At 46.6% G+C, this 44,841-nt stretch carries 40 protein-coding genes and 1 tRNA gene; 17 read left to right on the forward strand and 24 right to left on the reverse strand.

What is annotated here, in order from left to right:
• Positions 1-82 precede the first annotated feature (82 nt).
• From GOU96_RS07685 to GOU96_RS07700, 4 genes are all read left to right on the forward strand, one after another.
• Positions 83-1,087, forward strand: a complete 1,005-nt coding sequence (locus tag GOU96_RS07685; protein WP_001021739.1) for a DUF2860 domain-containing protein — start codon at positions 83-85, stop codon at positions 1,085-1,087.
• Between the two features lie 154 nt (positions 1,088-1,241).
• Positions 1,242-2,060 carry a 23S rRNA (guanine(745)-N(1))-methyltransferase gene (gene rlmA / locus GOU96_RS07690; RefSeq protein ID WP_001965623.1) on the forward strand — a complete coding sequence of 273 codons (819 nt, stop codon included), beginning with the start codon at positions 1,242-1,244 and terminating at the stop codon, positions 2,058-2,060.
• Positions 2,061-2,137: 77 nt separating this feature from the next.
• Positions 2,138-3,058, forward strand: coding sequence for a ChaN family lipoprotein (locus GOU96_RS07695; RefSeq protein ID WP_001259032.1), 921 nt, complete (start codon positions 2,138-2,140; stop codon positions 3,056-3,058).
• A 139-nt stretch (positions 3,059-3,197) separates the two neighbouring features.
• Positions 3,198-3,554, forward strand: coding sequence for a hypothetical protein (locus GOU96_RS07700; RefSeq protein WP_001068121.1), 357 nt, complete (start codon positions 3,198-3,200; stop codon positions 3,552-3,554).
• Between the two features lie 73 nt (positions 3,555-3,627).
• On the opposite strand, the gene GOU96_RS07705 is transcribed toward GOU96_RS07700, so the two are convergent.
• Together GOU96_RS07705 and mlc are read right to left on the reverse strand one after the other, a co-directional pair.
• On the reverse strand, positions 3,628-4,572 hold the full coding sequence (locus GOU96_RS07705; RefSeq protein ID WP_000017256.1) for a chemotaxis protein CheV: 945 nt from the start codon (positions 4,570-4,572) through the stop codon (positions 3,628-3,630).
• 104 nt (positions 4,573-4,676) lie between these two features.
• Positions 4,677-5,894, reverse strand: a complete 1,218-nt coding sequence (gene mlc, locus GOU96_RS07710; protein ID WP_000281794.1) for a sugar metabolism global transcriptional regulator Mlc — start codon at positions 5,892-5,894, stop codon at positions 4,677-4,679.
• A 444-nt stretch (positions 5,895-6,338) separates the two neighbouring features.
• Between mlc and pyk the strand changes: the two genes are divergently transcribed.
• Positions 6,339-7,784 (forward strand): pyruvate kinase, encoded by a 1,446-nt coding sequence (pyk, locus tag GOU96_RS07715; RefSeq protein WP_000099573.1) that lies wholly within the window; start codon positions 6,339-6,341, stop codon positions 7,782-7,784.
• A 41-nt stretch (positions 7,785-7,825) separates the two neighbouring features.
• On the opposite strand, the gene GOU96_RS07720 is transcribed toward pyk, so the two are convergent.
• A complete protein-coding gene (locus GOU96_RS07720) occupies positions 7,826-8,983 on the reverse strand; it encodes a patatin-like phospholipase family protein (protein ID WP_032477827.1) in 1,158 nt (385 codons plus the stop codon).
• Positions 8,984-9,001: 18 nt separating this feature from the next.
• The gene (locus GOU96_RS07725) at positions 9,002-9,091 is read right to left on the reverse strand and encodes a YnhF family membrane protein (RefSeq protein ID WP_000434306.1); all 90 of its coding nucleotides are present in this window, start codon (positions 9,089-9,091) and stop codon (positions 9,002-9,004) included.
• 135 nt (positions 9,092-9,226) lie between these two features.
• On the opposite strand from GOU96_RS07725, the gene GOU96_RS07730 reads away from it, so the two are divergent.
• The 3 genes from GOU96_RS07730 (at position 9,227) to GOU96_RS07740 (ending at position 11,885) form a co-directional block, all read left to right on the forward strand.
• Positions 9,227-9,817 (forward strand): outer membrane beta-barrel protein, encoded by a 591-nt coding sequence (locus tag GOU96_RS07730; protein WP_175248017.1) that lies wholly within the window; start codon positions 9,227-9,229, stop codon positions 9,815-9,817.
• Between the two features lie 506 nt (positions 9,818-10,323).
• Entirely contained in the window at positions 10,324-11,784 is a 1,461-nt protein-coding gene (locus GOU96_RS07735; protein ID WP_000818003.1) for a sodium-dependent transporter, read from the forward strand.
• Positions 11,784-11,885: a MetS family NSS transporter small subunit gene (locus GOU96_RS07740; RefSeq protein WP_000144235.1), complete on the forward strand. Its 102-nt coding sequence runs from the start codon at positions 11,784-11,786 to the stop codon at positions 11,883-11,885. The genes GOU96_RS07735 and GOU96_RS07740 overlap by 1 nt, the downstream gene beginning before the upstream one ends.
• Positions 11,886-11,996: 111 nt before the next feature.
• Here GOU96_RS07740 and ptsG read toward each other — a convergent pair whose 3' ends face one another.
• From ptsG to yceD, 14 genes are all read right to left on the reverse strand, one after another.
• On the reverse strand, positions 11,997-13,427 hold the full coding sequence (ptsG, locus tag GOU96_RS07745; RefSeq protein ID WP_000475679.1) for a PTS glucose transporter subunit IIBC: 1,431 nt from the start codon (positions 13,425-13,427) through the stop codon (positions 11,997-11,999).
• Between the two features lie 443 nt (positions 13,428-13,870).
• On the reverse strand, positions 13,871-14,638 hold the full coding sequence (locus GOU96_RS07750; protein WP_000497163.1) for a TatD family hydrolase: 768 nt from the start codon (positions 14,636-14,638) through the stop codon (positions 13,871-13,873).
• Positions 14,629-15,603: a DNA polymerase III subunit delta' gene (locus GOU96_RS07755; RefSeq protein ID WP_000067599.1), complete on the reverse strand. Its 975-nt coding sequence runs from the start codon at positions 15,601-15,603 to the stop codon at positions 14,629-14,631. Before GOU96_RS07755 ends, GOU96_RS07750 begins: the two co-directional genes overlap by 10 nt.
• Positions 15,596-16,234, reverse strand: a complete 639-nt coding sequence (tmk, locus tag GOU96_RS07760; RefSeq protein WP_000991933.1) for a dTMP kinase — start codon at positions 16,232-16,234, stop codon at positions 15,596-15,598. Before tmk ends, GOU96_RS07755 begins: the two co-directional genes overlap by 8 nt.
• Positions 16,231-17,247, reverse strand: a complete 1,017-nt coding sequence (mltG, locus tag GOU96_RS07765; RefSeq protein ID WP_000592351.1) for an endolytic transglycosylase MltG — start codon at positions 17,245-17,247, stop codon at positions 16,231-16,233. Before mltG ends, tmk begins: the two co-directional genes overlap by 4 nt.
• On the reverse strand, positions 17,244-18,047 hold the full coding sequence (gene pabC / locus GOU96_RS07770; protein WP_042988226.1) for an aminodeoxychorismate lyase: 804 nt from the start codon (positions 18,045-18,047) through the stop codon (positions 17,244-17,246). The genes mltG and pabC overlap by 4 nt, the downstream gene beginning before the upstream one ends.
• A 77-nt stretch (positions 18,048-18,124) precedes the next feature.
• Complete coding sequence (gene fabF / locus GOU96_RS07775) at positions 18,125-19,369, reverse strand: beta-ketoacyl-ACP synthase II (protein WP_000044694.1); 1,245 nt, start codon at positions 19,367-19,369, stop codon at positions 18,125-18,127.
• An 88-nt stretch (positions 19,370-19,457) separates the two neighbouring features.
• Positions 19,458-19,694: an acyl carrier protein gene (gene acpP / locus GOU96_RS07780; protein ID WP_000065130.1), complete on the reverse strand. Its 237-nt coding sequence runs from the start codon at positions 19,692-19,694 to the stop codon at positions 19,458-19,460.
• Between the two features lie 235 nt (positions 19,695-19,929).
• The gene (fabG, locus tag GOU96_RS07785; RefSeq protein WP_001925763.1) at positions 19,930-20,664 is read right to left on the reverse strand and encodes a 3-oxoacyl-ACP reductase FabG; all 735 of its coding nucleotides are present in this window, start codon (positions 20,662-20,664) and stop codon (positions 19,930-19,932) included.
• A gap of 27 nt (positions 20,665-20,691) precedes the next feature.
• Positions 20,692-21,615, reverse strand: a complete 924-nt coding sequence (gene fabD / locus GOU96_RS07790; protein WP_000032625.1) for an ACP S-malonyltransferase — start codon at positions 21,613-21,615, stop codon at positions 20,692-20,694.
• Between the two features lie 69 nt (positions 21,616-21,684).
• On the reverse strand, positions 21,685-22,635 hold the full coding sequence (locus GOU96_RS07795) for a beta-ketoacyl-ACP synthase III (RefSeq protein ID WP_267781196.1): 951 nt from the start codon (positions 22,633-22,635) through the stop codon (positions 21,685-21,687).
• Positions 22,636-22,640: 5 nt separating this feature from the next.
• Positions 22,641-23,666 (reverse strand): phosphate acyltransferase PlsX, encoded by a 1,026-nt coding sequence (gene plsX, locus GOU96_RS07800; RefSeq protein WP_001180560.1) that lies wholly within the window; start codon positions 23,664-23,666, stop codon positions 22,641-22,643.
• Positions 23,667-23,675: 9 nt separating this feature from the next.
• Entirely contained in the window at positions 23,676-23,846 is a 171-nt protein-coding gene (gene rpmF, locus GOU96_RS07805) for a 50S ribosomal protein L32 (RefSeq protein WP_000290732.1), read from the reverse strand.
• A 34-nt stretch (positions 23,847-23,880) separates the two neighbouring features.
• Entirely contained in the window at positions 23,881-24,405 is a 525-nt protein-coding gene (gene yceD / locus GOU96_RS07810) for a 23S rRNA accumulation protein YceD (protein WP_001174444.1), read from the reverse strand.
• Between the two features lie 147 nt (positions 24,406-24,552).
• On the opposite strand from yceD, the gene GOU96_RS07815 reads away from it, so the two are divergent.
• A complete protein-coding gene (locus GOU96_RS07815) occupies positions 24,553-25,134 on the forward strand; it encodes a Maf family protein (RefSeq protein ID WP_001181927.1) in 582 nt (193 codons plus the stop codon).
• Positions 25,135-25,240: 106 nt separating this feature from the next.
• Here GOU96_RS07815 and rluC read toward each other — a convergent pair whose 3' ends face one another.
• A complete protein-coding gene (rluC, locus tag GOU96_RS07820) occupies positions 25,241-26,188 on the reverse strand; it encodes a 23S rRNA pseudouridine(955/2504/2580) synthase RluC (protein ID WP_134987240.1) in 948 nt (315 codons plus the stop codon).
• 611 nt (positions 26,189-26,799) lie between these two features.
• On the opposite strand from rluC, the gene rne reads away from it, so the two are divergent.
• Positions 26,800-29,958, forward strand: a complete 3,159-nt coding sequence (gene rne / locus GOU96_RS07825) for a ribonuclease E (RefSeq protein WP_267781199.1) — start codon at positions 26,800-26,802, stop codon at positions 29,956-29,958.
• Positions 29,959-30,313: 355 nt separating this feature from the next.
• Positions 30,314-31,873: a SulP family inorganic anion transporter gene (locus GOU96_RS07830; RefSeq protein ID WP_267781201.1), complete on the forward strand. Its 1,560-nt coding sequence runs from the start codon at positions 30,314-30,316 to the stop codon at positions 31,871-31,873.
• A 2-nt stretch (positions 31,874-31,875) separates the two neighbouring features.
• On the opposite strand, the gene GOU96_RS07835 is transcribed toward GOU96_RS07830, so the two are convergent.
• Positions 31,876-32,010 carry a hypothetical protein gene (locus GOU96_RS07835; protein WP_001881761.1) on the reverse strand — a complete coding sequence of 45 codons (135 nt, stop codon included), beginning with the start codon at positions 32,008-32,010 and terminating at the stop codon, positions 31,876-31,878.
• Here GOU96_RS07835 and GOU96_RS07840 point away from each other — a divergent pair.
• Positions 31,991-32,866 (forward strand): DMT family transporter, encoded by an 876-nt coding sequence (locus tag GOU96_RS07840; protein ID WP_248366489.1) that lies wholly within the window; start codon positions 31,991-31,993, stop codon positions 32,864-32,866. The genes GOU96_RS07835 and GOU96_RS07840 overlap by 20 nt on opposite strands.
• Positions 32,867-32,975: 109 nt before the next feature.
• Here the strand turns inward: GOU96_RS07840 and adhE are convergent, their stop codons facing one another.
• The gene (gene adhE, locus GOU96_RS07845; protein ID WP_001145580.1) at positions 32,976-35,660 is read right to left on the reverse strand and encodes a bifunctional acetaldehyde-CoA/alcohol dehydrogenase; all 2,685 of its coding nucleotides are present in this window, start codon (positions 35,658-35,660) and stop codon (positions 32,976-32,978) included.
• Between the two features lie 626 nt (positions 35,661-36,286).
• Here adhE and GOU96_RS07850 point away from each other — a divergent pair.
• Positions 36,287-36,925, forward strand: a complete 639-nt coding sequence (locus GOU96_RS07850) for a YchE family NAAT transporter (protein WP_001190428.1) — start codon at positions 36,287-36,289, stop codon at positions 36,923-36,925.
• A gap of 89 nt (positions 36,926-37,014) precedes the next feature.
• Here the strand turns inward: GOU96_RS07850 and asd are convergent, their stop codons facing one another.
• A complete protein-coding gene (gene asd / locus GOU96_RS07855; RefSeq protein WP_001263690.1) occupies positions 37,015-38,127 on the reverse strand; it encodes an aspartate-semialdehyde dehydrogenase in 1,113 nt (370 codons plus the stop codon).
• Between the two features lie 424 nt (positions 38,128-38,551).
• Here asd and nhaC point away from each other — a divergent pair, with 424 nt between their 5' ends.
• Positions 38,552-39,997: a Na+/H+ antiporter NhaC gene (gene nhaC / locus GOU96_RS07860; RefSeq protein ID WP_114794257.1), complete on the forward strand. Its 1,446-nt coding sequence runs from the start codon at positions 38,552-38,554 to the stop codon at positions 39,995-39,997.
• 34 nt (positions 39,998-40,031) lie between these two features.
• Here nhaC and GOU96_RS07865 read toward each other — a convergent pair whose 3' ends face one another.
• Positions 40,032-41,237, reverse strand: coding sequence for an Hpt domain-containing protein (locus GOU96_RS07865; RefSeq protein ID WP_267781204.1), 1,206 nt, complete (start codon positions 41,235-41,237; stop codon positions 40,032-40,034).
• A gap of 162 nt (positions 41,238-41,399) precedes the next feature.
• A complete protein-coding gene (yejK, locus tag GOU96_RS07870; protein WP_267781206.1) occupies positions 41,400-42,401 on the reverse strand; it encodes a nucleoid-associated protein YejK in 1,002 nt (333 codons plus the stop codon).
• Between the two features lie 84 nt (positions 42,402-42,485).
• On the opposite strand from yejK, the gene GOU96_RS07875 reads away from it, so the two are divergent.
• The 3 genes from GOU96_RS07875 to GOU96_RS07885 all read left to right on the forward strand — a co-directional run bounded on the left by GOU96_RS07875 (position 42,486) and on the right by GOU96_RS07885 (position 44,678).
• On the forward strand, positions 42,486-42,701 hold the full coding sequence (locus tag GOU96_RS07875; RefSeq protein ID WP_001123168.1) for a YejL family protein: 216 nt from the start codon (positions 42,486-42,488) through the stop codon (positions 42,699-42,701).
• 34 nt (positions 42,702-42,735) lie between these two features.
• A complete protein-coding gene (locus GOU96_RS07880) occupies positions 42,736-44,538 on the forward strand; it encodes a DUF3413 domain-containing protein (protein ID WP_000228455.1) in 1,803 nt (600 codons plus the stop codon).
• A gap of 63 nt (positions 44,539-44,601) precedes the next feature.
• Positions 44,602-44,678 (forward strand) — tRNA-Pro (locus tag GOU96_RS07885).
• Positions 44,679-44,841: the final 163 nt, after the last annotated feature.

Consider the following 44,841-nt stretch of genomic DNA (forward strand, 5'->3'; position numbering starts at 1 on the left):
GATTGGGGTGAACGAACGTAGCCCACACCGCTGCAGCTTCAAGTCGGAAGGGGATAACGCATACATTTGGTAAGGAAGCCTAATGAACATTATTTACCCCAGTCTACTCACTTTGCTTGTCGCCTCTTTGCCACCAGCGGCTTATGCTCAAGGCCCAACCGATAGAAATCAGCCTGGTTGGGATGTCACACTGAGTCTTAACAGCTTTTACGTGCGTGATAAATCACAAATGAACACCAATGATGACAACGCGATCACCACGGATTTACAGCAATCAGGTACCTCCACTTCCGAGCTACTGTTTGCACCACTCGGGAATGTGCAATACACCTTTGCCTCGGGAAATACTCAGCTTTTTGCCGGTCAAAGTACCGACCAAGTTATCGAGGGACAACTGCAGGCGGAACTGGGTATCACCCACCGATTTGAGAGACTGGGTGAAATTACACTCGCTTATTTTCCTTCGCTGCCTGGGATTAATGAAACTTGGCGCGATCCCTATTTAACGCAGACGGCAAGAGCGGCGACCGACATCAGCGCGCAAGGAGGACGCCTTGCTTATACTGCGCCTTTCGCGCTTCCAATTACTCTGCGTTATGCCTACTTAGATTACAAAGTCGATGAAGAGCAAAGCGGTGCGACATCCGGCCTCAATAATACGCAACGTGCGTTACTCAATCGCAACAGTGAGTATCAACAAGTATCGGCTGAAATCTCTTTAGCTCTGAGCCGCTCTTGGTCTTTAGTCCCGCAAATCACCTATACCCAGCGTGATGCTCAAGGGGATGCATTTGATTTTACGGCGCTGGATTATCAACTCGGTGTGAATACCTTTTTCGGCCCTCAAGCGCTGTTTTTAACCCTGAGTTATGGACAAGAAGAGTACGATACCGCACACCCGATTTTTGCGAAAACCCGTGATGCCGACCGCTGGAGCGCCTTTGCGCTGTATGTCTATCGCGCGCCCTTTGGTTGGCAAAATGTCTCGATTAACGCGATGGCAGGACTGAGTGAAACCGATGATGCGGTGAACTTTTTTGATCAACAATCGACCTTCCTTTCAACGGGTGTCGCCTTCAATTTTTAATGTTGATCTCTTTAACTGTAAGGCCGTTCAAGCCTTTGAGCGGCCTTTATCCCTCGAGCAGTCAACATCAACCGCGTTAAGAGACTGGGTTGCGCTTTGTATTTCGCGCGGCTGCCGTTAAACTTACGCCTCTATTTTGTTGATTGAGACCACCATGACCTTTTTGTGCCCGCTGTGTGAGCATCCCCTAACGCTAAACCAAAATACTTACGCCTGTATCAATCGTCATCAATTTGACGTAGCGAAAGAGGGGTACGTCAATCTGATGCCTGTTCAGCATAAGCGCTCCAAAGATCCCGGTGATAACAAAGAGATGACACAGGCTCGTCGCCGTTTTTTACACACAGGCCACTACGCGCCCATGCGTGAAAAAGTTGCCAAATTGTGCCAAACCTATTTGACTGGCCGCCAGCAAACGCTGCTCGATATTGGTTGCGGTGAAGGCTACTACACCGATTTTTTTGCCAAGGCTTTGCGCCAGCAAGACAGTGAAGCACAAATTTTGGGGATCGATATTTCCAAAATCGCCATACGCTACGCGGCCAAACGCTACCCAGAGTGCCAGTTTGCCGTAGCCTCTAGCCACCGCTTACCTTTTGCCAATCAGAGTCTGGATGGCGTGATCCGTATTTACGCACCATGCAAAGACACCGAATTGGAGCGTTGTATCAAAATAGGCGGCATCGTTATCACCGTCACGCCAGCGGCGCGTCACCTGTATCAATTTAAACAAGGCATCTACGATCAGGTGCGTTTACATGAAGAGCAACCAGAAACTCTGTCGGGTTTTGAATTGGTTGAAGAGTGTAAACTCCACTACCCTATGGCACTCAATGGCTCAGAAGCGGCAGACTTGCTGCAAATGACTCCGTTTGCATGGCGTGCCAGTGAGGATTTTAAACACCGCGTTAGTCAAAGTGATACTTTCGAATGTGAAGCCGATTTTATGCTCCGAGTGTATCGCAGAAAATAACTGATAACGATTCTCATTGATTGCATAAGTCAGTCGCCTCCATTACCATGAGCGCAATTTTTATGGAGGCCTTTCTTATGCGCACTATTGCGGCACTTTTCCTTTCTTTCAGCTTACTCGGCTGCTCAGCCACTCCAACGCAAGTTAGTACCTTTTATGACTATCAATTGGCGACGCCAACTGGTGAGCGGATCAGCCTACAAAGATTGCCTGCTGAAATCGAAAACGCTGACGTGATCCTGGTCGGTGAATGGCATACCCACGCAGGTATCCACCGTTTCCAGACTGATTTGCTTAAGCAGATGACGGAAAATGGCCATCCGATGGCACTGTCGATGGAACAGTTTACCCGTGATGCACAGCCCTTGATGGATGACTATCTCACTGGGAAAATTGGTGAGCAATATCTGATCCAAAAGGCGAATGCTTGGCCTAATTACGAAAGTGATTACCGACCTTTGGTCGAGTTTGCGAAAAGCCAACAGTTGCCCGTGATTGCTGCCAATGCCCCAAAACCTATCGTGCGTTGTATTGGCCGAGTAGGGATTGATTATCTTGACCGTTTAAGCCCCGAACAGCGCCAATGGGTCGCAACCGAAGTTAACATTCAAGATTCGCCATACAAGAGAACCTTTATGGCTTCAATGCACCATGGCAATCCAGCACAAAATGAGAACCAATATGCGGCGCAAGTCACTTGGGATGAGACCATGGCGGAAAGCATTGTGCGCTATCTTGCGGCCAATCCTGAACGCAAAGTTCTACACATCGCCGGCATGTTCCATACTCAGCAGGGTTTAGGCACGGCGGCATCGATTTTGCGTCGCAACCCAAATCTCAAAGTTGTCATCATCACTCCTGTCGGTGAAATCTCGCCACAAAGTGATGATTATCAACTGCAAGTACTCACGCCACCTGTGCGTTATGTGCAAAAAGCGCATCAAGCCGAAGCGATTAATGCATTGAAAAATCGCAACACAGATCTCGTTTGCGAATAAACATCTCCTCCTCGCCGTCAAACACTCAAAACAGGCACAGCATTTGCTTGCCTGTTTTTCACACATAAAGTGTAAAAATCACGCAAGTTTTTTAGTTTGTGGTCGATATAGTTTCAGAGTGATGACTTAGGAGAGATGTATGAACCCAATAGGCGCAGGATCCGTGCACACATTGCCATCCAACACTACGCTTAAATCTCAGACACCTACTAAGCCAGATACGGCTCCTGCTCCCCTCAAAGTAGAGCAGAACAAAGTCACCTTGTCTGAGGAAGGCAAAGCGCTGCTTGCCGCTTTACAGGAAATTGAAAAAGAAGGTAAAGCGCTAGAAAGCAAAGATAAAACTGTCGGCGATAAAGTTGAAGCTTTCACTTATGGTGCTTTGGGCATGGATCACCCCGAAAAAGTGAAAGAAGTTGAGGACACCTCCTACTCTGCTGGGCAATATCTTTCCGCTGCGGCAACCATAGGCGGCATTCTATTAGCCGTATTGTAAACTCGCCAATCAACACCATTTAAAAAGGCACTCGATGAGTGCCTTTTTAATGCTATCGGTTCAACCTATATGCTTAGGAAAGCACTTCTCGCAATCTTTCCTGAGCAACTTGTACGAGCAAATCAGGTTGGAACTTAGAAATAAATCGGTTACAGCCTACCTTTTGCACCATGGCTTCATTAAAGCTGCCACTGAGCGAGGTATTGAGTGTGATAAAAAGATCCTTCATGCGCGGATCATTACGAATTTCATAAGTCAGCTTATAACCATCCATTTCCGGCATTTCAGCATCCGTAATCATCATCAGTAATTCACTGTAGATGTCTTTACCTTCATCACACCAAGACTTCAATAAATTCAACGCCTGCAAGCCATCATGGCATTCGATGATATTTAAACCTAATTGGGACAGCGTATCTTTTACTTGATTTCGGGCTGTTGAAGAATCATCGACAATCAATATGGTTCGGCCATCCATATGGTTGAGTAGGCTCTCATCCAATACTTCTTTGGATATTGAGGCATCATAATGGACGATTTCTGCTAATACCTTCTCCACATCAATGATCTCAACAATATGTGTCTTGTCTTGTTCTTTGACATGCGTGAATGCCGTTAGATAGTTTGCCCTTCCGGCCGACTTAGGTGGCGGCTGGATTTCCGTCCATGCGGTATTGATGATGTTGCGCACCTGCCCCACCAAAAAGCCCTGTATTGTCCGGTTATACTCAGTAATGATTAGGTTTTGTTCCGTATCTTGAACACGGCGAGGAGGAAAACCGATGGCAGATCGTAAATCGATAACGGGCACAGGTTCACCACGTAATGACGCTACACCAGTGATATGCGGATGCGAGCCTGGCATTTTGGTCAGTAGAGGGACCTTTATCACCTCTCTAACTTTAAAAACGTTTATCGCAAAAATTTGACGACTATTGAGGCTAAACAGTAACAGCTCCAATCGGTTTTCGCCGACCAGATTAGTACGCTGGTCTACCGTGTTCAAAACACCTGACATACGAAATTCCGTTAAATGACTACCTAGGTAACAGTATAGCCGCTAGGTATAAATGTAAATGTAAGCAAAGCTGAAATTCTTACTTCTTGTATGGGAATGGCAGATTATCCTTCGACCACTTTCATTAAGAGTAGACCATCATAGAGCGCCTGCTTGATCAAAGCTGCACCGGGCATGGTCGCTTGTTTATAGAAACGCGACTCGACCAACTTCAAATCTTGATGGTAAACCGGCAAACTCTGCTCACGAATACACTGCTCAATAGAGGGATAAAGAATCGATTTCGCCTGATTAATGACACCGCCAATTAAGATTTTCTCTGGGTTGAATAAGTTAATCACAATTGCGATCGCAGCACCTAAATAACGCCCCAACTGTTGAATCACATCTACAGCAAGCGGATCCCCATCTGCGGCAGCAGCACAAATATCTTCTATCGAAATTTCTTCCACTGTCGCGAGGCAACTAGGCTCTCCGGCTTGAATGCGCGCCGTGACCTGATCGCGAATCGCTTGTGAAGACGCCACGGTCTCTAAGCAGCCGTAGTTTCCGCAATGGCAACGTTTACCTTGCGGATCAATTTGAATATGCCCTAGCTCACCGATATTGCCATGTCGACCTTGCAATACACGTCCATCGAGCACAATACCTGCACCAAGTCCGTGGTGAATGGAGATCAACACAGAATTATCGACATCTTGTGAATGACCAAACAATTTCTCTGCTAAAGCCCAAGCCCGCGTGTCATTTGCAACAAACACAGGCAATCCAGTGGCTTTATAAATTTCTGGCCCCAAAGCTAAATTTTTGACATTGTAGTGCGGCATTTGCAGCACTATACCCTGCTCAGAATTGACCAATCCCGGCAACGTAATAGCAATACTGGTTACACGATCTAACTGCGCGGCGTAGGTTTGAAAAAACTCTTCAATTTCAAACAATAACCGGGCTAACACATCATCTTGATCGATTTCATGGATATCAATTTTGGTATCAATCAACACTTCTCCACCCAACTCGTGGAGAGCAATGGTGAGATAACCTCGACCGAGCCGCATTGAGAGAAACTGCCAACCAAGATTATTGGTCTGAAGGCCAACAGCAGGTCGACCTCGACTGATCGCCTCTTGAACCGTCGTTTCATGAATCAAGTGCGCATCAATCAATTCACGGGTAATTTTGGTAATACTGGCTGGCGCAAGCTCACTCTCTTTCGATAAATCGATGCGAGAGATTGGCCCTTTTTGGTCTATTAGTTTGTATACGCGGCCCGCATTGATCTGCTTAATATGATCAATATGGCCGGGTTGAGCCATGTACATGCGGCGCTCCGGAATTCAACGACAGACCAATTTTTTTACTTTGCGAAGTAATTGTGAAGTTCTTTGTCAGATAGCCGTGACAAATATCACGCATATACCTAGAAGTTTGTGTTTTATCTCCAAATATTGGCCTTTATTGCTGCCATTTATTGATGGGTACGATATACCCAAACAGAACAAACACCATCAGCAGCATCAAACAGAACAGGTATAAACAGGATAATAATTTCCCTAAGCCACTATACTTATATCCAAACTACTTGAAGTTGCAGGCAGGCGGCACATTTGCGCAGCCGCCAGAGGCCTTGGCTGAGAACCAAAGCTGACTTTCATCGCCCCATGAGCATAGACATTCCATGTGATTAGGTGGACAAAGGCAGCCAACACCGCAGCAACGTTAAGTAGGAAGGGTATACCTTACTGTCACATCGAAGGAACAATGATATGAGCTCAACTTTGCGTAGAACAAAAATCGTCGCCACCTTAGGTCCTTCCACAGAAAGCCCTGAAATTCTCGAAGCCATTATCCGAGCAGGAGCCAATGTCGTTCGGATGAATTTTTCACACGGCACCGCGGAAGACCATAAAAACCGTGCGCAGAAAGTTCGCGAAATTGCCGCCAAACTCGGTCGCCACGTCGCCTTATTAGGTGATTTACAAGGTCCAAAAATTCGTGTTTCTACTTTCAAAGAAGGCAAAATTATCCTTAATGAAGGGGAACACTTCATTCTTGATGCGGAATTAGCCAAGGGGGAAGGCACGCAAGAAAGCGTGGGGATTGATTACAAAAAGCTACCGCAAGATGTTTGTAACGACGATATTTTGCTGCTTGATGATGGCCGTGTGCAGTTACAAGTTATGCGAGTTGAAGGCAATAAAATCCACACCAAGGTCTTGGTCGGCGGTCCTCTCTCCAACAATAAAGGGATTAACAAAAAAGGCGGCGGTTTATCGGCAGATGCTTTGACTGAAAAAGACAAAAATGACATTCGACTTGCGGCAGAAATTCAAGTTGAGTACCTCGCGGTGTCTTTCCCTCGCAATGGTGAAGACATGAAATTCGCGCGCCGTCTTGCCCAAGAAGCAGGGCTTTATGCGCGTATGGTCGCCAAAGTTGAACGCGCAGAAACCGTCTCTTGTGATGAAAACATTGATGATATTGTTCGCGCCTCGGATGTCATCATGGTCGCACGGGGTGATCTCGGGGTGGAAATCGGTGACCCCGAACTCATCGCCGTACAGAAGAAGCTGATTTCACGCGCGAAAAAACTCAACCGTGTGGTGATTACCGCAACGCAAATGATGGAATCGATGATCAGTAACCCTATGCCAACCCGTGCCGAAGTCATGGATGTGGCGAATGCGGTGCTCGATGGCACTGACGCTGTGATGTTGTCGGGAGAAACGGCTGCGGGCAAATATCCGGTTGAAACCGTCAAAGCGATGGCTGAAGTCTGCATTGGTGCAGAAAAGATGATTGAGTCGAATGAGCAAAACTATCGCATTAAAAGTGTGTTCCGCACGGAAGAAGAAGCGATTGCTATGTCGACTATCTATGCAGCCAACCACTTAGAAGGCGTTAAAGCTATGGTCACGCTCACTGAATCAGGACGCACCGCATTAATGACCTCAAGGCTCAATTCCGTATTCCCAATTTTTGCGATGTCTGCCAACCAAGCAACCCTCAATCGCTGCGCGTTATTGCGCGGGGTGATCCCTTTCTACTTCGATACCAAACAAGCCAGCGGTCTAGAAGCAGCCATTGCAGCATTAGATGCCCTCAAAGAGCGAAACCTACTCGAAGAAGGGGATCTCGTGATCATTACCCAAGGCGATATTATGGGAGTCGAAGGCTCCACCAACTGTATGCGCATCTTACCTGTCTATTAGTCATCGCAAGAAGAAGGCTGCATAGCCTTCTTCTCTTTACCTCACATCAGATTGCGGGGGAGTTCCTTGCGGAAAGTCTCAGCTTCACTATACGCTTTTAAAAAGCGGTAACCCGCTTTCAGTCCTAGCTCATAGTCATATTGCAGCGCCTCTGGTGAACTCAATAACGAATTCGAGTGCAAAGGCTCACTTGGCATAATTTGCGCGATAAATGTATCGTCATGATGTGCGTCAAGAAACTCAGAAGTCAGCGTATAGGTTTGATAGTGGACCATTAATAAATCCGCCAGCCCCGCATCAAACTTGCTACCCAATAAATGACTGAGCCGATAAATATCATCAGCCCCAAATAACCAGCGCCCACCATTCAGGGCATCCAGATGCTTCTGCTCTTTTTTCTGCTCTTTTGCACGCCGCTTTTGTTGTTGCAGGAATTCATTCCACTCTTGACGCCATCCTGACCACTTATGCTGCAGCTGGTGTTGAAAATGGTTCAGTGGCTCACGCAACCACAGTGGTAATTCCGTCGCTGAGGGAGATGGCGTTTCTTCCTCCTTTGGCATAAATTCAGTGCGGATCACCGTGATAAAGCGAGCCTCTTTACGCCACGCTTCTTGCACCGGAATTGATGCTGAAACACCCCCATCAATATATTGCTTACCCGCAAGCGTAACAGGCTCAGGATAAAGGCCAGGGATAGCACAGGTCGCTAAAAGTACTTGCTGCCAATCTGCGCCTAACATAGGAAAATAAGCATCTTTTAAGTCATCCGCAGATGTGACTGCCGCATAAGCCTTGCGCTTACCTAAAGCCTGACGTGCCATGTCCAAATCTAAGCGATAAGGGTATTCACCGATCCGATCCAGCGCCCACTGCATATTCATATATTGTTTACGTCGGATGTAGCTAAATAGATGGAAAAACTCTGCGCGAGTGGTCAGCTCTAAAATAAAGGCTTTACTTAACCCGGTTTGGCGAGATAAAAAGGCGCACAAATTCAAGGCACCAGCTGAAGTGCCATAAAACTCATGGTAAGGATCAAAATTAGATAATAAAAAAGCGTCCAGTACACCAGCCGTAAAAATACCTCTTTGGCCGCCCCCTTGGGCAACCAGTGCATGTTTACCACCAATGTATTTGGCTAGACGCTGAGTATCGAGCTCAGTCCTTGCATCAGAAACAACTCCACCACTCTTCATTTGCAGGACCACCCAAGACTAGTGTGTAATCGCAATCACTCCAAAGCCGATCAACACAGTGAAGGTGATCGCAACAATTGCTAGCGCAAACTTCAGATCTTGTTCCATAGAAACCTCCTTGGTTATACAACAAAGTAATAACATCGGTGTGAAGTATCTTCAAGATTTGCTGATTTTTCGTGCACGATTATGCAGTTACTATCACAATACCTTGGTCGTCAAACACTTGGCTAGGATCTGCATATGCGTCAAATAAATCTATTTATTCTCAACACGTTATTTCTGCTCTTTGCGCCACTTTCTGCTGCAGACTGGATGGTGACACCTTCCGTCGGTTACACTTTGGGAGGCAAAGTTCTCGATCAAGCTGGCCGTCAATATGATCTAAAGAACTCCAGCAGCTACGCTTTAGCTATTGAAACTACCTACGACAACGGCCGAATTGGCTTGTTTTATTCTACGCAACCTACCGAAGTCCAAACTTTAGTCAATCAAGATGCCTCTATTCATTATCTGCATTTTCAAAGCAGCATTTACTATCCAGTAGCAGAAAAGCTCTCTTCCTTCATTGGCCTAGGTATTGGCGGAACTTATACCGATGTAGCATGGGCAGATAAGAAATTCGGTTTTTCTGCTGGTGCATTTGGTGGTGTTGAATACCGCATTGCCTCCAACGTCGCACTGAATGCTCAATTACGTTGGTTGGGCACCATGGTTGATAATGATTCAAGCGCGAAATGCACCCTGCCTTCGTCAGAAAGCTGCGTGGTGAAATTTAAGTCCGATTGGCTAAACCAAGCCTCAGCCTATGTCGGGTTTACCATTCGCTTCTGATGACCGCTTTTTAGTCCCAAATTTTAACAAACTCGCAAAACTGGGCATATCCTCTAAAGGGTGGGTGTTTTTTAGACAGACACTCTTTCTTTTATATTAGATAGTTCTATCAGTTCAATTTACCGATCTCAGTGAGATTCACTAACTCTCACCAATCAGACACCATAATCCTCGATAAAGTCACCCAAACCCAAAGAATACAACCTACAATTAACAAACGAGCAACCTATATAATCTATTGCCACCTACAAAATAAAACGGTAGTCTCGAACCATTGCGTAGCTGATTATTTCAGATTTCGCAAACACACATCGCGTAACTAAGAATTAAATTCTAGGTTTTCGGACAGCAACCAATATATATAACTAACTTTTTGCGGAATCATGGATGATAGAGCAAAAGTTGGCCGCGCAAATATTGTACGGATAACTTTGCCCCCTTTTCCCCCAGATTCAGCGACTGCTGACGAAAAGCTTCATACCCTAGGATATTACAAGGAGTTGTTTATGAAGCGAGAACAATGGGGATCCCGTGTTGGATTCGTATTAGCCGCCGTAGGGTCAGCAATTGGCCTTGGTAACATCTGGCGTTTCCCTTATATGGCCTATGAAAATGGTGGGGGTGCATTTTTCATCCCTTATCTTTTCGCCATGGTCACTGCAGGCATTCCGTTTATGATCCTAGAGTTCAGTATGGGTCAGAAACATCGGGGTTCAGCGCCAACGACACTCGCCAAAATTCACTCAAAATTTGAGTGGTTAGGCTGGTTCCAAGTTGGGATCGCAGCCGTCATTGCTGTTTATTATGTCGCAGTGATTGGTTGGGCTATTTCCTACTTTGGTATGTCGTTTACCCAGAGTTGGGGCAGCGACACTAACGCTTATTTCTTCAGCGAATACCTGAAGTTAGGAGATAACTCGCCCACAAATTTAGGCAGCATTCAATGGCACATCGCATTTGCTATGTTGATTGCTTGGGTCATCACTTATGCAGCCATTGTGGGTGGGGTTAAAAAAGGCATTGAACGTGCATCAAAAATCATGATGCCGATTCTATTTATCATGGTGCTGATTCTGATCGCTCGCATGATCTTCCTACCCGGTGCATTGGATGGCGTGAACTATATGTTCCAGCCCGATTTCAGCAAAATCTGGGATGTAAAAGTTTGGGCAGCCGCTTACGGGCAGATTTTCTTTACTCTGAGTATTGGCTTCGCAATCATGCTAGCGTATTCAAGCTACTTACCTGAGAAATCCGATATTACCAACAACGCCTTTATGACCGTGTTGATCAACTGTGGTTTCTCCGTACTGGCTGGGATCATGATCTTTTCGGTATTAGGCTATATGGCTCAAGAACAAGGAAAACCATTGACGGAAGTCGTTTCAGCCGGTGTTGGTCTTGCTTTTGTTACCTTACCAGCGGCGATCAACTTGTTGCCAATCCCATACATCTTAGGTCCTTTGTTCTTCTTAGCCTTGGTTGTTGCAGGTTTGAGCTCACACATTTCCATCATGGAAGCCGTCACCTCTGCACTCATTGATAAGCTCGGTTGGAGCCGTAAGAAAGCCGCAAACATCGTTATTGGTATTGGCTTTTTAGTTTCCATGGCTTTTGCAACCAATGGCGGCTTGCTACTACTGGATTTGGTTGACCACTTTGCGAACAACGTGGGCATCATGGCCAGCTGTTTGGTGGAACTGGTATTGATGACTTGGCTATTGAAGATTTCTGATGTTCGTAAATACGTCAACAGCATCTCTGATTTTAGCGTTGGGGTTTGGTTTGATATCTGCCTGCGCTTTGTTTCACCCGTTATCTTGGCGATTATCGTCGCTACTAAACTGCAAGCTCTCTTCACCGAAGGCTACGGTGGCTACGATTTAACACTTGGCTGGGCGATTATCGCTGCGCTATTGGTGATCGGGATTCTGATCAATGCAAGCTCACGTAAGGAAGCATACTAATGACATTCAGTGCAATTATCATGATGATTATCGGTCTTGGGATCACATGGGGTGGCGCAGCCATCTGCATAAAGAAAGCGATGGACAAGGCTTCATCCTAACCACGTAAAGACGGATACAGAACGACGAGGAATTTGTGGCTCAATGGCAGATTCCTCAAAACATAAAAAAGGAGACCTAAGGTCTCCTTTTCTCTAGGGGGAAGAATGAGATTAACCGTTGTTACGGATCCACTCATCCATTTCAGTTTTCAGGTTGTCTGATTTAGTACCGAAGATAGCTTGTACACCACCAGAAACCATAACCACACCTGCTGCACCAAGCTTTTTCAGCTTATCCTGATCAACCAGAGCAGTATCGGCTACCGATACACGCAAACGAGTGATACACGCATCCAGGTTAGTGATGTTCGCTTTACCACCGAATGCGGCAACCAGATCACCAGCCAGCTCATTACCGCTTGATGCCGATTTATCAGCGCTCTCGTCTTCACGACCTGGTGTTTTTAGGTTAAGAGCACGGATAACGAATGTGAATACTACGTAGTACAGCACAGCGTAGCCAATGCCTAAGCCAACCAGCAGTAACATGTTATCTGCACGTGGTGATTGAACAACAAAGTCAATGAAACCGTTAGAGAAGGTATGACCGTGAACCACGCCCAGCGCGTTAGTCAGAACGTAAGCCAGACCTGCTAATACAGCGTGGATAGCGTACAGTACTGGAGCTACGAACAAGAATGCGAATTCGATTGGCTCAGTAATACCTGTTAGGAATGAAGTCAGAGCAGCAGAAGCCATGATACCCATTACTTTTGCACGGTTTTCAGGCTTAGCACAGTGAGCGATAGCAAATGCAGCGGCTGGAAGACCGAACATTTTGAACAAATAGCCACCTGCCAATTGACCGAAGCCATTGCCTGCCGCACGAGAAGCATCGTCTGCTGTTAGGAAGCAAGTCATGATGCCGTTAACGGTTTCACCCGCACCATTCACACAAGTACCAGCTTGGTAGAAGAAAGGTACGTTCCAAATGTGATGCAGACCAAATGGGATCAGTGAACGCTCAACGATACCGTAGATACCAAATGCGGTTACAGGATCTTGGTTTGCAGCCCAGTCAGAGAAAGTGGCGATCGCAGAACCGATTGGTGGCCAAATGAATGACAGAACCACACCCAGTGCAATCGAAATAAAACCAGTGATGATTGGAACAGCACGTTTACCTGCAAAGAAGCCCAGATATTCAGGCAGTTGAATTTTGTAGAAACGGTTGAATGACCAAGCTGCAACGCCACCGGCTAGGATACCACCCAGAACACCAGTATCGATGCCGCTCACGCCCATCACTGTTGCCATGACTTTTAAAGTCGCAACCATAATGCCGTAACCGACGATAGCAGACAGACCTGATACACCATCGTTATTAGTAAAGCCCAGCGCAACACCGACCGCAAATAGCAATGGCATTTGACCAAAGACTGAACCACCCGCCTGTTCCATGAGATGTGATACCACTTCTGGTAGCCAGCTAAAATTAGCGGCACCCACGCCTAGCAAAATACCGGCGACAGGCAAAACTGATACTGGCAGCATCAGCGCCTTACCGACCTTTTGCAGATTCGCAAAAGCGTTCTTAAACATGTTTATGCTCCTGATTAAGTTATTAGAATTGCTGGGACTAACGGCATACCCCCGTAGCCTAAATGTTAGCACCCAGTGAAAATGTAACCACTTTTTGCATTATATTTTCCGGCTCTAAATATATCTTGATACCCCTCAAATTTTCTAGTTTGCGACGAAATTAAGTTTCAAATTACTAATTAGATCACAATCGGCAACCTTTCATTTTCAACTCAAAAATCAACCTAAACATATGTTTTGTATAGAACTAATTATTGATAGCATTAATTTTACTGGGTAAATAAAATAGATACGCATGTTATTTTTAGTAACAAAATTACAATTTGAGGAATTCCGCTCTATTTTTCAACAAATACAGTAAACACCTGCTTATTTAGAATTTCTTATTTATTTGACGAATAAAAAAGCGAGCAAACGCTCGCTTTTTTATCTAAATATGATTTTCATCGCAAAAAAAGATTTTGAAAATTTTGTGTTGTTTTTTGCGCAACTTCTGTCAAAGAAACGCCTTTTAGAGCGGCAATATAGGCAGCGACTTCGACCACATAAGCAGGTTGGTTCTCTTTACCACGATGCGGTACTGGGGCGAGATAAGGTGAATCCGTTTCAATCAAAAGACGATCCAGAGGTAAGGCTTTCACGACCTCTTTAAGATCCGTTGCTTGTCGGAAAGTCACAATCCCTGAAATAGAGATGTAGAATCCCAGCTCCATCGCAGCTTGAGCAAAAGCAAGATCCTCTGTGAAACAGTGAATCACACCACCACACTGCTGCGCTTTTCCTTCTCTCAGTAATTGAAGAGTATCTTGTTGAGCATTACGAGTATGAATGATCAGCGGTTTATTCAGAGCCACTGCAGTCTCAATCTGCTGCCGAAAACGCAGTTTTTGTAAATCGGCGGTTTCAGGTTGGTAATGATAATCCAACCCCGTTTCGCCAATCGCAACCACTCGAGGATGCTGTGCATATTGGTGGAAAAGGTCGAGCGAGAAATCACTCTGCACATCCAGTGGATGCACACCACAAGAAGCATACACTTGCGAGAAAGGCTCGATCATCGCGAGCATCTTAGGGAAAGAATCAAGCGTAACGCCAACCGAGAGTAAATATTCCACTTTGGCTTGGTGCGCTTTGGCAAGCACGTCGCTGACATCCGTGTGTAAGTCTTGGTAATCCAACTTGTCGAGATGACAATGAGAATCTACAAACATGTTTCCTCATCACTAAATTGATATAACCATTGCAGCAACAGCAGTTCTGTATTCAATCCACTGAACTGGTTCAATTGTTCCATCAGCCTTTCCAAGCTCGCTGTCTGCACATGAAGTTTAGAATAGGTAAAACGGCCAGCTAATGCGGCACTTGCTGGGGGATAATAGTCTTGCTGCACACCAAAGTGAATTTTTTGCGCATCGGTCAAAACACACCAAACCCAATACAAATGCGTGGTCAGATCGGCATCGATGAGTGCGATACATTTAAGTTGCGCATTCACATCGCCACTCAGCGCATTCATCAGTTGGCTTTCAAGCTCATGATATTTTTCCGCGCCCCCTTCTAGCATAAAGGCACGGGTTTTGAGCGGTGAATCTGCGCAAAGATGTAAGGCGTAAGCAGGCGTCGTGATCCCCTGCCCTTTTAGCCACTCAACCACCAACGCAGTGGTTGGCGCAGGGAGCACTAATCTTTGGCAACGGCTAACTATCGTCGGCAAAAGATGCTTAATCCGAGAGGTAACCAAAATAAATAGACAGTTTGGTGCAGGCTCTTCGAGCGTTTTCAGTAGCGCGTTGGCGGAAGATTCATTCATCGCATCGGCAGGCTCAATCACAATCAAGCGATAACCGGAGAGCTGGGACGACTCTTGGGCGATACGATTCATCTGGCGAATTTGCTCCACCGTGATCGATTTCCCGACCTTTTCAGGCTTAACGACATGAAAGTCGGGATGATTTCCCGATTGCATTAGGCCGCAACTATGGCAAAAACCGCATGGCTCACTTTGGCTACTCGTACACATCAAGGTGCGGGCCATGAGTTCAACCAAACTCTCAACGCCTAATCCTTCTGGTGCTTGAATTAACGTCGCTGACGAGATTTTTCCTGCAGCTAATCCCGCTTGCCAAGGCTGCCAGACGGGAACTAACCAAGGGTAAAGAGAATTGAGATTAGACACGGTTAACTTGACTCAACCAATCTTGTAAAGCACGACGAATATCGGCCGTGACCTGTTCAATCGACTGTGCTGCATCAATCATAACCACAGAATCATCGCTATTGGCTAATTCAAGGTAACGCTCACGAGCACGCTCAAAAAAGCTGATGTCCATTTTTTCAATGCGATCCAACTCACCACGGCCGCGAGCACGTTCCAAACCAAGCTTAGGGTCGATATCCAAATATAAGGTTAAGTCGGGTTTGAAATCCCCAAGCGCGGTCTGTTTGAGGCTTTGCATCGTGCTTGGTGCAATTTGTCGGCCACCACCTTGATAAGCTTGAGAGGACATATCATGGCGATCACCGACCACCCACTCACCTCTTGCTAACGCGGGTTTAATGACATTTTCCACCAGTTGTACTCGCGCGGCATACACCAAGAGTAACTCAGTAATGTCTTGAAGCTCTTCGCCCGGGTGCTCTTCTTTCACTAACGCGCGCAGCTTCTCAGCCAGCAGCGTACCGCCGGGTTCACGAGTGCGAGTGATGTGATCAATCCCATTTTGCTGTAAGGTTTCTACCACCACTTGAATCGCCGTGCTTTTGCCCGCCCCTTCAAGACCTTCAATTACGATAAATTTTGCGTTCATTGTTTTGTTCTAAGTTTTTTGAGATAAGCACGCACAGCACGGTTATGATCTGCGAGTGTCTTAGAGAAATTGTGTCCACCCTCACCGCTTGCCACAAAGTAAAGATAATCACTCTGTTCAGGATTGAGTGCGGCATAAATTGACGCTTCTCCGGGCATTGCGATAGGCGTTGGAGGTAACCCATTGATCACATAAGTGTTATATGGTGTACGGGCACGCAAATCTTTCTTACGGATATTGCCATCGTAGGTCTCTCCCATCCCGTAAATCACCGTTGGATCCGTTTGTAAGCGCATGCGCTTATTCAAACGATTAATGAAAACGGCCGCAATGCGTTCGCGTTCCTCGGCAATTGAGGTTTCTTTTTCAATGATCGAGGCAAGGATTAAGGCCTCATAAGGCGTCTGGATCGGCAATCCCTCTTGGCGATGCTCCCAAGTCACTTGCAGAAACTTTTCCAATTTCTGATTAGCTCGTTTGAGGATCTCTACATCGCTGGTTCCTTTCGTAAAATGATACGTTTCGGCAAGAAACAAACCTTCCAGCTTTTCATGCTCAATGCCTAAAGCCTTCGCAATATCGATTTCAGTCAGACCCGTCAGTTGCTGGGTGATGTTTTCGTTGCTTGCGAGGATATCCCGCCACTCTTGAAAACGACTGCCCTCCACGAAGGTGATGGAAAATTGATGCTCTTTACCAGAAACCAATAGCGCCAAAGCCTGCTCTAAAGACATATCAGGTTGTAGCTTGTAAGTTCCTGCCTTAATTTTGGAGAGTTCAGGATGAAAACGACGTACCCATTCGGCAACAAAGCTATCTTGGATCCAAGCTTGTTCGGTTAACTGGGCCAGCTCTCGACTGAGAGTGGTCCCTGAGGCGATCGTGACGAGCTGAGCCTCTTGGATCATCAAAGGCTGAGCCAGATACTGATCCATCTGCTTAACAACATAAAAGTAGCTGCCTGCCACAATACCGATCAGAGCAACCAACACCAATACCAGCTTTTTAATCACGAATTACTACTCTCCTGAAATCGTCGCGTCATGCTACCTATCGTCAATCGTTGTTGACCAATTTGTCTGACTGGAGCGACCTCAAGTAAGGCATTGGTAATAAACACTTCCTCAGCACTCAATAGGTCTTCCAGCGTAAATTCATCAATCACAATAGGAATCTCTTGTTGCTGCGCGAGTTCGAGTATCTGTCGACGCGCAACACCGGCGACTCCGGCATGTCTTAAACAAGGTGTAAACATCGTCCCATCTCTACACCAAAATATATTAGCTGCGGTGGTTTCAATCACCTTGCCATTGATGTCTAAACAGACCCCATCATCCCATCCCGCGTTATCCATCTCGCGTTTGAGTAGGATCTGCTCCAGTCGATTATTATGTTTGTGCCCCGCCAACAGAGGATTTAATCCCATTCGCTGCTGACAAATCCCCACAGCCAATCCCTTATCACGCCATGCTTGATAGTGGGCAGGAAAAGCAAAGGCGCTAATAGTAACACTGCTTTCACTCACTTGAGTAGGACTGTAACCACGCCCTCCCAAACCTCGGCTGATGTGTATTTTCAGTCCAGCTTTCTCCTGCGGCAGGATCATGCTTTGCAGTCCCTGCCATACCCGATCCCAATTGGGCTCGGGAATGTGCAAGATATCAAGACAGGCCTGTAACCGCGCCTTATGTGAGGACCATTGCTGCACCTGACCGTCTTTGGTCAGTATAGTCGTGAAGCAACCATCGCCATACTGAAATGATCGATCATGAATAGGCACTTCATTACGCCGTTGACCATTGACCCAGTACATGCTCTCACTCCATAAAAAGAAACGGCTCAATGCTATGCATCAAGCCGTCTTAACTCAAGTAAAGAGTGATGAAGTTTTTACATGCGCTTGAAAATCAAGCTACCGTTAGTACCACCAAAGCCAAACGAGTTACACATGGCGTATTCCATGTTCTCAACTTTACGGGCAACATGCGGTACTAAATCCACACCCAAACCTTCTTCAGGATTATCCAGATTGATGGTCGGTGGAACCATTTGATCCACCAAAGACATCACTGTGATGATCGCTTCGACAGAACCTGCAGCACCTAATAAGTGACCCGTCATGGACTTGGTAGAAGAAACCAGAACTTGCTTAGTCCCTGCTTCACCCAACGCACGTTTAATGCCTTTCACTTCAGCCACATCGCCCGCAGGGGTAGATGTACCGTGAGCATTAACATAACCAATCTGCTCACCAGTCACGCCTGCATCACGCATGGCCGCTTCCATCGCCAGCGCACCGCCAGAGCCGTCTTCACTCGGTGAAGTCATATGATAAGCATCACCTGACATACCGAAGCCAACCACTTCTGCGTAAATTTTCGCGCCACGCGCTTTCGCGTGTTCGTACTCTTCGAGCACCATGATGCCAGCACCGTCACCGAGCACGAAACCATCACGGTCTTTATCCCAAGGACGAGACGCTTTTTGCGGTTCATCATTACGAGTTGAGAGTGCTTTCGCCGCACCAAAACCCGCCATGCCCAGTGGCGTCGACGCTTTTTCTGCACCACCTGCAACCATCGCATCCGCATCACCGTAAGCAATCATACGTGCTGCATGGCCGATATTGTGCAAGCCTGTGGTACAGGCGGTAGAGATCGCAATATTGGGACCACGTAAGCCACGCATGATAGACAAGTTACCGGCAATCATGTTGACAATGGTTGAGGGTACAAAGAAAGGGCTAACCTTGCGTGGGCCTTTCTCGATTAAAGCTTGATGTCCGGTTTCAATCAGCTCAAGGCCGCCGATACCCGAACCAATGGCTACACCAATGCGTGCAGCATTTTCTTCATTAACTTCTAGGCCTGAATCTTCCAAAGCCTGAATGCCCGCAGCAATACCATACTGGATAAACAAATCCATTTTGCGAGCATCTTTTTTTGACATGTACTGTTCGCAGTCAAAACCTTTTACCAGGCCTGCGAAACGAGTAGAAAAATTGGTAGTGTCGAAGTGCTCAATGTTGACGATGCCGCTTTGGCCGGCCAACAAGGCTTTCCAAGATGACTCTACAGTGTTGCCTACCGGTGACAACATACCCATGCCAGTGACAACAACGCGACGCTTGGACACGATAATATTCTCCGGAATTGAAATTTAAATGAGAGAGGGTTGAGAACTAAGAAAAATTCAGGCGGCCAGTGAGCCGCCTGAGGAGAGATTACTGAGCGTTGCTGGTTACGTAATCGATCGCAGCTTGAACAGTAGTGATCTTCTCTGCTTCTTCATCAGGAATCTCAGTATCGAATTCCTCTTCCAGAGCCATTACCAGCTCAACAGTGTCCAGAGAATCAGCACCCAGGTCTTCAACGAAAGAAGATTCATTCTTTACTTCTGCTTCGTCTACACCTAGCTGTTCAACAATGATTTTCTTTACGCGTTCTTCGATGTTGCTCATTTTTTCTTTTCCTTTACAGATTTCGCCTAATGCGATGATTCCGTAGTTTATTCGAACTAGGGAAAGTTGCAAGCGTGAGGTTTCTGGTCTAACCACAAATTAGGCGATTTTAACCGAAATTCACACCATTTTTGATATAAATCATGCATAAATATTGTGCATGTTACTTACATTTTTCACACAAATTTGCCTCACGAGCGTTGAATTTGCTCAATCGCTCAATAAGGCAAAATTGTTAGATCATGTACATACCGCCGTTGACATGCAGTGTCTCGCCGGTAATGTATGCCGCTTCTGGTGATGCAAGGAAAGCAACCGCAGACGCAATTTCACGAGGATCCCCCAGTCGACCTGCTGGAACCTGCGCTAGTGTAGCAGTACGTTGCTCGTCATTCAGCGCTTTTGTCATATCAGTTTCGATAAAACCTGGTGCAACTGTGTTGACGGTCACACCGCGCGATGCAACTTCACGCGCCATTGACTTAGTAAAGCCAATTACGCCCGCTTTTGCTGCCGCGTAGTTGGCTTGACCTGCGTTACCCATAGTGCCAACAACAGAGCCAACATTGATGATACGACCTTGACGTTTTTTCATCATGCCACGCAAAACGGCTTTAGACAGACGGAAAATCGACGTCAGATTGGTCTCCATAATGTCTGACCACTCTTCTTCTTTCATGCGCATCAGTAGGTTATCGCGAGTGATACCAGCATTGTTCACCAGAATGTCGACGCCGCCGAACTCGTCGGTAATGGCTTTCAGAACCGCTTCAATCGACTCAGGATTGGTCACATTCAATGCCATACCTTTGCCTTTGTCACCCAAGTAATCGCTGATCGCCTGCGCACCGCTTTCGCTGGTTGCCGTACCAATCACTTTGGCACCACGTTCAGCTAAGAGTTCAGCAATCGCTTTACCAATGCCGCGGCTTGCGCCAGTCACAAGAGCAACTTTGCCCTCTAGATTCATGAATTGACTCATGTTTTCTTCCTGTTGTTATTTCACCGCATCCAAAGAAGCCACATCATTGACTGCGACACCTTCAAGGGTTTTTACAATACGTTTTGTTAGACCAGTCAATACTTTACCCGGCCCCATTTCAATCAGCTTTTCGACACCTTGTGCGCTCATTTGTTCAACGCATTCAGTCCAACGAACTGGGCTGTAGAGTTGACGAATCAACGCATCTTTAATTTTTACCGGATCCGTTTCAGCCACAACATCAACGTTATTGATGACCGGAATTTGTGGTGCGTTGAATTCAAGCTCTGCTAAAGTTTTTGCCAATTCATCGGCAGCAGGCTTCATCAACGCGCAGTGTGATGGTACGGAAACAGGCAGAGGCAGCGCACGTTTCGCACCCGCTTCTTTACACAGAACGCCCGCACGCTCAACCGCATCTTTTTGACCAGCAATAACGACTTGGCCTGGTGAGTTAAAGTTTACAGGAGAAACCACTTCACCTTGCGCCGCTTCTGCACACGCTTTAGCAATCGCCTCATCTTCTAGACCGATGATCGCGTACATCGCCCCCGTTCCTGCCGGCACAGCTTGTTGCATCAATTGACCACGCAGCTCAACTAGCTTGATCGCTTGTTTAAAATCAATCACGCCCGCACATACCAGTGCTGAATATTCACCCAAGCTGTGACCGGCTAAAACCGCAGGTTGCTCAAGACCCAGTTGCTGCCATACACGCCAAATCGCAACAGAGGCGGCAAGCAACGCAGGTTGAGTACGGAAAGTTTGATTGAGATCTTCCACTGGGCCATCTTGAACCAGCGCCCACAGATCGTAACCAAGCACTTCTGAAGCTTCGGCGAATGTTTGTTTTACCACAGCATACTGCTCGGCAAGGTCAGCCAGCATACCTACTGCTTGCGAGCCCTGACCTGGAAATACGATAGCAAACTTACTCATAAATCTTTCCTTCATCTAAGAATGGATAAGGAGTCCTAGGACTCCTTAAAGTCAAAATTCATTGTGCGTTTAGAACTTCACCAGAGCAGAGCCCCATGTGAAACCGCCACCAAAAGCTTCGAGCAGTAGCATCTGCCCACGCTGAATACGACCATCACGCACGGCTTCATCCAACGCTGTAGGCACAGTCGCCGCAGAGGTGTTGCCATGACGGTCTAAGGTAATCACCACCTGATCGAGCGACATCGAAAGTTTTTTCGCGGTTGCTGAGATAATCCGGTAGTTCGCTTGATGTGGTACCAACCAATCGAGCTCAGACTTGTGCATGTTGTTGGCTTTCAACGTATCAACTACCAGTTTAGATAGTTGAGTTACTGCGACTTTGAACACTTCGTTCCCCGCCATGTGCAGCCATTTATCGCTATCACCGCCACGAACCGGCACTTCAAGGCTCAGTAAATCACCAAACTCGCCATCCGCGTGGATGTGAGTAGAAAGAATGCCCGGCTCGTTACTTGCGCCCACCACTACCGCGCCAGCACCATCCCCAAATAAGATAATGGTCGAACGATCTGTGGGGTCACAGGTTTTGGACAACGCATCCGCACCAATCACCAAAACATGTTTGCACATGCCAGATTTGACATGCTGATCAGCAATAGAGAGCGCGTACATAAAACCAGAACACGCTGCGGCCAAATCAAACGCTGGACATCCTTTAATTCCCAGTTTGCCTTGCACTTGGCAAGCGGCTGATGGGAAAGTGTGGCTCGCACTGGTGGTCGCCACAATAATCATATCGATGTCGTGTTTATTAATACCGGCCATGTCTATGGCATTTTGCGCAGCGAAGAATGCCATATCGGCAACGGTTTCATTGTCAGCCGCAATACGACGCTCGCGAATACCAGTACGAGCAACAATCCACTCATCACTGGTCTCTACCATTTTCTCTAAGTCTGCGTTAGTACGCACCTGAGATGGCAAGTAGCTGCCAGTACCTAAAATTTTGCTATACATGAAGACTAATAATGCCTCTCGAGTAAAACCGCTTCCAAACGATCGCTTATACGGCTGGGTACTTGTCGTTTCACCTCATGCACCGCTTCAGAAATCGCATTCACGACCGCGGATACATCAGCACTTCCATGACTCTTAATGACAATGCCGCGCAATCCTAGCAAACTTGCGCCGTTATACTGGTCGGGGTTCAGGGTTTTTAATTCAGTAAAGAGCTCAGAAAACAGTTTTCTTGCAATCCAACCCTTTATGGATGAGGCTAAAAGCGATTTTTTTAACTTATCGATAAAGAGTTGCGCTGTTCCTTCACACGCTTTAAGGCAGACATTCCCGACAAAGCCATCGCACACTATCACATCTGCTGCATCAGTTAACAGTTGATTACCCTCAATATAACCAATGAAATTGATCGCCTGAGTTTGGGTCAGCATTTCCGCACAGCGCTTAACCAGATCATTGCCTTTAATCTCTTCTGCACCGATGTTTAAAATTGCCACTCGTGGAGCTTGCTGCAGATGCTGCTCAGCAAGCGCGGCGCCCATCACCGCAAATTGAAACAGAGAATCGGCATCACTTGAGACATTCGCGCCCAGATCGAGCATCCAGGTTTTGCGGCCAGAAATAGTGGGCAGAGCAGAAACCAGCGCCGGACGATCAATACCCGGTAGCAATTTGAGACGAAAACGCGACAGCGCCATCAAAGCGCCGGTATTTCCGCCACTGACACACGCATCCGCTTGATTTTCAGCAACAAGATCAATCGCCATGCCCATAGAACTGCCAGCACTGTGACGTAAAGCAAGCGAAGGTTTTTCGGAGTTGGAGATGACACGGTCACTGTGCACAATACTTAAACGCGTATCGGCCGAATAACCAAGAAGAGAGAGTTGTTGAGCGATCTGATGTTGATCACCCACTAAGATCACTTTTAGCTCTGGGAAATGTGACAGTGCCTGCACGGCGGCAGGCACTGTTACGCGTGGACCGAAATCCCCGCCCATTGCATCAAGTGCAACGGTTAAATTTTGCAAAGGTCAACCTTACTTGTTGATAACCTTTTTACCACGGTAGTAACCTTCAGCGGTTACGTTGTGGCGCAGGTGAGTTTCACCTGAAGTTGCGTCTACAGATAGCGCTGCAGCAGTTAGCGCATCGTGTGAACGACGCATGCCACGTCTTGAACGTGTTTTACGGTTTTGTTGTACGGCCATGGACCCTACTCCTATGTTAAGAATGCTTAGCGAATTACTTCTTCAAGCTTTTTAAAACATCGAATGGATTCGGCTTCTCTTCCAAAACTTCTTCTGGAAGTTCACCAAACACCAAATTGTCTGAATCAACGCTACAATCCGCTTCGTCATGCATCGCAACTTGAGGCAAATTTAAGATGAACTCGTCTTCAACTAACTGAACTAGGTCAACCTCGCCAAACTCGTTTAGATCTACCAAATCATACTCGTCTGGGGCGTCTTCTTCACTTTTACGACCTAAGTAAGGGGTATAAGTAAATTCAACTTCACACTCGTGTGCGAAAACCTCGTTACAGCGCTGACACTCTAAATCAACTTCGATGTTAGCTTTACCAGAGATAACAACCAGTTGCTGTTCATCAATCTCAAATGACAATGAAACTTCAGCGTCGCGTTTAACGCCTGCGACTGACTCCTCTAAGCGCTTGAACAAATTAACTTGGATGATGCCATCAAAGTCTAATCTTTTCTGAGCGGCTTTAGCCGGATCAACCGTTCGCGGTATTTTTACCTTTTGCATAGGGCGCGAATATTATCTTCCAAAACAGATTTAGTCAAAGAAAAAGGCAAAAAACTTGGTTTTTTTTCCCTTTCCACAGAGAGCATTATGAACAGCGCATTAGGATACGTTATGCTGCTGTCAAACACGCGATGATTGTAAAGTAAAATGCAAAATTACCAACTAGTTTTAGCTTCTACCTCTCCATTTCGCCAACAAATTCTGGCGAAATTAAAGCTGCCTTTCGTCACTGCAAAACCCGATTGTGACGAAACGCCGTTAATCGGAGAAACACCCGAACACTTAGTGATGCGCTTGGCTGAAAACAAAGCGCGTAGCTGCTTTTTAGCAGACCCGAGCTTAGTGATTGGGTCAGATCAAGTCTGCGTGATCGATGGCCAAATCATCGGTAAACCCTTAACTACTGAAAAAGCCGTTGAACAACTTTTACGCCAAAGTGGTCAAGCGATTACCTTTTATACTGGCTTAGCGCTTTTTAACAACCAAACTCAGCAAACACAGGTGCTTTGCGATACCTTTACGGTACATTTTCGAACCTTATCCGAGAGTATGGCTAGACGTTATGTCGAGGCTGAGCAACCACTGCACTGTGCAGGTAGCTTTAAAAGTGAGGGATTAGGCATTGCCTTGTTTGAACGCTTGGAAGGCGACGACCCCAATTCGCTCATCGGCTTACCCCTGATTAAGCTCATTCAGTTGTTAGAAAATGAAGGGCTCAATGTCATTTGACTTTAGCGTTGGCATTGCACAACGGACACCGCAAGTTTTTATCACGAAAAACTAACAGAAAAGGGCGAATTATCGCCCTTTTCTTATTTAGACATCCGGTTTACGGTTAAGCCTGACGCATTTTTGCCAGAGCTTGCTCCAAATGCGCTTCGAGTGGCGCATGGATTTCCAACTTTTTCTCACTGGCAGGATGCACAAATTGGATGTTTGCCGCATGCAAAAACAGGCGCTCAATCCCAAATTGCGCTGTATAAGCATCAAAGCGGCGATCACCATAACGATCATCCCACGCGATTGGATGCCCCATGTACTGGGTGTGTACACGGATTTGGTGCGTACGCCCAGTCACAGGGCTCGCTTGAACTAACGTCGCTTCAGCAAACTTCTCAAGAATACGGAATCGGGTTTCCGACGGCTTACCGTTGGGGTTCACGCGCACTATGCTGTTGACTTCATTTTTCAGCAACGGCGCATTGACCACTTTACACTCTGCATCCCAATGTCCCATGACTAAAGCGTAGTAGTACTTCTGCACTGTTTTCTCGCGAAACTGAGCTTGTAAGTGGCGCAGTGCCGAGCGTTTTTTGGCCACCAGCAAAATCCCTGAGGTATCACGGTCAATACGGTGTACTAACTCAAGAAAACGCGCTTGGGGGCGCAGGGCGCGCAAGGCTTCAATCGCACCAAAGTGCAAACCGCTCCCACCATGCACTGCAGTACCTGACGGTTTATTGAGGATGAGTAAATGATCGTCTTCATAGACAATACAGTGTTCTAATTCCGCCACTTTACTGAGTTTGGTACTCGGTGGAGCAGTCTCGTTCTCTTTGACTTCCACGGTGACGGGAGGCACACGTACCACATCGCCCGCTTCGAGCTTGTATTCTGCTTTTACGCGTTTTTTGTTCACGCGCACTTCTCCCTTACGTAGAATTCGATAAACCACGCTTTTGGGAATATTTTTTAATTGGTTGCGCAAAAAGTTATCAATGCGCTGACCAGCCATGTCTTCATCAATGTCGATGAACTGGACTTGAGTTCTGATTTCGTTCATGGCGCTATTCTATCTGGAATCGAGTTAAAGTCACATTTTCTTAGCAACAAAAAAAGCCATTTTTCATTAGCACCAACCCCATTTGCCGACAATTTAACCAAGTTAACCTTGGGCTCACTACCTAATTTGGTCGCACGGATGCTCCAAGTCTAACATTTCAATCACCTTATCTTTATTTAACAATAAGTTAGATTGTTGGTTTTTTGTAATCTCCCGCAAATAATTTGCGCTACATTGGAAAGCTGATTGCTGACTTTGGCAGTCACTGCTATAGTTCACAGCTGCAAGAGCTGAACTGGTGGCATTTTGTTCTTTACCGTTCAATTTCTGGCAAATTAATGAGTAGTCAGTCGAAAACAAGGTGCAGCACACGGCGTAAGACACACTGTTTGAGGCTTTTTGTTGCTCTACTCGTCGCCTTTTCATGTTGAGTACCCACCGCCTTTATAGCGGATCACAGGCAATCGTTGGCTTGTGAATACTGATGTGCCCCAGAGCATCCCCTCCAGCCGGGAGGCTGTATCGAATAAGCCATGGGATCTGGCACCGTGAAAACGAAACTCGGCAACAAAAACAAGAATCAAAACTATATAAGAAAATGAGATTTCTAAATGAAAAGAATGTTAATTAACGCAACTCAAAAAGAAGAGTTGCGTGTCGCGTTGGTCGATGGCCAACGTCTGTTCGATCTGGATATTGAAAGTCCGGGGCACGAATCGAAAAAAGCAAATATCTACAAAGGCCGCATTACCCGCATTGAACCCAGTCTTGAAGCTGCATTCGTTGACTACGGTGCTGAAAGACACGGTTTCCTCCCTCTCAAAGAAATCGCTCGTGAATATTTCCCTGATGGTTATAGCTACCAAGGTCGTCCAAACATCAAAGATGTGCTGAACGAAGGTCAGGAAGTGATCGTGCAAATCGAGAAAGAGGAGCGCGGTAGCAAAGGTGCAGCCCTAACCACCTTTATCTCTCTAGCGGGCAGCTACTTAGTTCTGATGCCAAATAACCCTCGTGCTGGCGGTATTTCTCGTCGTATCGAAGGCGATGAGCGCACTGAACTGAAATCCGCACTCAGCTCATTAGAACTGCCACAAGGTATGGGCTTAATTGTTCGTACCGCAGGCGTAGGTAAAAGCGCTGAAGAGCTAGAGTGGGACTTAAATGTACTGCTTAAGCACTGGAGTGCGATTAAACAAGCGTCTGATTCAAACCCTGCACCTTTCCTTATCCACCAAGAAAGTAACGTGATTGTTCGTGCGATCCGTGATTACTTGCGTCGTGATATTGGTGAAATTCTTATCGACAGCAACAGCATTTACGAGCGTGCTCTTGAGCATATTCGTTTAGTGCGCCCAGATTTCGTCAATCGTGTGAAAAAATACGAAGGCGAAGTACCGCTGTTCAGCCATTTCCAAATCGAAAGCCAGATTGAATCGGCTTTCCAACGTGAAGTTCGCCTGCCTTCTGGTGGCTCAATCGTTATTGATCCAACCGAAGCCTTGACTTCCATCGACATCAACTCTGCCCGCGCAACCAAAGGTGGCGATATTGAAGAGACCGCTCTCAATACCAACCTAGAAGCTGCGGATGAAATCGCACGCCAATTGCGTCTGCGTGACCTAGGTGGTCTTGTGGTGATCGACTTCATCGATATGACCCCTGTTCGCCACCAGCGTGAAGTGGAAAACCGTCTACGTGAAGCAGTGCGTGTTGACCGTGCTCGCGTTCAAATTGGCCGTATTTCTCGCTTTGGTTTGCTGGAAATGTCGCGTCAACGTTTGAGTCCTTCTCTGGCAGAAGCAAGCCATCACATCTGTCCTCGTTGTAAAGGAACCGGCGTGATTCGTGACAACGAATCTTTGGCACTTTCTGTTCTGCGCTTAATTGAAGAAGAAGCACTCAAAGACAACACATCGCAAGTACTTGCGGTGGTACCTGTCTCTATCGCGTCTTATCTGTTAAACGAGAAGCGTCGCTCAATCAATCACATTGAAAAAGCGCAGCAAGTTCGCATTACTATCGTGCCAAATTCCGATATGGAAACACCGCACTTTGAAGTGATCCGCGTGCGTGAAGGTGAAGAGCAAGATGTTCTCTCTTACCTGATTCCGAAAAAGCTGGAAGCGATGAAAGAAGCGGAAGGCAAAGAAGTGGTCGATGTTGAGCTCAAACCAAAACGTATTGAAGAGCCAGTACTGAAAGGTTTTGCCGCGCCTGCGGAAGCGGTTCCTGCTCCAACATCAAAACCTAAAGCAGAACCTCAACCTGTTGCAGAGGTACAGCAACCTGCGCAGCCTGGTTTCTTTAGCCGTGTGTTTAAAGCGATTGCGAGCCTATTCTCTGCGACACCGGAAGCGGCCAAAGTAGAAGCGCCTGTAACGCAGAACAGTGAACAAGACAAACCTCGTCGTGAACGTAACGAGCGTAATAATGATCGTCGTCGTAACCCTCGTGACAAAAACCGTCGCCGCGGTAATGAGGAAAACAACGAGCGTAACGATAAAGAGACATCAAACAACAACCGTAAGCCACAAGAGCGCAAGCCAAAGCAAGAGCGTGGTGAGCGTAACGAACGTAATGACCGCAATGAACGTCCAGAAACGGAGCGTCCAGAACGTCAAGATCGTCGTAATAAACGAGATGAAAGCAAAACGGCTAAATTGCTTGAGCAAGGTCGCCAATTAGCGGCTGAAGCACAACAAGAAGTTAAAGCCGTTGAGCCTAAAGAAGAGAAAGCCACGGTTGTTAAAGAACGTCGTCAACGTCGTAAGCTCTCGAAGCAAATTCGAGTCAAAGATCAGCTTGCCGCAGAAGACTTAGACAACCTGTCTACAGCTCCTGTTGACAATGCGTTCGACGCTCCAGCGCCAGTTAATCTGCCTGTAACCGATGATTTTGCGGATTCGGCTCAAGAGGATAACGAGCAAGATGATCAGAAGCAGCGTCGTAATCGCCGCTCGCCACGTCATCTGCGCGCCAGCGGCCAGCGTCGCCGTCGCGGTCGTGATCGTCGCCCTAATCCATTCCGCCTGCGTAAAGGTGGGGTTGCCTCTCCTGAGATGGCCATGGGTAAAGTGATGCCTCGCTACGACTTAGCGCCGCGTCCACAGTCGCGCCATGAAACTGCTGAAGGTGCTCAACATGTGACTCATGTAACACCGACTGCGGCAACTGCAGTAGTAGAAAGCGAAAAAGTGGCAGCGCCACGTGTACTCGGGGGCGTTGCCTTCCCAGAAATGGCGATGGGTAAAGTCATCGTACGTCGTGAAACTGCTGCGGTTCAACCTGAGCCAGTAGTGCAAGAGCCAGTGATTACTGACGTGATCGCAGAGACACTCATCGCACCCGTTGAGCCGGTCGTGGTTGAAGCTACAGTGATTGAAGCTCCGGTAATTGAAGAGTCAGCAACAGAAACTTCTGCGCTAGAAACCGTAGTGGCTAAAGTCGCTGAAGTCGAAGAGCCAGCCACAATCAGTGACGAGGTTGTCGCACAAACAACAGTTGAAGTGATCGCAGAAAAAATGGCAGAACCAATTAAGGTTGTTAAGCCAGTGACAGTGAGTGCAACATCACTCACCGCGAAAGCGGTCATCCAACAGCCGTACGCCTCATCGCCGATGACTAAAGCACCTGGCTCAGATGACATCCGTGAAGTGCAGGTTAACGCCGCGCCTTTACGTGCTGAACGTTACCAAGCGCGTGGTGCGGGTAGTCAAGTCGCGCGTAATCAAGCCAGTGCGGGCATGAGTAAGCCGCAAAGCTTCTAAATAGCGAAACCATACGATAAGGGCTGCCAACGCAGCCCTTTCTTTTACCCGTGATTCTTATTATTTCCCAACAGCCTTGCATCATCTCTTACGTAGATGCCTTGCGTACATACTACTTGGCGTTGCAGCCAATAGCGCTAGAGCTCAAGTAGCAAGGGGATAACGCTTATTCACGCTGGTGATATGGGCTCACACTGTAATTGATGATTGCACCCTACCGTTCAATTCTGTAGCATCCGCAGTTCAAAATTAACCCGCTTAGTCACACCTTGATCTTTCACTTTATGTTAAGCGGCTCGGTTCACTTCATGCTCATCATTCATGAGCAGCACAAATACGGAACACGGTTTTGCCCATGTTTGAATTCTCTTCTTTCTCGCAGCACTCAATAAAAAATGATGTGTTATCTGGGTTGACGGTCGCACTGGCTCTGGTACCAGAAGCGGTGGCTTTTGCTTTTGTCGCGGGGGTCGATCCTATGGTTGGCCTTTATGCCGCGTTTATTGTCGGCCTGATTACCTCCATTTTTGGTGGTCGTCCCGGTATGATTTCTGGGGCAACCGGAGCAATGGCAGTGGTGATGGTGAGCTTAGTCGCAAGCCACTGTGTGCAGTATTTATTCGCCGCGATTCTTCTCACGGGTTTACTGCAAGTCGCAGCAGGCTTGTTTAAGTTAGGCAAATTTATTCGCATGGTACCGCATCCAGTGATGATTGGTTTTGTGAATGGGCTAGCGATTGTGATTTTTCTAGCTCAACTCGGCCAATTTAAAGCTCCCGATCTCAACGGAGTCATGACTTGGCTACCACAAAAGGAATTGCTCCTCATGTTAGGGCTGGTTGCCTTAACGATGGCGATCATCCATTTTCTACCCAAACTCACCACCGCGATACCTTCTTCATTGGCGGCGATAGTCACTGTCACTCTGCTGGTTCAAGGTTTAGGTTTGGAAACTCGTACCGTCGTGGATTTTCTGCGGGCTATGTCTGGGAATGATGCGGCAACTCTTGCGGGCTCTCTTCCCTCTTTTTCGATTCCCGCGGTACCTCTGACTTGGGAAACCCTAACGATCATTTTCCCTTACGCTTTAATTCTCGCTGCGATTGGCTTGATAGAGTCACTGCTGACGCTGACGGTTTTAGATGAAATGACTGGCACTCGCGGCCAATCCAACCGTGAGTGTATGGGGCAAGGCTTAGCCAATATCACCTGCTCCCTGTTTGGTGCCATGGGTGGCTGTGCCATGATTGGGCAATCCATGATCAACGTTAACTCTGGTGGACGTGGTCGTCTATCGGGGATAGTCGCAGCCGTATTGCTGCTGTGCTTTATCCTGTTTACCGCTTCTTTGATTGAGATGATCCCGCTTGCGGCATTAGTCGGCGTCATGTTTATGGTGGTGATTGGCACGTTTGAATGGGCTACCTTCAAATTAGCGCGCCGAGTTCCGAAACAAGATTTCTTCGTCATTGTGTTGGTGACAGTGGTCACTGTGTTTACCGATTTAGCGATTGCGGTCGCAGTCGGTGTGATTGCCTCTGCGTTGATGTTTGCATGGGAGCACGCCAAGCATATTTACGCAGCCAGCCATATCAATCCTGATGGTCATAAGGAATATCATATTCATGGCCCCATTTTCTTTGGGTCGGCCGCGAACTTCCTTGAATTGTTTGATGCGCACAATGATCCTAAAGAAGTGATTGTCGATTTCGCTCGCTCGCGCGTGGCCGATCATTCAGCGATTGATGCGATAGAAACCTTAGCGGAACGTTATGCCGCCGTTGGTAAAACCTTACACTTGCGCCATTTAAGCCAAGACTGTCGCGCTCTACTACAGAAAGCAGGCAGCTTAGTGGAAATCAACCTTAAAGAAGATCCAACCTACAAAGTCGCTAGTGATGTTTTGGCGGGATAATATCACCAAGGCAGCCTAGCGCTGCCTTGTTCACGACGGCCAGCCATCGATGATTTAACTTGCTGATAATTTAGCCTTTCTCTAGCATGGTGCTTCCACTTTCTTCCGGAGCACACCATGACATGGATTTTTCTCACCCTGTTTGCTGCCTTTATGCAAGCATGGCGCAACGCATTCCAGAGCCGTTTATCTGGCGATGTGACAATAGCAGGTGTGACCCTCGCACGCTTTCTCTGGGCAAGCCCGATTGCTGGCGTGTATCTGATCGCACTCTATCAATGGCAACCTGCCGCATTACCCACCTTCTCCAGTGCATTTTGGCATTATGTGGTCGGTGCATCGTTCATGCAGATCCTGGCTACCGCGTTAATGGTCAAGCTTTTTAAATACAACAACTACGCGGTTGGTGCTGGGCTGGCTAAAAGCGAAGCTTTGGTGGCTGCAATCTTGGGTATGCTGTTTTTCGGCACTCAACTCACGGTATTAGGCTGGCTTGGTGTAGTGATTGGCGGGGTTGGAGTCTTTATGCTGAGCAGTCACGGCGGTTTTAAACAGCTTTCACTCCCGACCGTACTTCTTGGCTTGAGCAGCGGTAGCGCATTTGCTCTCACTTCACTCTGGGTTCGTGAAGCCAGTCTCGCCTCACAACTCCCCTTCCCTTACAGCGCAGCTTGGGTATTGTTGTTGGTCATCTCGCTGCAAACACTCTGTTTGGTCGGATACTTGCTCATTAAAGAGAGATCGACCTTGTACAAGCTTTGGCAACGCCCGAAGTTAGTCATGCTGACCAGTGTGAGCAGTTGCTTAGGCTCGATAGGTTGGTTTAGCGCCATGTCATTGCAAGCCGTGCCTTATGTGAAAACGCTTGGCCAAGTGGAGATCTTTTTCACTATGTTGATCTCCATCTTCTGGCTAGGTCAAAAAGTGCGAATTAAAGATGGATTCGGGCTTATCTTAGTGGCTCTGGCCGCTATCTTGGTGATGTGGACCTAACTCTAGTGGCCATCTTACTGACTCTTCCTAAAGTCATGGCATAAAAAAACCCTCCTTGCGGAGGGTTTGTATTTCCCGATTTGTTTCGTGCTAGCGAAAACCAATCACATTACTTTTTCGCTTTTGGCGCTTTCGCCGCTTCTTGATCTGCTTTCTTTACGATAACAGTGGTGCCTTCGAAAGTTTGACCTTCAACGAATGGCTTACCGTAGTAAGAAGCCAGCAGAACTTCTTTCAGCTCAGCAATCAGTGGGTAGCGTGGGTTTGCACCAGTACATTGGTCATCAAACGCTTCAACCGCTAGCTCATCCACTTTTGCAAGGAAGTCTGCTTCTGCTACACCCGCAGCTTGGATTGATTTTGGAATGTCTAGGTTAACTTTCAGTTCATCCAACCAAGTTAACAGACGCTCAATCTTCTGCGCAGTACGGTCACCCGGCTGGCTCAGACCTAAGTGGTCCGCCACTTCTGCGTAACGACGACGTGCTTGTGGACGGTCGTATTGAGAGAATGCCGTTTGTTTGGTTGGGTTGTCGTTCGCGTTGTAACGTACTACGTTAGCAATCAGCAGAGCGTTCGCCAAACCGTGTGGTAGGTGGAACTCAGCACCGATTTTGTGCGCCATTGAGTGACATACACCCAAGAACGCGTTCGCGAATGCGATACCAGCGATAGTGGCTGCGTTGTGTACTTTCTCACGAGCGATAGGATCTTTCGCACCATTCGCGTAGCTAGAAGGTAGGTACTCTTTCAGCATCTTCAGCGCTTGTAGTGCTTGACCGTCTGAGTATTCGTTCGCAAGAACGGATACGTAAGCTTCGAGTGCGTGAGTTACCGCATCGTAACCACCGAAAGCAGTCAGAGACTTAGGCATGTTCATCACAAGGTTCGCATCTACGATCGCCATTTGTGGTGTCAGCTCGTAGTCTGCCAGTGGGTACTTAGCGCCAGTCTTGTCGTCAGTCACAACCGCGAATGGTGTAACTTCTGAACCCGTACCTGAAGTGGTAGTGATACAAACAAGCTCTGCTTTTTTACCCATTTTAGGGAATTTGTAGATACGCTTACGGATGTCCATAAAGCGCATAGCCAGTTCTTCAAAGTGAGTATCTGGGTGCTCGTACATTACCCACATGATCTTCGCCGCGTCCATTGGTGAACCACCACCTAGCGCAAGAATCACATCTGGTTGGAAGCTTTGCATTGCTGCAGCGCCTTTTTCTACGACAGACAGTGTTGGATCCGCTTCTACTTCGAAGAATGTCTGAACTTCCATGCCTTGTGCTTTCAGCAGGGCAACCACATCGTCTGCATAACCGTTGTTGAATAGGAAACGGTCAGTAACTAGGAATGCGCGTTTTTTACCTTCTAGGTCGCTCAGCGCGATTGGAAGGCTACCACGGCGGAAGTAGATAGACTTAGGTAGTTTGTGCCACAACATGTTTTCAGCTCGCTTCGCAACAGTTTTCTTGTTGATTAGGTGCTTAGGACCTACGTTCTCAGAGATTGAGTTACCACCCCAAGAACCACATCCCAGAGTCAGAGACGGTGCAACGTTGAAGTTGTACAGATCACCGATACCACCGTGAGTGGTTGGGATGTTGACAAGAATACGGGCAGTTTTCAGTTTGTCACCGAAGTAACGGATACGGTCTGCGTTAACGTCTTGGTTGGTGTACAGACCTGAGGTGTGACCGATACCGCCGATCTCTACCATGGTTACTGCTTGTGCAACCGCGTCTTCGAAGTTGTCAGCACGGAACAGACCCAGTGTTGGAGACAGTTTCTCGTGAGCGAATTCATCGTCATAAGAGACTTTGCCCAGACCTTCACCCACCAGAACTTTAGTATCTGCAGGTACTTTTACGCCTGCCATTTCAGCGATAGCAGCAGCAGGTTGACCTACGATCTTCGCGTTCAGAGCGCCATCAATCAGCAGCACTTTACGCACTTTGTCTGCATCCGCTTTGCTCAGGACGTGCGCTTTGTGCGTTGCGAAACGCTCTTTCACTTCGTCGTAAACTTCGCTCACTACGATAGCCGCTTGCTCAGAAGCACACACTACACCGTTGTCGAACGTTTTAGACATCAGGATAGAAGCAACCGCACGTTTGATATCTGCAGTTTCATCGATAACAACTGGAACGTTACCTGCACCTACACCGATGGCTGGTTTACCAGAAGAGTAAGCCGCTTTCACCATGCCAGGACCACCCGTCGCAAGGATCAGTGCGATACCATCGTGTTTCATCAGAGCATTTGACAGCTCAACTGAAGGTTGGTCAATCCAACCGATGATGTCTTTTGGTGCACCCGCTGCGATTGCGGCATCCAGAACCAGTTTCGCTGCTGCGTTGGTTGAGTTTTTCGCACGTGGGTGTGGAGAGAAGATGATACCGTTACGAGTCTTCAAAGAAATCAGTGATTTGAAGATCGCGGTTGAGGTTGGGTTAGTCGTTGGGACGATACCACAGATGATGCCAACAGGCTCAGCGATAGTCATAGTACCTAGGTTGTCATCTTCTTCGAGGATGCCACAGGTTTTTTCGTCCTTGTACTTGTTGTAGATAAACTCAGAAGCAAAGTGGTTTTTGATTACTTTATCTTCAACAATACCCATACCTGATTCTTCTACCGCCATTTGTGCTAGCGGGATACGTGCTTGGTTTGCTGCTAGAGAGGCTGCGCGGAAGATTTTGTCTACTTGTTCTTGAGAGAAAGTAGCAAATTCAGCTTGAGCTGCTTTAACGCGAGCAACCAGAGCATCAAGTTCAGCCAGATTAGTAACAGGCATAATGAATCTCCTAAAATAAAAAAATGTTAAAAACTCTTTAGTAAGTGTGCTGCAGTTCGTTTTTACTGTGGTTCAAAGACTTAACTTACAACCGACTTAGTAAATTGCTTTCACGGCTGAGTATAATATTTCAGACTGTGAAAAAAATTGACTCAGATCAGTTATGAAAAACTAATTACCTAACAAGTGGTACCCAAGAGTAAAAACATAAATTAAACAGTTGAAATTAAACGATTTAAACGAAAAATCACTCGTGATTAAAAAAACCGCACTTAGCTTTCAAAAACTAAAAAAACTACAACAGCCTGTAAAAAAGTTTCATTTTTAAACACAACCACCACTTTCAAGAGGGGGTTAACGTGCTACTGAGAGTATATCGGTTATGCTTACGACCACCAGCTATTGCCTAAGTTTTTACAAAAAATGTGCGAATGTTAACAGGCGGCATTATGAGCAAACAAACTTGACACAAGAATGACACTTACTCTTTGCATAATTCTTCATCAATTAGTTTTTCTCACATAATAATCAATAGCGACTCAATTTTTTTCATTCGTGCTTTTGCTATCTTTAACTTACATTACGCACGCTTCTTTACGTCCCTATGATGGTTACGAGACTTCATCATGCAAAGCTTTGAAATTGCTATATTCCTCCAATTTTTTCTCGGCCTTGTCGCTGCAGTAAACCCTGTAGGCATTATGCCGGTATTTGTTTCTCTTACTGGCCACATGACGCTGGAAGAGAAAAATAAAACCGCAGCGACCGCGAATATCGCCGTGGCCATCATCTTGATCATCGCCTTACTGGCGGGTCAAATGCTGCTCGACCTCTTCAGTATTTCTCTCGATTCATTCCGTGTTGCAGGCGGTTTACTGCTGCTTAGCATCGCCTTTTCGATGATGAGCGGTAAGCTCGGTGAGGATAAGCAGAATAAACAGGAAAAATCCGAATACATCAGCCGTGAGCAAATTGCGGTTGTCCCACTGGCGATGCCACTCATGGCCGGCCCCGGTGCCATCAGTTCAACGATTGTTTATGGCTCACGTTATCCAAATATGCTAGATACCTTGGGGATCATTTTGACCGTTGTCGCCTTCAGTTTTTGCTCTTGGCTGCTTTTCCGTTCAGCACCGTATATCGTCCGCTTGCTCGGACAAACCGGTATCAACGTAATCACCCGTATCATGGGTCTGATCCTTGGTGCGCTCGGTATTGAATTTATCGCCAATGGACTACGTAACTTGTTTCCCGGCTTAGCGTAAATCGTGAATAACTCGATTTAAGACGTCGATAAAAAAAGCGCCAAACGGCGCTTTTTTGTTAGTAGATGTGGCGTCGCCAAGGGAGATGATTATTTCTCGGCCAAAATGATGCGCAGCGTACGGCGCAGCGGCTCAGCAGCCCCCCACAAGAGCTGGTCGCCAACCGTGAAGGCATTGAGGAAATCATCGCCCATCGCCATTTTGCGTAAGCGGCCGACGGGGACAGACAGCGTGCCGGTTACTTTAGCGGGTGTCAGTTCACGTGCGGTAATGTCACGCTCATTCGGGATCACTTTGACCCAATCGTTATGAGTAGCAATCATCTCCTCGATTTCATCGAGAGGAATGTTCTGTTTCAGTTTGATGGTCAATGCCTGAGAGTGGCAACGCATTGCGCCGATACGCACACACGTACCATCAATCGGTACTGGAGAATCTTGCAAACCAAGAATTTTGTTGGCTTCTACACCCGCTTTCCACTCTTCTTTGCTTTGGCCATTATCGCGTTTCACGTCAATCCAAGGGATCAGTGAACCTGCCAGCGGAACCCCAAAGTTATCGGTTGGGAAAGAACCCGAACGCATGGTTTCAGCCACTTTCTTATCAATATCCAAAATGGAGCTGGCAGGATTGGCAAGCTCTGAGCTGACGGCATCATTAATCACACCCATTTGTGAAATCAGCTCACGCATATTTTGTGCGCCCGCTCCGGATGCTGCTTGGTAAGTCATAGCGCTCATCCATTCCACCAAGCCACGCTCATACAGGCCACCAAGTGCCATTAACATCAAGCTCACAGTACAGTTACCACCGACAAAGGTTTTTGTACCGTGATGAATACCATGCAGAATTTGTTTAAGGTTAACGGGATCCAGAGTGATGATCGCCTCTTTATCCATACGCAATGTCGATGCAGCATCGATCCAGTAACCTTTCCAACCCGCTTGACGCAGTGCTGGGTAGACCTTTTCGGTATAACTACCGCCTTGGCAGGTAATGACAGCATCAAGCTGCTTGAGGCTCTCAATGTCGAACGCATCGTGCAACATGCCTGCATCTTTACCAAAATTAGGGGCAGGAACACCAATTTGCGATGTACTGAAGAAAACCGGTTCAATCAGATCAAAATCGCGCTCTTCTACCATGCGTTGCATGAGGACAGAACCGACCATGCCACGCCAACCTACTAAACCTACTCTCATTTCCCTTACTCTCCGTGTAGATCCAATGTCAAATCACTGGCTCCATCTATAAGTGGTTCAGCCTGAAATCTCAAGCCTTTCTTAGCAAATCAGACAACTTTTTCTTATCCTTCTCTCGGGGTTATTCGCTTTTTTACGGCAAGCATCTTAAAACTCTCACTTTTTAACCAAGTTAGAGTATTGACGTCAGATTTTTACCAAAAAACTTATTTCTTGTAACACAAAAAACTCACCTCACAAAAGATTTGCTTTCATTTATTACTCAAAAAATAAACAGCAAATGCTACAAATTAACCACTTGAACGATATAAATCACAACAAAGAGCTTTAATGTCGATATATTATTTTAACTACGGTAAAGTGCACCTCGACTCAATAAGGATATCCTGACTCCTTACTAACGATTGGATAAGAGGCTCTTAGTATGTTACAAGCCCAACAACGCCTGCCAAGTTTGACTCAAGTAATCGTCTCGCTTGGCCTATTTTTGCTGTTAGCGTTTTCATTTACCGCAAAACTGGATTTACCGATCCAACTGGCTCTGTATATTGGCTGGTTCGTGATCATGACGTTAGGTATTCGCCTAGGACATAAATACAAAGACTTAGAAAATGCTGCCCTAAATGGCATTTCAAATGGTTTAGGCGCAGTGCTGATCTTATTGGCGGTCGGTGCTCTTGTCGGAACGTGGATTTCCGGCGGTATTGTGCCAACCATCATCTATTACGGTCTAAAAGCAATTCACCCTTCTATCTTTTTATTAGCCACTATGGTGATTTGTTCATTGACTGCTCTGGCAACGGGAACCTCTTGGGGTGCGGCAGGTACCGCCGGTATTGCCATGATGGGGATTGGACAAGGACTTGGTATTCCAGCGCCTATCACTGCAGGTGCTGTGCTGTCAGGCTGTTACTTCGGCGATAAGATGTCTCCCCTGTCTGACTCCGTGATCTTAGCCTCTTCGATGTCTAACGTTGAAGTGATGGAACACATTAAAGGCATGTTACCGATTGCTCTGATCAGCTATGTGATCACTGGCATTCTATTTACTCTGTTTGGTTTCCATTACGCTGGCAACGTCGATATGTCACAAGTAGAGACGGTCATTGCCGCGATGGAACAGCAGTTCTACATCACGCCTTATTCTTTCGTGCCTGTTTTGATTGTGCTTGGTTTGTTGGCAATGCGTATGCCTTCTTTCCCAGTGATCAGCTTTGGTTCATTGCTCGGTATCATTTGGGCTGTGATGATCCAAGATGTCGATTTCCTTCAAGCGTTCAACACCGCATGGGCACCTTACAATATTGAATCTGGCGTAAGCTTTATTGATGCAATTCTTAACCGTGGCGGTATGTCATCCATGCTCGGATCGGTTGCGGTTATCGTCTTCGGTCTTGGTTTTGGTGGTCTGCTCGATAGAGTCGGCGTGCTAGAAACCATCGCCAAACTGTTCGAGCGCCGAGTCACTAGCCCAGGTTCGCTAGCGACCAGCACTATCGGTACCGCCTTTATGGGGAACGTATTTGGTTCTGCGATGTATGTATCACTGATCCTGACCCCAAAAATCTGTGCCAAGAACTACGATCGTTTAGGCTATCAACGTAAGAACTTGTCTCGTAACGCAGAATTCGGCGGTACACTGACCTCTGGCATGGTGCCTTGGAGTGATAACGGCATCTATATGGCGAGCATTTTGGGTGTGGCGACTCTCTCTTATGCACCGTTTATGTGGTTAAGTTTCGTGTGTATTCTCGTCACTATCATCACATCTTACTGTGGTTGGTTTGTCGATAAATGTGAACCCACACAGGCCATGAATGAACAAGAAGTGACGGCAGAGGAAATCCAGAAAGCACCGGCTTCTGCATAACAACGTTCCATCACTTGTTATCTTTTAAAGAGCGCTAAGGCGCTCTTTTTATTGATAATTCATCCGAAGGCAATCGCGATACATGCCACTCTGCCTCACGCACAGTTTCAGCCAGATAAGCAGAAAGATTATCCAAGTCTCTTTCACTTGGGAGCTGCCCCGTTCGCAAATGACTCTCTATTTCAGCAGCGACCTGCTTTAATCGCTCAGCACCAAGACTTGCCGCAACACTTTTTAGGCTATGACAATGTCGCTGCGCGGCTTCAGGATTACTGAGTAACAGCGAACGGATCTGCTCATCATCATTTTTATGATCTTCCAAAAAAACTTTGAGTAGCTGCCGAACGGCTTCAAAGTCGCCATTCAGCGTTTGCTCTACCAGAGCGATATTGACTTGATGACTCATGCCACCTAGCTCGTGAAATTTTGTATTTTCTTGGTTTGAAGCAGATCGAGGCAAAAACTGGGGATGGGATGGCAATACGATAAAACAGAGCATCGCTATCGAGCTAGCCCCAACCAGAATCACCATCATGATCCAGAGCTGATGGTGATACTCCTCTTCAAGCATACTCGCCTCTTCATAGACAGCATGATTGAGCAATTTTCCGACGAGGTTATCGCCTTCGGCGTATTGCGTCAGTAAGCGAGAAACTTGTGCCAAAGCAACTTGCAGTGATTCTTGTTCACGACTGGGCAAGGTTAAAGAATCTTGCAAAATACGATCTAAACTTCGATAGATTTCAGGACTGTTTCTATTATCCGCAAACAACGCTTCAAAGCTAAACGCGCCTAACTGGAAATACGCTGACAATAACTGAGGATCGGCATGCACACGCTGACGACTTTCACGAAAGCGCTCAGCCAACTCCGTTGGATGCAGCTCTATGGTTAAAAACGCCCGCGCTTGTTCAACAAATCGATCGGTTTGGTACAAGAGCTGCTGCACATCTCGCCGAATCCATATCCTCGACTGTTCAGCTTCAATCTGCATGCGTAAAGCTAAGACTAATGACAGCTCAAGCTCCAAATTAGGAGCTTGATTGGCTCGATAGGGCTGCGCAAAATAGAGCGTCTCACGAAAATGCATCAAACGATTGGTGAGTTCATCGAGACTGCGTGAAGAGGAAGAGATCAAGGAGAATTGCCACAACACCAAAGCGGCGACCAAACTCCAAGCCGCGAAAATAGCCATCACGACTTTCTTCCTAACACCTTGATTCAATAAAGTCTGTGTCATGCCTAACCATCCTGTTTAGAACTTCAGATCAAGCATATACCCTATTTTGACTCTTGATGGTGCACGCAATAAATTGCGTACAAAAAAGAGAGCGTGATCGCTCTCTTTTTCAATGAACTCAATGAAACCTACCTACTTATCTCATGATCGTCGGGCTGATGTTTAACGTAGGCGAGTTAACTGGTCACGCAAATTAGGTGGAGTGCCTTTAATCGTCAGCGTATCGGTTTCTGGATCGTAAAACACTCGCTCGCCGAGCAACAAACTATCAAAACTCAAGTTTAAGCCGCCACCCGCACCTACGTATTTGGTTAGCTTACGAACCGTTGAACGATCGGCAGGAAAACTCTCTTCTAACTGATAGCCTTGTTCACGGGTGAAATCGAAGAAGTTTACGCCCCCATTACTCGGAGGTAGCTCGCCGGAGAGCTCTTGCACTCTGACTTCATCACCCGCTTTGATTTGATCGTTACAGTACTCATACACCTGCTTTTTGTAACTGATCACTTCCTCTTTTTCGAATTTCGCGTCAGCACAGAAGTCTTCCACCGCCTGCATCAACACTTGGTTTTGCTGTTTGGTGTCTAAGCCAATATCCGCCTGTAGAAAGTCCAAAAAGAAGTCTGCTACTTTACGACCAACACGACCTTTGATGTAACTCAGGTAACGTTTGGACTCTTTGTCGGTTTCATAGCTCGAAAGATCAATACGCGCCACGATATCCATTTTGTTGATGTCTAGATAGTCGGTAGCGCTGATGTCGAGCCCTTCTGTCACTTTCAAACTTTGATTGAGAGGCAGTAGACCAATAAAGAGATAATCCGTCGCCAAAGATTGATATTCGGCCATCACTAAGATCCCTTCATCAGCAAAAGGATACTTGGCTAACTCATTTTTTAGGCGTTGAGCGCTTTGCTGTGAAAACTCATAGAATGGCAAGGTTCCACGACGCATCTCTTGCAACCAAAGCTGGAATTCACTGTCTGACTTAAAGCAACCGAAACCTTTCCCGGCTTTTGCATTAAAAACACGATGTAACTCAGCGACTAAGTTTTCAGTTGACGTATCATTGCGAAGAGATTCGGCGCGATAATTCACCACCAATTCATCGTTATCATTTTTACGGAGTTGGTGCAAAATCACGTTAGAAAGGAATAGGCTCATAGTGAAATAATCATCGTTCTGGTTTCAGTTGTCAGGCATAGTAGGTTATCATAAGCCGCTTTTACTATCATCATCAGAGTCAATATGCCTATTACATCTAAATACAGTGACGAACACGTTGAATCCATTCTGACTGAAATTGCTGCGGTACTAAATAAACATAATGCTTCGCCAGAGCTCACCTTAATGGTGGTTGGCAACATCGCAACGAATGTCATCAATCAAAATGTTGCTGCTGCACAACGTAAAGTGATTGCTGAAAAATTCGCGCAAGCATTAGTGTCGTCTTTGCAAAGCTAAATTGACCCATTTAACCCATAAATAGAAAAAGCACATGGTAGATAGCGGAAATACATACGGCGATCGGGTATCTCGTTTAGTAGGTTGGGGGCACTGGTTTGCCTTCTTTAATATCATCGCTGCCATGTTGATTGGCACACGATATATCTCTCAATCACCTTGGCCAGAAACCTTGCTTGGGCAGCTCTACCTTGCGCTGTCTTGGGTTGGACATTTCGGTTTTTTGGTTTTCGCACTCTACCTGTTAGTGCTTTTTCCACTTACTTTCATTATTCCATCGAGAAGCTTATTCCGCTTTTTGGCCGTATGCTTCTCAACGTTAGGCCTCACTGTTTTACTGATTGATACTCAGGCCTACCAAATTATTAATTTGCACCTCAACCCTGTGGTGTGGGAACTGCTATTCAGCGATGAAACCAGCAGCGTCAGTGCGGATTTGCAGCATTTGTTTGTGGTACTGCCCCTCATCTTTCTCCTTGAGCTCGGTTTATCAGAATGGGTTTGGCGCAAGCAGCGTAAACTGTCGCACAAACGCGTCGGGCGACCTCTAGCGGCCGTCTTTTTCTTCAGTTTCATCGCTAGCCATCTGATTTATGTGTGGTCGGATGCATATCTCTATTCCCCGGTCACCAGTCAGCGAGCGAATTTCCCGCTCTCTTATCCAATGACGGCAAAATCCTTTATGGAAAAGCACGGCTTGCTCGATAAAGAAGAGTACAGCAAGCGCCTTGCCGAACAGAATAGTGATATTGACGGTCTGATTTACCCACTCGAACCGTTAGAGTTCAGTCGTAGAGCCAATAATTTGAACGTGCTGATAGTCAGCATCAATAATTTGCGTGCAGATGCCCTGACCCCTGAACTCATGCCCAATACTTATCAGTTTGCGAATGAGAATCTCAATTTCACCAATCATTACAGTTCAAGCAACGATATGTTTGGCTTATTTGGTCTGTTTTACGGCTTACCGAGTACCTACGCCAGCAGTGTGCGAGTGCAAGGCAATGCGCCGCTACTGATTGATGTGATGAAGAAAAATGACTATCAGTTTGGCTTATTTAGCGGCAACAACTTTGCAGACCCACTCTATAAAGAAACCATGTTCCGCTCTTTACCGATAGAGACGATTGCTGTTACGAAAGATGAGAGCAGCCCAGATGAACAAGCGGTACAACGCTGGGCAGAATGGCTAAATGTCGGTCAAAAACAGCCTTGGTTTAGTTATTTAGAACTGACGACCGTAGAAGAGTTTTCAGAACTCAGTAGTGCTCAAGAGTCAGCGGAGGATCGTTTACGCAGTGCATACAACCTGTCCGTGACCCAAGCCGACCAAGTCATCAACACCGTTCTTGAACAACTGAACTCGTTGAAACTTATGGATAACACAGTGGTAGTGATCACCTCCAATCATGGCACGGAGTTTAATGAAACCAAAACCAATACTTGGGGTTCAAACACCAACTACAGTCGCTACCAACTGCAAGTCCCTATGGTGATTCATTGGCCTGGCAAAGTGGCAGGAACCTATGCTCATCGCTCTAGTCATCTCGATTTCTCGGTAACACTCATGCAAGATTTGCTCGGTGTTTCCTCTAATCCAGTTGACTACAGCAGCGGTAAAAATCTGTTTAACGAAAGTAAGCGCAAATGGATTTTGGCGGGTGATGCTCGTGAGCTTGCCTTGATTACCGATTCACAAACTACGGTTTTAGATAAGTTTGGTAATTTCAAAGTCTACGATGGCGATTACCAACGTCTTAAAGAAACTAACCCAACACTGCCTGTATTAATGCAAGGTTTGACCGAATTGCAGCGTTTTTACGCAAAAGATAATTAAATTCATTATTTTAAGTCGGTTCAGGGTTGACGCATCTAGTAAAAGTCATTAGATTACGCGCATCGGACTGTAGCGCAGCTTGGTAGCGCACCGTCATGGGGTGTCGGGGGTCGGAGGTTCAAATCCTCTCAGTCCGACCATACACCTAAAGGGGAGTTTCTTAGAAACTCCCCTTTTCCGTTTTATTTAATGTCTAAAATAGCACTTAGTCATAAAAATAGCGGCCAAGTGTACATAATTGAAGCAAACAGTATTTTCAGGGCTTTACAATCGAACTTAGGGTCGATATTATGCGCCCCATAA

This window comes from Vibrio sp. R-1 (genome assembly GCF_035615595.1).
In the GTDB taxonomy this organism is placed as follows: domain Bacteria; phylum Pseudomonadota; class Gammaproteobacteria; order Enterobacterales; family Vibrionaceae; genus Vibrio; species Vibrio cholerae.

Coding starts and splice junctions, on each gene's coding strand:
- GOU96_RS07685 (WP_001021739.1), top strand. CDS start 83: ATGAACATTATTTACCCCAGTCTACTCACTTTGCTTGTCGCCTCTTTG.
- rlmA (WP_001965623.1), top strand. CDS start 1,242: ATGACCTTTTTGTGCCCGCTGTGTGAGCATCCCCTAACGCTAAACCAA.
- GOU96_RS07695 (WP_001259032.1), top strand. CDS start 2,138: ATGCGCACTATTGCGGCACTTTTCCTTTCTTTCAGCTTACTCGGCTGC.
- GOU96_RS07700 (WP_001068121.1), top strand. CDS start 3,198: ATGAACCCAATAGGCGCAGGATCCGTGCACACATTGCCATCCAACACT.
- GOU96_RS07705 (WP_000017256.1), bottom strand. CDS start 4,572: ATGTCAGGTGTTTTGAACACGGTAGACCAGCGTACTAATCTGGTCGGC.
- mlc (WP_000281794.1), bottom strand. CDS start 5,894: ATGTACATGGCTCAACCCGGCCATATTGATCATATTAAGCAGATCAAT.
- pyk (WP_000099573.1), top strand. CDS start 6,339: ATGAGCTCAACTTTGCGTAGAACAAAAATCGTCGCCACCTTAGGTCCT.
- GOU96_RS07720 (WP_032477827.1), bottom strand. CDS start 8,983: ATGAAGAGTGGTGGAGTTGTTTCTGATGCAAGGACTGAGCTCGATACT.
- GOU96_RS07725 (WP_000434306.1), bottom strand. CDS start 9,091: ATGGAACAAGATCTGAAGTTTGCGCTAGCAATTGTTGCGATCACCTTC.
- GOU96_RS07730 (WP_175248017.1), top strand. CDS start 9,227: ATGCGTCAAATAAATCTATTTATTCTCAACACGTTATTTCTGCTCTTT.
- GOU96_RS07735 (WP_000818003.1), top strand. CDS start 10,324: ATGAAGCGAGAACAATGGGGATCCCGTGTTGGATTCGTATTAGCCGCC.
- GOU96_RS07740 (WP_000144235.1), top strand. CDS start 11,784: ATGACATTCAGTGCAATTATCATGATGATTATCGGTCTTGGGATCACA.
- ptsG (WP_000475679.1), bottom strand. CDS start 13,427: ATGTTTAAGAACGCTTTTGCGAATCTGCAAAAGGTCGGTAAGGCGCTG.
- GOU96_RS07750 (WP_000497163.1), bottom strand. CDS start 14,638: ATGTTTGTAGATTCTCATTGTCATCTCGACAAGTTGGATTACCAAGAC.
- tmk (WP_000991933.1), bottom strand. CDS start 16,234: ATGAACGCAAAATTTATCGTAATTGAAGGTCTTGAAGGGGCGGGCAAA.
- pabC (WP_042988226.1), bottom strand. CDS start 18,047: ATGTACTGGGTCAATGGTCAACGGCGTAATGAAGTGCCTATTCATGAT.
- acpP (WP_000065130.1), bottom strand. CDS start 19,694: ATGAGCAACATCGAAGAACGCGTAAAGAAAATCATTGTTGAACAGCTA.
- fabG (WP_001925763.1), bottom strand. CDS start 20,664: ATGAATCTAGAGGGCAAAGTTGCTCTTGTGACTGGCGCAAGCCGCGGC.
- fabD (WP_000032625.1), bottom strand. CDS start 21,615: ATGAGTAAGTTTGCTATCGTATTTCCAGGTCAGGGCTCGCAAGCAGTA.
- GOU96_RS07795 (WP_267781196.1), bottom strand. CDS start 22,635: ATGTATAGCAAAATTTTAGGTACTGGCAGCTACTTGCCATCTCAGGTG.
- rpmF (WP_000290732.1), bottom strand. CDS start 23,846: ATGGCCGTACAACAAAACCGTAAAACACGTTCAAGACGTGGCATGCGT.
- yceD (WP_001174444.1), bottom strand. CDS start 24,405: ATGCAAAAGGTAAAAATACCGCGAACGGTTGATCCGGCTAAAGCCGCT.
- GOU96_RS07815 (WP_001181927.1), top strand. CDS start 24,553: ATGCAAAATTACCAACTAGTTTTAGCTTCTACCTCTCCATTTCGCCAA.
- rluC (WP_134987240.1), bottom strand. CDS start 26,188: ATGAACGAAATCAGAACTCAAGTCCAGTTCATCGACATTGATGAAGAC.
- rne (WP_267781199.1), top strand. CDS start 26,800: ATGAAAAGAATGTTAATTAACGCAACTCAAAAAGAAGAGTTGCGTGTC.
- GOU96_RS07830 (WP_267781201.1), top strand. CDS start 30,314: ATGTTTGAATTCTCTTCTTTCTCGCAGCACTCAATAAAAAATGATGTG.
- GOU96_RS07840 (WP_248366489.1), top strand. CDS start 31,991: ATGACATGGATTTTTCTCACCCTGTTTGCTGCCTTTATGCAAGCATGG.
- adhE (WP_001145580.1), bottom strand. CDS start 35,660: ATGCCTGTTACTAATCTGGCTGAACTTGATGCTCTGGTTGCTCGCGTT.
- GOU96_RS07850 (WP_001190428.1), top strand. CDS start 36,287: ATGCAAAGCTTTGAAATTGCTATATTCCTCCAATTTTTTCTCGGCCTT.
- asd (WP_001263690.1), bottom strand. CDS start 38,127: ATGAGAGTAGGTTTAGTAGGTTGGCGTGGCATGGTCGGTTCTGTCCTC.
- nhaC (WP_114794257.1), top strand. CDS start 38,552: ATGTTACAAGCCCAACAACGCCTGCCAAGTTTGACTCAAGTAATCGTC.
- GOU96_RS07865 (WP_267781204.1), bottom strand. CDS start 41,237: ATGACACAGACTTTATTGAATCAAGGTGTTAGGAAGAAAGTCGTGATG.
- yejK (WP_267781206.1), bottom strand. CDS start 42,401: ATGAGCCTATTCCTTTCTAACGTGATTTTGCACCAACTCCGTAAAAAT.
- GOU96_RS07875 (WP_001123168.1), top strand. CDS start 42,486: ATGCCTATTACATCTAAATACAGTGACGAACACGTTGAATCCATTCTG.
- GOU96_RS07880 (WP_000228455.1), top strand. CDS start 42,736: ATGGTAGATAGCGGAAATACATACGGCGATCGGGTATCTCGTTTAGTA.